44 protein-coding genes (2 of these 44 running past the window's edge) are annotated in these 57,671 nt (G+C 69.1%); 24 read left to right on the top strand and 20 right to left on the bottom strand.

Annotated elements, in window-relative coordinates; translation table 11 throughout:
• Both AC1DYP_RS00720 and AC1DYP_RS00715 read left to right on the top strand, forming a co-directional pair.
• Window positions 1-247, top strand: the 3' end of a protein-coding gene (locus AC1DYP_RS00720; RefSeq protein ID WP_477044691.1) for an alpha/beta hydrolase family protein. Its footprint begins 1,127 nt before the window's first position; the window shows 247 of its 1,374 coding nt (coding positions 1,128-1,374); its start codon lies off the left edge, out of view; its stop codon occupies window positions 245-247.
• A gap of 20 nt (window positions 248-267) precedes the next feature.
• The gene (locus AC1DYP_RS00715) at window positions 268-1,278 is read left to right on the top strand and encodes a cupin-like domain-containing protein (protein WP_477044690.1); all 1,011 of its coding nucleotides are present in this window, start codon (window positions 268-270) and stop codon (window positions 1,276-1,278) included.
• A gap of 9 nt (window positions 1,279-1,287) precedes the next feature.
• Here the strand turns inward: AC1DYP_RS00715 and tpiA are convergent, their stop codons facing one another.
• The 9 genes from tpiA to AC1DYP_RS00670 all read right to left on the bottom strand — a co-directional run bounded on the left by tpiA (window position 1,288) and on the right by AC1DYP_RS00670 (window position 10,514).
• Complete coding sequence (gene tpiA / locus AC1DYP_RS00710; protein ID WP_477044689.1) at window positions 1,288-2,043, bottom strand: triose-phosphate isomerase; 756 nt, start codon at window positions 2,041-2,043, stop codon at window positions 1,288-1,290.
• Window positions 2,044-2,109: 66 nt separating this feature from the next.
• Window positions 2,110-3,960, bottom strand: coding sequence for a phosphoenolpyruvate carboxykinase (GTP) (locus AC1DYP_RS00705; RefSeq protein ID WP_477044688.1), 1,851 nt, complete (start codon window positions 3,958-3,960; stop codon window positions 2,110-2,112).
• Between the two features lie 291 nt (window positions 3,961-4,251).
• Complete coding sequence (locus AC1DYP_RS00700) at window positions 4,252-4,851, bottom strand: flavin reductase family protein (RefSeq protein WP_477044687.1); 600 nt, start codon at window positions 4,849-4,851, stop codon at window positions 4,252-4,254.
• 3 nt (window positions 4,852-4,854) lie between these two features.
• A complete protein-coding gene (locus AC1DYP_RS00695; protein ID WP_477044686.1) occupies window positions 4,855-5,949 on the bottom strand; it encodes an LLM class flavin-dependent oxidoreductase in 1,095 nt (364 codons plus the stop codon).
• 92 nt (window positions 5,950-6,041) lie between these two features.
• Complete coding sequence (locus AC1DYP_RS00690) at window positions 6,042-6,683, bottom strand: glutathione S-transferase family protein (RefSeq protein WP_477044685.1); 642 nt, start codon at window positions 6,681-6,683, stop codon at window positions 6,042-6,044.
• Between the two features lie 7 nt (window positions 6,684-6,690).
• Window positions 6,691-8,268 carry a rhodanese-like domain-containing protein gene (locus AC1DYP_RS00685; protein ID WP_477044684.1) on the bottom strand — a complete coding sequence of 526 codons (1,578 nt, stop codon included), beginning with the start codon at window positions 8,266-8,268 and terminating at the stop codon, window positions 6,691-6,693.
• Complete coding sequence (locus AC1DYP_RS00680) at window positions 8,265-8,888, bottom strand: cysteine dioxygenase family protein (protein WP_477044683.1); 624 nt, start codon at window positions 8,886-8,888, stop codon at window positions 8,265-8,267. The genes AC1DYP_RS00685 and AC1DYP_RS00680 overlap by 4 nt, the downstream gene beginning before the upstream one ends.
• 16 nt (window positions 8,889-8,904) lie before the next feature.
• Window positions 8,905-9,708: an ABC transporter ATP-binding protein gene (locus AC1DYP_RS00675; protein ID WP_477044682.1), complete on the bottom strand. Its 804-nt coding sequence runs from the start codon at window positions 9,706-9,708 to the stop codon at window positions 8,905-8,907.
• The gene (locus AC1DYP_RS00670; RefSeq protein WP_477044681.1) at window positions 9,705-10,514 is read right to left on the bottom strand and encodes an ABC transporter permease; all 810 of its coding nucleotides are present in this window, start codon (window positions 10,512-10,514) and stop codon (window positions 9,705-9,707) included. Before AC1DYP_RS00670 ends, AC1DYP_RS00675 begins: the two co-directional genes overlap by 4 nt.
• A gap of 129 nt (window positions 10,515-10,643) precedes the next feature.
• Here AC1DYP_RS00670 and AC1DYP_RS00665 point away from each other — a divergent pair, with 129 nt between their 5' ends.
• Window positions 10,644-11,477 carry a LysR substrate-binding domain-containing protein gene (locus AC1DYP_RS00665; RefSeq protein ID WP_477044680.1) on the top strand — a complete coding sequence of 278 codons (834 nt, stop codon included), beginning with the start codon at window positions 10,644-10,646 and terminating at the stop codon, window positions 11,475-11,477.
• A gap of 44 nt (window positions 11,478-11,521) precedes the next feature.
• On the opposite strand, the gene AC1DYP_RS00660 is transcribed toward AC1DYP_RS00665, so the two are convergent.
• Window positions 11,522-12,859: an LLM class flavin-dependent oxidoreductase gene (locus tag AC1DYP_RS00660; RefSeq protein WP_477044679.1), complete on the bottom strand. Its 1,338-nt coding sequence runs from the start codon at window positions 12,857-12,859 to the stop codon at window positions 11,522-11,524.
• Between the two features lie 272 nt (window positions 12,860-13,131).
• On the opposite strand from AC1DYP_RS00660, the gene AC1DYP_RS00655 reads away from it, so the two are divergent.
• The 6 genes from AC1DYP_RS00655 (at window position 13,132) to AC1DYP_RS00630 (ending at window position 20,322) form a co-directional block, all read left to right on the top strand.
• The gene (locus tag AC1DYP_RS00655; RefSeq protein ID WP_477044678.1) at window positions 13,132-13,977 is read left to right on the top strand and encodes a TauD/TfdA dioxygenase family protein; all 846 of its coding nucleotides are present in this window, start codon (window positions 13,132-13,134) and stop codon (window positions 13,975-13,977) included.
• Between the two features lie 97 nt (window positions 13,978-14,074).
• Window positions 14,075-16,738, top strand: coding sequence for a TonB-dependent receptor plug domain-containing protein (locus tag AC1DYP_RS00650; RefSeq protein ID WP_477044677.1), 2,664 nt, complete (start codon window positions 14,075-14,077; stop codon window positions 16,736-16,738).
• Window positions 16,739-16,749: 11 nt separating this feature from the next.
• Window positions 16,750-17,697: an ABC transporter substrate-binding protein gene (locus AC1DYP_RS00645; protein ID WP_477044676.1), complete on the top strand. Its 948-nt coding sequence runs from the start codon at window positions 16,750-16,752 to the stop codon at window positions 17,695-17,697.
• The gene (locus AC1DYP_RS00640) at window positions 17,694-19,262 is read left to right on the top strand and encodes an FAD-dependent oxidoreductase (RefSeq protein ID WP_477044675.1); all 1,569 of its coding nucleotides are present in this window, start codon (window positions 17,694-17,696) and stop codon (window positions 19,260-19,262) included. The genes AC1DYP_RS00645 and AC1DYP_RS00640 overlap by 4 nt, the downstream gene beginning before the upstream one ends.
• Complete coding sequence (locus AC1DYP_RS00635) at window positions 19,262-19,651, top strand: 4Fe-4S dicluster domain-containing protein (RefSeq protein ID WP_477044674.1); 390 nt, start codon at window positions 19,262-19,264, stop codon at window positions 19,649-19,651. Before AC1DYP_RS00640 ends, AC1DYP_RS00635 begins: the two co-directional genes overlap by 1 nt.
• Entirely contained in the window at window positions 19,648-20,322 is a 675-nt protein-coding gene (locus AC1DYP_RS00630) for a peroxiredoxin-like family protein (protein WP_477044673.1), read from the top strand. Before AC1DYP_RS00635 ends, AC1DYP_RS00630 begins: the two co-directional genes overlap by 4 nt.
• Window positions 20,323-20,332: 10 nt before the next feature.
• On the opposite strand, the gene aceB is transcribed toward AC1DYP_RS00630, so the two are convergent.
• From aceB to AC1DYP_RS00615, 3 genes are all read right to left on the bottom strand, one after another.
• Complete coding sequence (gene aceB / locus AC1DYP_RS00625; RefSeq protein WP_477044672.1) at window positions 20,333-21,913, bottom strand: malate synthase A; 1,581 nt, start codon at window positions 21,911-21,913, stop codon at window positions 20,333-20,335.
• A gap of 49 nt (window positions 21,914-21,962) precedes the next feature.
• Window positions 21,963-22,196 (bottom strand): hypothetical protein, encoded by a 234-nt coding sequence (locus AC1DYP_RS00620; protein WP_477033386.1) that lies wholly within the window; start codon window positions 22,194-22,196, stop codon window positions 21,963-21,965.
• A gap of 77 nt (window positions 22,197-22,273) precedes the next feature.
• A complete protein-coding gene (locus AC1DYP_RS00615; RefSeq protein WP_477044671.1) occupies window positions 22,274-23,893 on the bottom strand; it encodes an isocitrate lyase in 1,620 nt (539 codons plus the stop codon).
• A 159-nt stretch (window positions 23,894-24,052) separates the two neighbouring features.
• Between AC1DYP_RS00615 and AC1DYP_RS00610 the strand changes: the two genes are divergently transcribed.
• Window positions 24,053-25,477, top strand: coding sequence for a helix-turn-helix domain-containing protein (locus AC1DYP_RS00610; RefSeq protein WP_477044670.1), 1,425 nt, complete (start codon window positions 24,053-24,055; stop codon window positions 25,475-25,477).
• A 148-nt stretch (window positions 25,478-25,625) separates the two neighbouring features.
• Window positions 25,626-27,104, top strand: a complete 1,479-nt coding sequence (locus AC1DYP_RS00605; protein WP_477044669.1) for an AMP-binding protein — start codon at window positions 25,626-25,628, stop codon at window positions 27,102-27,104.
• 22 nt (window positions 27,105-27,126) lie between these two features.
• Here AC1DYP_RS00605 and AC1DYP_RS00600 read toward each other — a convergent pair whose 3' ends face one another.
• Window positions 27,127-27,819: a TetR/AcrR family transcriptional regulator gene (locus AC1DYP_RS00600; RefSeq protein WP_477033382.1), complete on the bottom strand. Its 693-nt coding sequence runs from the start codon at window positions 27,817-27,819 to the stop codon at window positions 27,127-27,129.
• Between the two features lie 283 nt (window positions 27,820-28,102).
• Here AC1DYP_RS00600 and AC1DYP_RS00595 point away from each other — a divergent pair, with 283 nt between their 5' ends.
• From AC1DYP_RS00595 to AC1DYP_RS00565, 7 genes are all read left to right on the top strand, one after another.
• A complete protein-coding gene (locus AC1DYP_RS00595; protein ID WP_477044668.1) occupies window positions 28,103-30,646 on the top strand; it encodes a TonB-dependent receptor plug domain-containing protein in 2,544 nt (847 codons plus the stop codon).
• A 103-nt stretch (window positions 30,647-30,749) separates the two neighbouring features.
• Window positions 30,750-32,024, top strand: a complete 1,275-nt coding sequence (locus tag AC1DYP_RS00590; RefSeq protein WP_477044667.1) for a serine hydrolase domain-containing protein — start codon at window positions 30,750-30,752, stop codon at window positions 32,022-32,024.
• Entirely contained in the window at window positions 32,021-33,346 is a 1,326-nt protein-coding gene (locus AC1DYP_RS00585; RefSeq protein ID WP_477044666.1) for a spinster family MFS transporter, read from the top strand. Before AC1DYP_RS00590 ends, AC1DYP_RS00585 begins: the two co-directional genes overlap by 4 nt.
• Entirely contained in the window at window positions 33,343-35,004 is a 1,662-nt protein-coding gene (locus AC1DYP_RS00580) for a carboxylesterase/lipase family protein (RefSeq protein WP_477044665.1), read from the top strand. Before AC1DYP_RS00585 ends, AC1DYP_RS00580 begins: the two co-directional genes overlap by 4 nt.
• Window positions 35,005-35,143: 139 nt before the next feature.
• Window positions 35,144-37,402 (top strand): TonB-dependent receptor, encoded by a 2,259-nt coding sequence (locus AC1DYP_RS00575; RefSeq protein WP_477044664.1) that lies wholly within the window; start codon window positions 35,144-35,146, stop codon window positions 37,400-37,402.
• Window positions 37,403-37,508: 106 nt separating this feature from the next.
• The gene (locus AC1DYP_RS00570; protein ID WP_477044663.1) at window positions 37,509-38,225 is read left to right on the top strand and encodes a TetR/AcrR family transcriptional regulator; all 717 of its coding nucleotides are present in this window, start codon (window positions 37,509-37,511) and stop codon (window positions 38,223-38,225) included.
• A gap of 39 nt (window positions 38,226-38,264) precedes the next feature.
• On the top strand, window positions 38,265-39,065 hold the full coding sequence (locus tag AC1DYP_RS00565) for an SDR family oxidoreductase (RefSeq protein WP_477044662.1): 801 nt from the start codon (window positions 38,265-38,267) through the stop codon (window positions 39,063-39,065).
• Between the two features lie 6 nt (window positions 39,066-39,071).
• Here AC1DYP_RS00565 and AC1DYP_RS00560 read toward each other — a convergent pair whose 3' ends face one another.
• Window positions 39,072-40,406 (bottom strand): glycoside hydrolase family 1 protein, encoded by a 1,335-nt coding sequence (locus AC1DYP_RS00560; RefSeq protein WP_477044661.1) that lies wholly within the window; start codon window positions 40,404-40,406, stop codon window positions 39,072-39,074.
• Between the two features lie 76 nt (window positions 40,407-40,482).
• Window positions 40,483-43,530 carry a TonB-dependent receptor domain-containing protein gene (locus AC1DYP_RS00555; protein WP_477044660.1) on the bottom strand — a complete coding sequence of 1,016 codons (3,048 nt, stop codon included), beginning with the start codon at window positions 43,528-43,530 and terminating at the stop codon, window positions 40,483-40,485.
• A 218-nt stretch (window positions 43,531-43,748) separates the two neighbouring features.
• Between AC1DYP_RS00555 and AC1DYP_RS00550 the strand changes: the two genes are divergently transcribed.
• The gene (locus tag AC1DYP_RS00550) at window positions 43,749-44,426 is read left to right on the top strand and encodes a TetR/AcrR family transcriptional regulator (RefSeq protein WP_477033372.1); all 678 of its coding nucleotides are present in this window, start codon (window positions 43,749-43,751) and stop codon (window positions 44,424-44,426) included.
• A gap of 13 nt (window positions 44,427-44,439) precedes the next feature.
• Here AC1DYP_RS00550 and AC1DYP_RS00545 read toward each other — a convergent pair whose 3' ends face one another.
• Window positions 44,440-45,765: a spinster family MFS transporter gene (locus tag AC1DYP_RS00545; RefSeq protein WP_477044659.1), complete on the bottom strand. Its 1,326-nt coding sequence runs from the start codon at window positions 45,763-45,765 to the stop codon at window positions 44,440-44,442.
• A 257-nt stretch (window positions 45,766-46,022) separates the two neighbouring features.
• Here AC1DYP_RS00545 and AC1DYP_RS00540 point away from each other — a divergent pair, with 257 nt between their 5' ends.
• The 5 genes from AC1DYP_RS00540 to AC1DYP_RS00520 all read left to right on the top strand — a co-directional run bounded on the left by AC1DYP_RS00540 (window position 46,023) and on the right by AC1DYP_RS00520 (window position 52,764).
• A complete protein-coding gene (locus AC1DYP_RS00540; protein WP_477044658.1) occupies window positions 46,023-47,687 on the top strand; it encodes a carboxylesterase/lipase family protein in 1,665 nt (554 codons plus the stop codon).
• An 11-nt stretch (window positions 47,688-47,698) separates the two neighbouring features.
• On the top strand, window positions 47,699-49,297 hold the full coding sequence (locus tag AC1DYP_RS00535) for an AMP-binding protein (protein ID WP_477044657.1): 1,599 nt from the start codon (window positions 47,699-47,701) through the stop codon (window positions 49,295-49,297).
• Window positions 49,298-49,404: 107 nt separating this feature from the next.
• Window positions 49,405-50,298, top strand: coding sequence for an SDR family NAD(P)-dependent oxidoreductase (locus AC1DYP_RS00530; RefSeq protein WP_477044656.1), 894 nt, complete (start codon window positions 49,405-49,407; stop codon window positions 50,296-50,298).
• On the top strand, window positions 50,298-51,470 hold the full coding sequence (locus tag AC1DYP_RS00525; RefSeq protein WP_477044655.1) for an acetyl-CoA C-acyltransferase: 1,173 nt from the start codon (window positions 50,298-50,300) through the stop codon (window positions 51,468-51,470). The genes AC1DYP_RS00530 and AC1DYP_RS00525 overlap by 1 nt, the downstream gene beginning before the upstream one ends.
• Before the next feature lie 73 nt (window positions 51,471-51,543).
• Window positions 51,544-52,764, top strand: coding sequence for a DUF3089 domain-containing protein (locus tag AC1DYP_RS00520; RefSeq protein ID WP_477044654.1), 1,221 nt, complete (start codon window positions 51,544-51,546; stop codon window positions 52,762-52,764).
• Between the two features lie 87 nt (window positions 52,765-52,851).
• On the opposite strand, the gene AC1DYP_RS00515 is transcribed toward AC1DYP_RS00520, so the two are convergent.
• The 3 genes from AC1DYP_RS00515 to AC1DYP_RS00505 all read right to left on the bottom strand — a co-directional run.
• Window positions 52,852-53,403 carry a hypothetical protein gene (locus tag AC1DYP_RS00515; RefSeq protein WP_477044653.1) on the bottom strand — a complete coding sequence of 184 codons (552 nt, stop codon included), beginning with the start codon at window positions 53,401-53,403 and terminating at the stop codon, window positions 52,852-52,854.
• 99 nt (window positions 53,404-53,502) lie between these two features.
• A complete protein-coding gene (locus AC1DYP_RS00510) occupies window positions 53,503-54,912 on the bottom strand; it encodes a M48 family metalloprotease (protein WP_477044652.1) in 1,410 nt (469 codons plus the stop codon).
• 67 nt (window positions 54,913-54,979) lie between these two features.
• A protein-coding gene (locus AC1DYP_RS00505) for a LamG-like jellyroll fold domain-containing protein (RefSeq protein ID WP_477044651.1) crosses the window boundary here: on the bottom strand, window positions 54,980-57,671 show its 3' portion. The gene runs 3,392 nt beyond the window's last position; only the last 2,692 of its 6,084 coding nucleotides appear in the window; the start codon falls outside the window, past its right edge — the gene reads right to left on this strand; the stop codon is at window positions 54,980-54,982.

The following is a 57,671-nucleotide window of genomic DNA, read 5'->3' as shown; positions in this document are numbered from 1 at the left end:
CAGCGTCGGCAACGACCAGGCCGACGGCTGGGTGGACTCGCGCGGCATGTTCATGGCCGCCGTCGCCGCCGGTCCGGTCTATCGGCTGCTGGGCGCGCGCGACCTGGGCGTCACGGCCTTTCCGAAGCCGCTGACCCTGGTGGCCGACGGCGAGCTGGCGTTCCGGCAGCATGAGGGCGGCCACACGCCCGGCCCGAACTGGCCCTACTTCCTCGACTTCGCTTCGCGCTATCTTGAGCGTCCTTAGCAGTTCAGTCTGAGCGTCGCATGAGCCTGTCCTTTCCGCCCCTCGAAGAGCGTTCGAACGTCACGCGGGAAATCCTGCGGACCGAGATCGTCCCGGCCTACCGGCCCGTGGTGCTGCGCGGCTTCGCGGCGGACTGGCCGGCGGCCCGGGCCGGCCTTGAAGGGGCGGAGGCCGCCGCCGCCTACATCAAGGGCTTCGACAAGGGCGCGCCGGTCGAGGCCTTCGTCGGTCCGCCGGAAATCGGCGGCCGCTTCTTCTACAGCGACGCCGAGCGGGCGGTGAACTTCGAGCGGCGGCCGGGCGAGATCTCGGCCATCCTCGACGACATCCTGGCTCTGGGCGCCGAGGCCCGGCCGCCGTCGGTCTATGTCGGCTCGGCCCCGACCGCGCAGGTGCTGCCCGGCTTCGCCGAGGCCAACAGCCACGATCTGCTGGCCGTGCCGGTCGAGCCGCGCATCTGGTTCGGCAACGCGGTGCGGGTGCAGACCCACTACGACATGGCCGACAACATCGCCGTTGTCGTGGCAGGGCGCCGGCGCTTCACGCTGTTCCCGCCCGAGCAGACGGCCAACCTCTATGTCGGGCCGCTGGACTTCACCCTGGCCGGTCAGCCAATCAGCATGGTCCAGCTGGAGGCGCCCGACCTGGACCGCTATCCGCGCTTCGCCGAGGCGGCCAAACATGGTCTGACCGCCGAGCTCGGACCGGGCGACGCGATCTACATCCCGACCGCCTGGTGGCACCACGTCCAGTCGCTCGACAGCCTGAACGTGCTGGTGAACTACTGGTGGCGCGATCTGCCGCCCGAGGCCGGCTCGCCGTTCGAGGTGCTGATCCACGGCCTGCTGGCGGTGCGCCACCTGCCCAAGCCGCAGCGCGACGCCTGGCGGGCGATCTTCGACCACTACCTGTTCGAGGCGAACGGCGATCCCGCCGCTCACCTGCCGGAGGAGCGCAAAGGCGTGCTGGGGCCGCTGACGCCCCGCCTGGCGCAGAACATCCGCGGCTTCCTCAAGCGGACCTTCGGCTAGGACCCACGATCAGGCGTGGGCGATGATCGGCAGGAAGGTCTCGGCCGTCAGGCTGGCCCCGCCGACCAGCACCCCGTCGACGTTCGGCGTCGCCAGGATCTCGGCGGCGTTGGCCGGGGTGACCGAGCCGCCGTACAGCAGCCGCACGCGGTCGCCGGCCGGGCCCAGGACGGCGCGGCAGGTCTCTCGCAGCACCGCGTGCATGGCCGCGATGTCGTCGCCCGTAGCCGAGCGACCGGTGCCGATCGCCCAGATCGGCTCGTAGGCCACCGACAGCCACTCGCCGTCGGCGCCGGCCGGCAGGCAGTTCTCCAACTGGGCGCGAACCACCGTCTCGGCCTGGCCGGCTTCGCGGACGTCCAGCGCTTCGCCGACGCAGAGGATCACCGACAGGCCGTGCCGGCGCGCGGCCTCGACCTTGTCGCGCACCTCGGCGTCGCTCTCCTGGCGGCCCGCCCGGCACTCGCTGTGACCGACGATCGTGAAGGCCGCGCCGGCGTCCTTGACCATCGGCGCCGACAGGCAGCCGGTGTGCGCGCCCTTGTCGGCGGCGTGGATGTCCTGCGCGCCGACGCTCATGGCGCCGGCGGCCTGCCAGGCGGCGGTGATCAGGGTCGCGGGCACCGCCACCCCGACGTCGACGGCCGGCGTCTGGCGCGCCGCCGCGTCGATGGCGCCCAGGACGGGCAGGGCGGCCAGGTTGCCGTGCATCTTCCAGTTGCCGACCACGAACTTCCGGGCGGGCTTATCCATAGCGACGTGCATTCGGTCTCCATGCGCCGGTCCAGTCCGGCGCTTGCGTCATTGAAAGGGGGAGGGAGGGGCCGATGATCAGGCCTGCTCCAGCACCTTGGCGGGATGGTCGAGGCGAGCCAGTCGCGCGCCCAGGGCGGCCAGCTGTTCCCACAGGGCCGGCGGCAGACGCGCGCCGAACTTGTCGTAGGCCTCGGGGATCAGGGCCGCTTCGGCGCGCCAGATCTCCGGATCGACGGTCAGCAGCAGATCCAGCTGGGCGTCGGTCAGGTCCAGGCCCGTCAGGTCCAGGCCGTCGCGCGTGGGCAGGCGGCCGATCGGGCTGTCGACGGCTTCGGCCTCGCCCTCCAGGCGGTCGACGATCCACTTCAGCACGCGGCTGTTCTCGCCATAGCCCGGCCAGACGAACTTGCCGCGCTCGTCCTTGCGGAACCAGTTGACGAAATAGATGCGGGGCAGCTTGGCCGGATCGGCCGAGGCGCCGACCTTCAGCCAGTGATTGAAGTAGTCGCCCATGTTGTAGCCGCAGAACGGCAGCATGGCGAAGGGATCGCGGCGCAGCTCGCCGATGCTGTTCTCGGCCGCCGCCGTGCCTTCCGAGGCGACGTTGGAGGCCAGGAAGACCCCGTGCTCCCAGTCGAAGGCCTCGGTGACCAGCGGCACGGCCGAGGCGCGGCGGCCGCCGAACAGGATGGCCGAGATCGGCACGCCGGCCGGGTCTTCCCACTCGTCAGCGATGACGGGGCATTGGCCGGCCGGCACGGCGAAGCGGGCGTTGGGATGGGCGGCGGGCTCGCCGGACGCGGGCGACCAGGCGCGGCCCTTCCAGTCGGTCAAGCCCTCGGGCGGGGTGTCGGTCAGGCCTTCCCACCAGACGTCGCCGTCGGCGGTCAGGGCCACGTTGGTGTAGACGCAGTTGGAGTGCAGGGTGTCGACCGCGTTGCGGTTGGTCTTCACGCCCGTGCCCGGCGCCACGCCGAAGAAGCCGGCCTCCGGGTTGATCGCGTATAGCCGGCCGTCGGCGCCGAACCGCATCCAGCAGATGTCGTCGCCGATCGTCTCGGCCTTCCAGCCCGGCAGGGTGGGCTGCAGCATGGCCATGTTGGTCTTGCCGCAGGCGCTGGGGAAGGCGGCGGCCACGTAGCGCACCTTGCCGGCGGGCGAGGTCAGCTTGAGGATCAGCATGTGCTCGGCCAGCCAGCCCTCGTCGCGGGCCATCACCGAGGCGATGCGCAGAGCGTAGCACTTCTTGCCCAGCAGGGCGTTGCCGCCGTAGCCCGAGCCATAGGACCAGATCTCGCGGCTTTCGGGGAAGTGGACGATGTACTTGTCGTCGTTGCACGGCCAGGCGACGTCGGCCTGACCCTCGGCCAGCGGCGCGCCCAGGGTGTGCAGGGCCGGCACGAAGAAGCCGTCCTCGCCCAGGGCGTCCAGCGCCGCCTGCCCCATGCGGGTCATCACCCGCATCGAGACGGCGACATAGGCGCTGTCGGTGATCTCCACGCCCAGGGCGCTGATGGGCGAGCCCACTGGGCCCATCGAGAACGGCACGACATACATCGTCCGTCCCCGCATGCAGCCGTCGAACAGACCGTTCAGCAGGCCGCGCATCTCGTCCGGATCGCGCCAGTTGTTGGTCGGCCCGGCGTCGGCCTGGTCCATCGAGCAGATGAAGGTGCGGCTCTCGACCCGGGCGACGTCGCGCGGGTCCGAAGCGGCGTGGAACGAGTTGGGGCGGAGGTCGGGATTGAGGCGCTTCAGCGTGCCCAGGGCGACCAGTTCGTCGGTCAGGGCCGTCCATTCCGCGTCGGAGCCGTCGCACCAATGAATGGCCTTCGGCTTGGTCAGCGCGGCGACCTCGTCCACCCAGGCCAATAGACGCGCGTGTTTCGTCGGGGGCGCGTTGGCGCCCAGCCCTTGGTTCTGCATTTCACGTCCTGCTGCAAGTTGGCGAAACTATTGCTCGCCTTGGCGCGCACCATAACGCGACGAACCGGTGGGAAAAGGCCAATGTTTTCAATGACAACGTTGTCGTTGAAAATCGGGGCGCGAGTTGCTCCGCAAGCGGCATGTTTTCGCGCGCGGCGCCTGATTATGAGGAAGTCGATCCAGGCAAGGCGACGCTTCAAAGCCGCCAGATCGCCCGCCGCGCCGGGGCGGACACGAATCGACCGCACGGAGTGGGCTCCGCGCGGTCTCGGGTCGGTCGAGTTGGTGCGGCTAAGACGCCAGGCGCTGGAACGCCCTGGCGTAGGCGACCAGGGGTTGGCCCGGCGCGGTTCGCACGGCGTGGGCCGTGACGATGAACACCGTGTGGCTGCCGGCGTCGGTCGCCTGGTCAATCCGGCAGGTCGCGACCGAAAGTCCGGCCTGGTAGGTGGGCGGCGCATCGTCGGTCAGCCGCCAGGAGCTTGGATGAAACCGCTCGTGGCTCAGGCTTGAGGACGAGAAGCGCAGGGCCTCGGCTTCGCAGCCTTCCGCCAGCACCGCGACGCTGCAGTGGCCGGCCCGGACCAGGGCGTCATGACTGGAGGCTTCCTTGCGGACGCAGAACAGGAAGCGCGGCGGATCGACCGACAGGCCGGTGATCGAACTGACCAGCAGGCCGCGCGGCGCGCCTTCATCCCAGCACGAGATGATCGCCACGCCGCTGGCCAGCCGGGCCAGGGCGTCCTTGAACGCCTCCGGATCGATCGGCGGATCGACCCGGGGCGTGTGCACGGCGTAGGGCGGCTCGGCGCCGGAGGAGGCGTCCACCGGCCAGCCTTCGACTGGCCAGGCCGCATCGCCCAGCCAGCGCGGATCGGCGTCGAAGGCCATGCCCTAGCTCGCCGCGGCGGCCGGGTTGGCGTCGCGCTGGGCGACCAGCTCGCGGACCAGCGGGATCAGGTCGCGGCCGTAGGCGACGGCGTCGTCCAGCGGGACGAAGCCGCGGATCAGGAAGGTCGTGACGCCCAGGTCGTAATAGTCGAGCAGGGCCTCGGCCACTTGCTGGGGCGTGCCGACCAGGCCGGTGGAGTTGCCCGCCGCGCCGGTGACGGCGGCGACGCCGGTCCACAGGCGCTTGTCCAGGCGCGTACCCTGCTTGGCCGCGTCGAGCAGGCGCTGCGAGCCGGCGTTCGGAGGCGTGTGCCCCGAGGTCGGCAGGCCTGCCTTCTCGCGCAGGGCCTTGGCCTGGGCGACGATGTCGTCGGCCTTGGCCCACGCGGCCTCTTCGGTCTCGGCGATCACCGGTCGCAGCGACAGCGAGAACTTCACCTGGCGGCCGTGCTTGGCGGCGGCGTGGCGCACCCGGGCGATGGTCTCGGCGACCTGGGCCTGGGTCTCGCCCCACAGGGCGAAGATGTCGGCGTGCTTGCCGGCCACCGGGATGGCCGCGTCGGACGAGCCGCCGAAATAGACCGGGATCTGCGGCTTCTGATGGGGCTTCACCCCGCCGAACGCCTGGACGACGTTGTAGTAGTCGCCCTTGTAGTCGAACGGCTTTTCGCTGGTCCATTCCTGGCGGACGATGTCGAGATACTCGCTGGTGCGGGCGTAGCGTTCGTCCTTGGTCAGGTGGTCGCCGTCCTTGGCCAATTCGTCGTCCGAGCCGCCGGTGATGATGTGCACGGCCACCCGGCCGCCGGTGAACTGGTCCAGCGTCGCCAGCTGGCGCGCCGCGACGGTGGGGGCGGTGAAGCCGGGACGATGGGCGATCATGAAGCCCAGACGCTTGGTCACCGAGGCGGCGTGGGCCACGACCAGCTGGCTTTCCGGCGAGGTCGAGCCGAAGGCGACCAGGGCGCGGTCGAAGCCGCCTTCATCGTGAGCGGTGGCGATGGCCTCGACATAGTCGCGATCGATCACCGGACCTTGGGCGGGGTGGATCTCGGACTGATGCTGAGTGCCGATGATGCCGATGAATTCGACGGGCATGGGGAGGCTCCGATCTTGGGTTCGGGGAAATCTAGAGATGAGGGCGGGTTAGAAAAGCGAGGCTTTCTCAAGGGTTTGATCAGGCTGTCTCATCAGGCGGCGACCTTCGGGGCCGTCTCCTTGCGAAGGGCGCGGCGGACCGACGGACGGGCCAGGGCGCGGGCGGCCTTGGCGCTCCAGGCCGGATAGGCCGAGGTGTCGATCCGCCGTCGCTCGGCCCAGCGCCAGATCACCAGGGCGTAGGCGTCGACGGCGCTGAAATCCTCGCCCAGCAGCCAGGGGCCGGGTCCCTGGGCCAGACGCTCGATGTCGGTCAGGGTGCGGTGGAAGCGGGCCTCGCCGGGCGTGGCCAGGGCGGCCTTGATCCCGTCGTCGTCGGCGAAGCGCTCGGGCCGGGCGATCTGCGAGAAGGCCACGTGCACGGTGCTGGCGAACCAGCTCATCACCTCGTAGGCGTGGGCCAGCTTCAGCGGGTCGGCCAGGGGCAGCAGTCCGCCGTGCGGATAGGCGTGGGCCAGATAGGTCAGGATGGCCAGCACCTCGGTGACCGGCTCGCCGTCGACCGCCAGGGTCGGCACCCGGCCGCGCGGATTGACCCGCAGATAGGCCGGCTGGCGCTGCTCGCCGGCCGCCAGGTCGACGGGGTGGACGTCGTAGGCGACGCCCAGCTCCTCCAGCGCGATCAGTGGCGCGAAGGCCGAGGAGCCGGGGGCGAAGTAGAGTTTCAGCGACATGGCGGCCTCAGATCACGAAGAAGCCGTGCGAGCCGTCGCGGGCCAGCTGGTCGACCAGGCCGAACTCCCAGTCCAGATAGGCCTGCATGGCCTCGGCGGCGTTGTCGGTGCCCTCGTACGGGCGCTTGTAGACGTCCTCCGGATCGGAGGCGGCGCGCACCAGGCCGGCGTCCAGCCGGCGGCCGGTCTTGGCCCAGGCCTCGGTGCCGCCGTCGAGGACCCGCACCGGGTGGTCGGAGATCTCCTCGACCTCGGCCGCCGCCAGCCGCGCCAGGCGGCCGTCGGGCGAGGTCAGGACGATCGGCAGGCCCTCGGGGATGCGCTCGAACGCCTCGGCCAGGCGAGCGCGGATCGTGAACCAGGCGCCGGGCACGTGGCCCTTGCGATGGACGGGGCTGGGGGCGAGGTCCAGCACCACCACGGTGCCGTCGCCCAGCGCCACGGCCAGGTCCTCGGGGCTGATGGTCTCGACGGTGGGGATCGGCGGCAGGCTCGGCCGCCAGGCGCCGGTCTCCAGCTCGCCGTCGAAGCCGCCGTCCAGCACGTAGACGTCCCAGCCCAGCTGGGCCAGCCATGAGGCGCTCATGTCGGCGCGCGGACCCAGGTCGTCGGCCAGCACGATGCGGCCGCCGCGCACGGGCGCGAAGACGTCGGTCTCCTGCACCAGTTGCCCGCCGGGCGCCGAGCGGAAGCCGGGCAGGTGGCTGGCGGCGTATTCCTCGGGCGTGCGCACGTCGAAGCGGTAGAGGGTGCGCTTGCGGTCCTGGGCGAGGTCCGCCAGGCCCTCGGCGTCGATCCGCCGGACGCCGGCGCGGTAGGCCACGTCGCGGGCCTTGGCGCGGGCCTCGTCCAGGGTCTGGTCCGAGACGGCCGGGAAGCGGCGGCTCTGGCCGTGCTCCAACTGCTGCTGGGCCAGGGTCCAGCCGATGGTGCCGTTGCGCAGGGCGAAGACCGGATTGGGCACGCCGGCGTTCAGCAGCGACTGGGCGCCGATCAGGCTGCGGGTGCGGCCGGCGCAGTTGACGATGATGGTGGTCGCTGGATCGGGAGCCAGTTCGCGAGCCCGGAGCACCAACTCGGCGCCAGGGGTGCTGATCCCGCTAGGGATGCTCATCACCGCGTATTCCTCGAACCGGCGGGCGTCGAGGATCACCTGGTCGGCCTTGGCGTCGATCCGCGCCTGGACTTCCTGGGCGGGTAGGGAAGGCGTGTGCCGCCGCGCCTCGACCAGTTCGCCGAACGCCTTGCTGTAGGAATTGACGTCCTGGAACAGCTCGTAGCCGGCGTCCTTCCAGCCTTGGAGCCCACCAGCAAGCGCTCGAATTTGCGTGTAACCCAGGGCCGCCAAGCGTTTGCCGGCCGGCGAGACCAGGCCCTCGCCGTTGTCGTACAGCACGATCTTGGCGTCCTTGCGCGGGACCCGATCCAGGATTTCCAACTCCAGCCGGCTGAGCGGCAACTGCGAGGCGAACAGTGGGTGGGCGCGGGCGAAGGGGTCTTCCTCGCGCAGGTCCAGCAGGGCGATCTCGCGGCGGGCGATCCAGTCCTGGCGGACTTCGCGGGGCGTGACGGTGAGCAGGGTCATGCGGAAATCTCGGCCAGCACGGGTTTGGAGCGATCCCAAAGATTGGGCAGGGTGGTGTTGGCGTAGCCGGAGACGAACCGCTTGGGCCGGCCGGCGGCGTCGTAGGTCGAGCGTTCCACGGCGCCGATATTGGCCCCGTAGACATGGATGCTGATCGAGACGCGGTCGTCGAAGGCGTTGGTCACCTGGTGCACGTCGCCGACCGTGGGCGAGACCGCCTCGACCTCGCCGCGCGCCAGCCGGTGGACGGGACCTACGGCGCCGAAGGCCTCGCCGCGCCGGGCGAAGCGCTGCGACAGCTCGGCCCCGCGCAGCACGCCGACCAGGCCCCAGACAGTGTGGTCATGGACCGGCGTCGCCTGGCCCGGACCCCAGACGAAGCTGACGACGCTGAACCGCTCGCGGCTGTCGCAATGCAGCAGGTACTGCTGGTAGCGGGTCGGATCGGGTTGGGCGTAGGCGTCGGGCAGCCAGTCGTCGCGGGCGATCAGCCCGGCCAGCAGCCGCCCGCCCTCGGCGAGGATCAGGTCCTCGCCATCCGTCTGGTCGACCAGGTTCCCAAGCGCGCCGACGAAATCGGCCAGCTTGTGAAGCCTGGGGGTAGGGCGGTGGGCGCTCATCGGATCACCGCGCGGCTCACAGAACGACCTCGCCGTGCGGGAAGGCGACCAGGGCGGGGGCCGGCGTCGGCTGCGGGGCGGGGGCCTCGACGCCCAGGCGGGCCAGCAGCCGGCGGCGGACGGCGTGGAAGCGGGCGTCGGGCTGGCGGGGGCGCTCCAGGGCGATCCGCTCCTCGACGGCGATCTTGCCCTTGTCCAGCACCAGCACGCGGTCGGCCAGGGCGATGGCCTCGTCGACGTCGTGGGTGACCAGCAGCACCGAGGGCTTGTGCTCGCGCCACAGCGACAGCACCAGGTCGTGCATCTTCAGCCGGGTCAGGGCGTCCAGGGCGGCGAACGGTTCGTCCAGCAGCAGCAGGGCCGGCTCGCGGACCAGGGCGCGGGCCAGGGCGGTGCGCTGGGCCTCGCCGCCGGACAGGGTGGAGGGCCAGGCGTCAAGGCGATGGCCCAGGCCAACTTCCTTCAGGGCGGCCTCGGCGCGGCTCCGGACATCGCCGCCGGAGAGGCCCAGGGCGACGTTGCGCCAGACCTTCTTCCAGGGCAGCAGGCGGGCGTCCTGGAACACCACGGCGCGGGCGGCGGGCGTGGTCACGTCCTGGCCGCCGATCGGGTCCAGGCCCGCCAGGGTGCGCAGCAGGGTGGTCTTGCCCGAGCCGCTGGCTCCCAGCAGGGCGACGAACTCGCCGGGCGCGATGGTCAGGTCCAGGCCATCGATGACCACGTTGTCGCCGAACCGGCGGGTGAAGCCGCTCAGCCGTACGGTGGGGGTTTCCGGCGCGGTGTCCGGAACGGCGCGAATGCGGGGCTGGGCCATGATCATTGCTCCACGAGGCTGGGGCGCCACGCCAGCGCCTTGCGCTCCAGCGTGCGGACGAGGGCGTCGGCGGCGAGGCCGAGCAGGGCGTAGACGAGCAGGCAGACGACGATGATGTCGGTGCGCATGAAGTCGCGGGCGTTGTTGATCAGGTGACCCAGGCCGGCCTGGGCGTTGATCTGCTCTGCGACCACCAGGATCAGCAGGCTGATGCCCAGGGCGTAGCGCAGGCCGACGAAGAACGAGGGCAGGGCGCCGGGCAGGATCACCTCGCGCACCAGCGCCCAGCCGGAAAGGCCGAAGCTGCGCGCGGCCTCGACCAGGCGCACGTCTACGCCCCGGATGCCGGCGAACAGGTTCAGGTACAGCGGGAAGGTCGCCGCCACAGCGATCAGGGTGATCTTCGGCGTCTCGCCGATGCCGAACCAGACGATGAACAGCGGCGTGAGGGCCAGCGACGGGATCGTGCGCTTGATCTGCATCAGCGGGTCGACCAGCGTCTCGCCCCAGCGCGACAGGCCCGAGACCAGGCCCAGGGTCACGGCCACCGTCAGGGCGATCGCCAGGCCGGCGGCGGCGCGACCCAGCGACACCAGCAGGTTGGACGGCAGCTCTCCGGAGACGGTCAGCGCCCAGAAGGTCTCGGCCACGGCCGAAGGCGCGGCCAGCACCCTGTCGGGGATCAGGCCCGCCCGCGAGCCGGCTTCCCACAGCAGCAGCAGCGCCACGGGCGACAGCCAGCGGGCGTGCGACAGCCGCGGCCAGCGCCACGACTGGGCTTGAGAATTTCTAAGGGTGATCGCCAAAGACATGAGGGTGCGTCGTCCCGTGAACCGTTGCGGCGCGAACGCCAATGCTCCACAGAGAAAGGCGTTGAAACCCTACTGGATCAATAGACTTATCCTGAGGGGGCATATCAGACTTTCTTATGGACGTGCGCCATGGCCACCAATCTGCCGACCGAACTGCTGCGAAGCTTCGTGGCCATCGTCGACTCCGGATCGATGCTGAAGGCCACCGAGCGGGTGTTCGTCACCCAGTCGGCGCTCAGCCTGCAGATGAAGCGGCTGGAGGAGACCGTGCTGACGCCGGTGTTCCACCGCGACGGCCGTCGCCTGACCCTGACGCCGGCCGGTCGGACCCTGCTGGCCCTGGCGCGCGAGATCCTGGCGCTGAACGACCGGGCGGTGGTGGCCCTGACCGGCGACGCCCTGGTCGGGCCGGTGCGGGTGGGACTGGTCCAGGACTTCGCCGAGACCCTGCTGTCGGGCGTGCTGGCCCGGTTCAGCCAGCTCAATCCGGACGTCCAGCTGGAGGTGCGGGTGGCCGGCTCGCCGGAGCTGCTGGACCTGCTGGCCGGCGACCGGCTGGACGTGGTGCTGTGCATGGGCGCGGCCGACGATCCGCACGCGGCCCGGGTGGCGCCCATGGTCTGGCACGGCGATCCGGACCTGACGCGGGCGCCCGTCCTGCCGCTGGCCATCCTGGCCCCGCCCTGCCGGTTCCGGGACGCGGCCCTGGCGGCCCTGGAGCGCGAGGGGCGGCCGTACCGGGTCGCCCTCGAAACGCCCAGCCTCTCGGCCCTGCGGGCGGCGGTCGAGGCGGGGCTGGCGGTCACCTGCCGCACCGCGCTGTTCCGGCCCCAGGCCGCGCCGATCGAGACGGGCCTGCCGGCCATGCCCCAGGTCGCCTATGTCCGCCGCGTCGGCCCGTCGCCGCACCCGTCGATCGCCAAGCTGTCGGAGCTGATCCACCAGGCGGCGCTGGAGCTTTGAGCCTGGCGAGCCCATGGCGCGGATCTGGCCAGGCCCGCCTCGCATCACGCGACCGCGCGGCTGGTCTTCTGCTGGGTGAACCGGTTGACCGGAACCTCCAGCCCCAGGTTCTGGCGGAAGGTCGAGCCGTCGTAGTCCTCGCGGAAGATCCCGCGCTTCTGCAGCAACGGGACGACTTCCTCGACCAGCAGCTGGAACTGGCCGGGCAGGGACTCGCCGATCACGAAGCCGTCCGAGGCCCGGCTGTCCAGCCACAGTTGGAACTTGTCGGCGATCTGCTCGGGCGTGCCCACCAGGTCGCCGCGCGGGGTGGCGAAGCGCAGGGCCACCTGGCGCAGGGTCAGGTTCTCGCGCTCGACCGCCTGGGCGATCTTCAGGGTCGCCGACTGCGAGCTGTTGATCCCGCGGCTGAACACGTCGGGGAAGCGGGCGTCGAGGTCGTAGACGGTGAAGTCATGGTCGTTGAAGCCGCGTCCCAGCATGGCCAGGGCCGACTCGATCGACACCAGCTCGGCGCGCTCATGCCAGCGGGCCTCGGCCTCGGCCTCGGTCGAGCCGATGATCGGCGCGGCGGCCGGCAGGATGAACAGGTCGTCCGGATCGCGGCCGAAGCCGGCGGCGCGGGCCTTGACGTCGGCGTAGTAGGCGCGGGCGTCCTCGACGCCGCCGTGGCCGACGAAGATCGCGTCGGCGCGCTTGGCGGCCAGGTTGCGGCCGTCCTCCGACGCGCCGGCCTGGAAGATCACCGGCTGGCCCTGCGGCGAGCGGGCGATGTTCAGCGGCCCCTTCACCGACAGGAACTCGCCCTTGTGGCCCAGGGCGTTCAGCTTGTCGGGGTCGAAGAACACGCCGCTGGCCTTGTCGTGCACCAGGGCGTCGTCTTCCCAGCTGTCCCAGAGGCCCTGGACGACGTCGAGATATTCGGTCGCCAGACGGTAGCGGGTGTCGTGCGCCAGGTGCTCGGCCTTGCCGAAGTTCTCGGCCGAGCCCTCGAGCCACGAGGTGACCACGTTCCAGCCGGCGCGGCCGCCGCTGATGTGGTCCAGCGAGGCGAACTGGCGGGCCACGTTGAACGGTTCGGAATAGGTGACGCTGAGCGTGGCCACCAGGCCGATGTGTTCGGTCACCGCCGCCAGGGCCGACAGGATGGTGATCGGCTCGAAGCGGTTCAGGTAGTGCGGGCTGGACTTGGCGTTGATCGACAGGCTGTCGGCGATGAACAGGAAGTCGAACTTGCCCTGTTCGGCCAGCTTGGCGGCGCGGCTGTAGTACTTGAAGTTGGTGCTGGCGCCAGGCTGGGCGTCCGGATGGCGCCAGTCGGTCCAGGTCCGCCCCGCGCCTTCGATCATGTGGCCGAGCTTGAGTTGTCTGCGCGTCGCCATGACGGCCTCCGATGTAATGCTTCGGCGGCATGACTGTCATCGAGTATCGGCGTCGACAATGGAATTTGATAAATAGGCCTTATGAGTGTTCGTAAGGTCGAGTTGTCATTTGGCGATTACGCGACTTGAATGCACATATTAGCGCCAGAGATATACAAATCTCTATGAAGGTTTGGAGGAATACTGCCTCGCATGACTTCTTTGGGTTGCTCATGGTGCCGATGGTCGCGGCGTCGAACGCCGTGTCGAACCCATCAGGCGAGGAGAGGCCCATGAGCGCCACCATCACCGGCATTCGCGAAAAGGCGGGACTGAGCACGGTCCATCTGAACCCGACCATCGGCTCGGAAGTCAGCGGCGTCGATCTGCGCCAGCCGCTCGACCGGTCCCAGCGCGACGCGCTCAAGGCCCTGCTGCTGGAGCGCAAGGTGCTGTTCTTCCGCGACCAGGACATCACGCGCGACCAGCAATTGGCCTTCGCGGCCAACTTCGGCGAGGTCTACGCCCATCCGGTCGGCGGGGTGGAGACCCACCGCGCGGTCCAGCCGATCTCGGCCGAGGCGTTCAAGGAATACGACATCCGCGAGAACCACTGGCACACCGACACCAGCTGGCGGATCAACCCCTCTTTCGGCGCGGTGCTGAAGGCCGTGCACATTCCCGAGGTGGGCGGCGACACGATCTGGGCCGACGGCGGCGCGATCTATCGCGGCCTGGCCGACGACCTGAAGGCGGCGGTCGACGACCTCTACGTGATCCACGACTACCAGTCGGCCCTGAACCGGTCCGGCGAGCGCTATCCGCTGGTGGCCCATCCCGCCATCCGCACCCACCCGGAGACCGGCGAGGACATCTTCTGGATCAATTTCAGCCTCAAGCCCCGGTTCGTCGACCTGGCGCCGGAGGAGAGTAGGGTGCTGCTGGCCCGGCTCTATGACGAGGTGAAGAAGCCGGAGCATCACGCCCGCTTCCGCTGGCGGCCCAACTCGGTGGCCCTGTGGGACAACCGCGCGGGCCTGCACTACGCTGTCCGTGACTACGGCGACTTCCCGCGCGTGATGGAGCGCGTGCTGATCGGCTCGGACGACATTCCGTATCGCGAGCGCCGCTCCACCTGACAATCCGGCGCGCCGCGGGGCCGGCGGCGCGCCGCTTCCACCTTCGAGACCAACAACACGACGCGGCGGCCATGGGCCCCGCGCGGGGGATAGACTCTTGCCTTACTCGACCCGGGCGCTGGCCCGACCTTCGCTTGAAACGACCTTCCGGACCGGCCTGCTGGCCTGCGCCTCGATCCTGACCGTCGCGGTCCTGGCCGCCCCGGCCCGAGCGGCTGACACGCTTGGCGACGTGCCGCTCGTCGACGCCGCGCCCGCCGACGTCGAGGGCGCCACCGCGCTGGACGGCGTGATCGTCACCGGCGTTCGAGGCGTGCGCCGCACCGTGGCCGACAGCCCGGCCCCGGTCGACGTGATCTCCAGCGAGCAGTTGACGGCCACCGGCAAGGTGGGCCTGAAGGAGGTGCTCAACACCCTGATCCCGTCGTTCAACCTGCCAGGCATCAACGGCGGCGGCACCTCGTGGACGGTGCGGGCCATCACCATGCGCGGCCTGAACGGCGACCAGGCCCTGTTCCTGGTCAACGGCAAGCGGCGGCACGGCACGGCGCTGATCAACAACCTGGCCCGGGTGGGACGCGGCGGCGCGCCGGTCGACCTGGACCTGATCCCGGCCTCGGCCATCGAGCGCATCGAGGTGCTGCGCGACGGCGCCTCGGCCCAGTACGGCTCGGACGCCATCGCCGGCGTGGTCAACATCATCCTCAAGCAGGACGCCGAAGGCGGCTCGTTCAGCTACACCGGCGGCCAGAACTATCTGGGCGACGGCGACACCCGCAGCGCCACGCTGAACTACGGCCTGCCCCTGGGCGACAAGGGCGGCTTCGTCCAGCTGGCCCTGAACTGGAAGAACAACGAGGCCGCCTCGCGCGCGGTCCCGTCTCGCGCCCAGTACATCTACCAGCCGACGGTCAGCACGGTGGGCGGCGTCACGACCGTGACCCCCGACCCGCGCGACGCCACCGCCGACCGCTACTTCTGGGGCCAGAGCTACGGGCCGGGCGAGGAGGACATCCTGTCCTCGTCTTACAACGCCGAGCTGCCTTGGCGCGACCTGACGCTATATTCGACCGGCACGCTGAGCCATCGCTCGGCCAAGAAGAACACCGGCAGCTTCCTGCCCAACCTGGCTCCGGTGGCGGGCGTGACCGCAGGCCGCCCCCAGAACCGCAACTCGCTGCCGGAGGTCTATCCCGACGGCTTCAACGCCCTGCGGCGGATCTTCGAGCTCGACTTCCAGACCACGGTCGGCGCGCGCGGCGTGGCCAAGGGCTGGGACTGGGACCTGTCGACCACCTTCGCCCAGGATCACGCCCAGCTGGACGGCCAGAACACCATCAACGCCACCCTGGGTCCCGACAGCCCGACCTACTTCCACCTGTCGACCCACCAGTTCCAGCAGTGGACCACGAACCTCGACTTCACCCGTGAGTTCGAGGGCGTGCTGCCCCGGCCGGTCCAGGTGTCGTGGGGGCTGGAGCAGCGCTACGAGCACTTCCTGATCGAACCGGGCGACGAGGCCTCGTACATCGTCGGCGACTACGTGATCCCGGCCGGCCAGCCATTCGCTGGGCTGCGACCCAATCCGGGCCTGGCCTCCTACGCCGGCACCGCGCCCGAGGACGCCGGCTCGGTCAGCCGCAACGTCTATGCGGCCTATGTCGAGGTCGGAACCAACCTGACGGAAAACTGGTATGTCGGCGTGGCCGGGCGCCACGAGCGCTACACGGGCGACGTCGGCGACACCACCAGCGGCAAGCTGACCACCCGTTGGGAGTTCCTGCCGGGCTACGCCGTACGCGGCACGCTCAGCAACGGCTTCCGTGCGCCGTCCCTGGGCCAGCAGGTGTTCGCCAGCTCGACCATCAACGGCAGCCTCTGCGCCGCCGCGCCCAACAATGTCTTCCGGGGACTGCCTTGCGTCCCCGGCGAGTACCTGACCTTCCCGACCAAGGTGCTGCGGGCCGACTCCACCGAAGCCCAGGCCCTGGGCGCGACGCCGCTGAAGCCCGAGACCTCGACCAACTACAGCGTCGGGATCACCGCCGAACCCACCAGCCGCCTGCGGATCACGCTGGACGCCTACCAGATCGACATCGACGACCGCATCGTCGACACCAGCAACCTGGATCTCAGCGCCGCTCAACTGGCCTCGCAGCCCGCGCTGGCGCCGTTGCTGGCCCGCTTCCCGGCGGGCCTGGCGGCGACCTACTACACCAACGCCGTCTCGACCCGGACGACGGGCGTGGATCTGGTCGCCGAATACGCCTTCGATCTGGGCGACGCCGGCCGCCTCAACCTCAACGCCGCTTACGCCTTCAACAAGACCAAGATCACCAAGCAGATCGACACGCCCGCGGTGCTGAAGGCGGTCAATCCGAACCTGGTGCTGTTCGACCGCCAGAAGATCGCCGACCTGACCGTGGGCACGCCGCGCAAGAAGCTGATCCTCGGCGCGCTATGGAACCGCGACACCGTCACGGCCAGCCTGCGGACCACGCGGTACGGCGAGTACACCGAGGCCGGGACGTCGGCCAATCTGGACCGGACCTACAGCGCCAAGTGGGTGACCGATCTCGACATCGCCTGGGACGTCCGGCCGACGACCAACGTGGCGATCGGGGCCAACAACCTGTTCGACGAGCACCCAGACAAGATCGGGATCGTCAACGCCGACACGGGCCTGAACCAGTTCGGCATGTTCTCGCCCTTCGGCATCACCGGCGGCTACTATTACGCCCGCCTGACCCAACGCTTCTGAGGGAGGGCGCCATGCAACGACGCAGCCTCATCGCCGTCCTGACCGCCGCCGTCCTGTTGGCCGGATGCGGGGCCAAGGGAGGGGACGGTCAGACCGTCCTCAAGGTCGGCAGCCAGAAGGGCGGCACCAAGGCGGTGCTGATCGCCTCGGGCGCCCTGGAAGGGGTTCCCTACAAGATCGAGTGGAGCGAGTTCGCCGCCGCCCAGCCGCTGCTCGAGGCGGTGGGGGCGGGGGCGGTCGACCTGGGCGAGGCGGGCGACGCTCCGTTCCTGTTCGCCTACGCCAGCGGGTCCAGGATCAAGGCCGTGCAGGCGGGCAAGAGCGGCGGGTCCTCGACGGCCCTGCTGGTGCGCAAGGGCTCGCCGATCCACGGCTTGGCCGACCTGCGCGGCAAGAAGATCGCCACCGGACGCGGCTCGATCGGCCACTACCTGCTCCTGCGGCTGCTGGAGGACGCGGGCCTGAAGCCGACCGACGTCCAGGTCGTGTTCCTCAATCCCGGCGACGCCAAGGCCGCCTTCACCAGCGGCGCGATCGACGGCTGGGTGACCTGGGGCTCGTATGTCGCCCTGGCCAAGCTGTACGACGACGCCACGGTCCTGGCCGACGGCGCGGGGCGGCTCAGCGGCTACGGCTTCGAGGCGGCCAGCGAGGCGGCGATCGCCGGCAAGCGGCCTCAGGTCGAGGACTTCCTGCGCCGCCTGGCCAAGGCCCGGCGCTGGGCGGGCGAGCATCCCAAGGAATTCGCGGCGGCGCTGTCGAGGGAGACGGGCCTGCAGCCGGACGTGGCGCTCTACACCGTCCAGCAGTACCGCATCGCTCCGAGCGCCATCGACGACAAGGCCGTGGCCGAGGCGACGGCCGTGCTCGACCGCTTCCGAGCGGCCGGGGCGGTGTCCTCGACCCGCGACCCGGCCGGCGCCTTCGACCGCTCGTTCAACGCCACGGTCGCGCCGTGACCCTGACCTTGTCCACCGACGTGCTGGTGATCGGCGGAGGGCTGGCCGGGACCTGGGCCGCCATCGCCGCCGCCCGTGAAGGCGCGGACGTGGTTCTGGCCGACAAGGGCCATTGCGGGACCAGCGGCGTGACCGCCACGGCGGGGCCGGGTCACTGGTGGGTTCCGCCGGAAAGTCGCGAGGGGGCGGTGGCCGATCGGCTGAAGCGATCCCTGGGCCTGGGCGACCCGGACTGGATGCGGCGCATCCTCGATCTGACCTGGACCAGCCTGCCGACCCTGCGCGGCTATTACGACTTCTCGACCGACGACCAGGGGCGGCCCTTCTATCGCGGCCTGCGCGGACCGGAATACATGCGGGCGATGCGGAACCTGACGCTGGACCAGGGCGTGCGCATTCTCGATCACCATCCGTCCCTGGAACTGCTGCGCCATGGCGACGGATCGATCGCCGGGGCGGCGGGCCTGGCCCTGCGCGGCGAACAACCTTGGACGATCCGGGCTGGGGCCGTGGTGCTCGCCACCGGCGGCTGCGCCTTCGCCTCGCGGCTGCTGGGCTCGGCCACCAACACCGGCGACGGCCTGCTGATGGGCGTCGAGGCCGGGGCGGACCTGTCGGGCATGGAGTTCACCAACTACTACACCGCCGCCATGGCCGGCACGAACATGGCCCGCTCGATGGCCTACAGCTTCGCCCGCTGGTTCGACGCCGACGACCGCGAGCTGGACATCCCCAACGGGCCGGATGTCACCCCGCATCTGGCGCGGGCCCTGATGGTCGGGCCGCTGTTCTGCCGTCTGGATCGCGTGCCCGAAGACATCCAACGGGTCATGCCGCAGGTGCAGCCCAACTTCGTCCTGCCGTTCGACCGCAAAGGGATCGATCCTTATCGCGATCGCTTCGAGGTGACGCTGCACGCCGAAGGCACGGTGCGCGGGATCGGCGGCCTGCGGGTGGTCGACGAGGCCTGCCAGACCCAGGTCCCCGGCCTGTTCGCGGCCGGCGACGCGGCCAGCCGGGAGCTGGTCACCGGCGCGATCTCGGGCGGCGGGGCGGTCAACTCATCCTGGGCGCTGTCGTCAGGCCAGTGGGCCGGCGCCGGCGCCGCGCGGCTTGCGCTCAGGCAGGGCGCCAGGGCGGACGCCCTGGTCGTGGCCACGGGCCGCGCCGGTCTGCGGCCAAGCCGCGCCGAGCGTCCCGTCGACCTGCGCGCCGCGGTCCAGGCCGTGCGCGACGAACTCAACGACTACGAACGCAACATCTTCCGGCGCGGTCCCGCCCTGGCCGCTTCGATCGAGCGGCTGGACGACGCCTGGGCTGAGCTCGCCGCCCATGCGCGAGGCGAGGGCAGGGCGGCCCTGCGAACGCGGGAGGCCGCCGCCCTGGTCGCCGCCGGCCGCTGGAGCAAGGCCTCGGCCCTGGCCCGGCGCGAGAGCCGGGGCATGCACCGGCGCGAGGATGCGACCAGCCCGGAACCCCGCTTCGCCGCGCGTCAGCGCGCCGGCGGCCTGGACCGCGTCTGGACCGCGTTCGAGGCGACGCCCGCCCAGGCGGAGGTGGCCTGATGATCGAGGTCGTCATCGACGAGCGCTGCAGCGGCTGCGGGACCTGCGTCGACGCCTGTCCCAGCGACGTGCTGGAGGTCGGCCCCGCCGGCAAGGCGGTGATCGCCCGCCAGGCCGACTGCCAGACCTGCCTGCTATGCGAACTGCATTGCGCAGCCGACGCCCTGTTCGTCTGGCCCGACTGCGAGGCGCCGGTCGGGATCACCGCCGAACAGGCCCTGGCCTCGGGCCAACTGGGCGCCTTCCGCCGGGACTCTGGCTGGGGTGAGCACGCGGCGACCCACACCAACCAGCACTGGCGCATGGGCTCGATCTTCGAGCGCGCCCGCCTGCAGGCGATGCAGATCGCCGCCCACAAGACCCTTCAAGCCGAGGAGACTGCCCGATGAGCCAAGAAAGCCTGGCCAAGCTGCTGGCCGACCTGCACGCCGAGCGCGTTCGGAGCTGGGATCCCGCCGCGCTGAAGATCAATGTCGACCAGCGCGCGACCTTGGTCGAGACCGCCGATCCGGCCGGCTGGATCAAGGTCGGCGACGTCGTCGAGCCCTTCGTCCTGAAGGACGTCGAGGGTGGCGAGCTGACCCTGAAGGGCCTGACCGCCAAGGGGCCCGTCGTGCTGGTGTTCTTCCGCTTCGCCGGCTGCCCGGCCTGCAACATCGCTCTGCCCTACTACGAGCGCGCGCTGCAGCCGACCTTGAAGGCCCTGGGCGTGCCGCTGGTCGCCGTCAGTCCGCAGATTCCCGAACGGCTGGGCGAGATCCGCACGCGCCACGACCTGTCGTTCAAGGTGGCCTCGGACACCGACAACGCGCTCGGCCGCCGGTTCGGGATCCTCTACACCGCCGACGAGGCCAGCCAGGCCGCGCAGCGGGCGCGGGGCGGCTCGATCGGCGACACCACGGGGACCGGGACCTGGGAGCTTCCCCAGCCCACCGTGGTGGTGATCGGCCGCGATCAGCGCGTGAAGTTCGCCGACATCAGGCCCGACTGGCTGGTCCGGACCGAGGCCGAGCCGGTCATCGCCGCGGTGCGGGCGCTGGCCGCCGTTCCCGCGCAATGACGCCGCGCGGCTAGGCGATCAGCTCGTACGCCGGCAGGGTCAGGAACTCTTCCAGCGTGTCGGACAGGATCATCCGCGAGAACAGCAGGGCGGCGTCCTCCAGGCGAGGCGAGGGGAAGTCGCGGCGCAGGTCGCCCATCTCCTCGGTCAGCAGGCTGACGAACAGCTGCGACGTCATCTGACGACCGTCGACCAGGTCGGCGCCCAGGCGGATCCACTGCCACAGCTGGGTGCGGCAGATCTCGGCCGTCGCCGCGTCTTCCATCAGGTTGTAGAGCGGCACCGCGCCCCGGCCCTCGATCCAGGCCTGGGTGTAGCGCACGCCCACCCGGATGTTCTCGCGCACGCCGGCTTCGGTGCGGCCGCCGTCGTGCAGCTCCAGCATCTGCGGCTGGGTGATGACCAGGTCGGCCAGGCGCTTGTCCAGCTGGTTGGGCGTCGGCATCAGGCGGTCGAAAACCTCCATGGCGACGGGCACCAGGTCGGGGTGGGCGACCCAGGTGCCGTCGTGGCCGGCCCCGGCCTCGCGCTCCTTGTCGGCCCGCACCTTGGCGAAGGCGGCCTGGTTGGCGGCCTCGTCGCCCTTGATCGGGATCTGGGCGGCCATGCCGCCCATGGCGAAGGCCCCGCGCCGGTGGCAGGTCTGGATCAGCTTCAGCGAATAGGCGCCCAGGAAGGCCTTGCCCATCACCATGGCCGAGCGGTCCGGGGTGAGGAATTCGGCTCGACGGCCCAGGCGCTTGATGAACGAGAAGATGTAGTCCCAGCGGCCGCAGTTCAGGCCCGCCATGTGGTCGCGCAGCTCGAAGATGATCTCGTCCATCTCGAAGGCGGCCGGGATGGTCTCGATCAGCACCGTGGCCTTGATCGTGCCGTTCGGGATGCCGAGCGCGGCCTGGGCGTGGACGAAGACCTCGTTCCAGAGGCGCGCCTCCAGGTGGCTCTCCAGCTTGGGCAGGTAGAAGTAGGGACCCGAGCCTTGCTCCAGCGTGGCCTTGGCGTTGTGGAAGAAGTACAGGCCGAAGTCGAACAAGGCCCCGCTGACGGGCAGGCCATCCACTTCCATGTGCTGTTCAGGCAGATGCCAGCCACGGGGGCGGATTTTCAGGACGGCCGGGTTGGCTCCCAGCGCGTAGCTCTTGCCGGACTTTGGGTCCGCATGGGTCAGGTCGCTGGCCCAGCGGTCCTTCAGATTGATCTGGCCCTCGATCACGTTGGACCAGGTGGGGGAAGTGGCGTCCTCGAAGTCGGCCATGAACACCTTGGCCCCGCAGTTGAGGGCGTTGATGATCATCTTGCGGTCGACCGGACCGGTGATCTCGACCCGGCGGTCCCGCAGGTCGGCCGGGATCGGCGCGACCGTCCAGTCGTTCTCGCGGATGTCGGCGGTGTCGGGCAGGAAGTCGGGCAGTTCGCCGGCGTCGAAGCGGGCCTGGCGGGCGACCCGCGCCGCCAGCAGCTCGCGCCGACGGGCGTCGAACCGGCGGTGAAGGTCGGCCACGAAGGCCAGGGCCTCGGGCGTCAGCACCTCTACGGCGCGGCCTTCGATCGGACCGGTGACCTGGATGTTGGCGGCGACGTCGAGGGGCATGGCGGATCCTGGGGTTCTGTAACGGCGTGTCGACTTAGGGGGTTCTAGCTCAGGCGCTCTTGGCGGCGCCATTGGGACGAACGGTCGGGACGATCTGGTCGCCCCAGTTGCCCGCGCCGTCGTGGTGGCGCGAGGTGCGCACCAGTTCGACCGAATAGCCGGCCGCGATGGCCCGTTGCACGGCTTCGTTCAGGCGGTGGGCGGCCTCGGCCACCCGATCGACCGCCCGTTGCTGGTCGGTGGAGTTCGGCATGGCGGCGGGAGCGAATTGCGTGGCGGACATGGTCTGAATCCTCGATCGGTTGGCGGGGTGCGCCCCCCTCCACGGGGGTGAGAGGAGGGCGCGGGGGATCGCCGGCTCTATTCGGCGGCGAACTGGTTCATGGTGTTGGCGTGGCCGCCGGCCTTCAGGGCGCGCTCGCCGGCGACCATCTCCTTGAAGGTGTCGCCCAGGTCCGAGCCGACCTCGTGCTGGTGCTTCACCGCCGAGACGCCGCGGCGGATCTCCTCGCGCTGCACCGAATTGACATAGGCCTTCATCCGGTCGTCGCCGAAATAGCCGCGCGACAGCTCGTCCATGCTCTTGGCCGTCAGGTGGAAGGTCGGCAGGGTGATCAGGTTGTGGAACACCCCGGCCCGGGCCGAGATGTCGACCTGGAAGCGGGCCAGGCGCTCGTCGGTCTCGCGGCCCAGGTCGCTGGCGTCGAACTCGGCCGACATCAGGGCCGCGCCTTCGGGATAGCTGTCCTTGTGGATCTTGCCCTCGGCGATCCACTGGTCGCGGACCTGGCGGCGCAGGTTCAGGGTCCAGTTGAACGACGGCGAGTTGTTGTAGGTCAGCTTGGCGTTCGGAACGACCTCGCGGATTTCGGAGACCATCGAGGCGATCTCGTCGACGTTCGGGGTGTCGGTCTCGATCCACAGCAAGTCGGCGCCGCCCTGGGTCAGCGAGGCGATGCAGTCCTCGATGACGCGGGCCCGGCCGGTGCCGTCTTGGAAGGCGAACAGGCCGTTGGGCATGCGCACCGGCTTCTCGAACTGGCCGTCGCGGTACAACGCCAACTCGCCCGGCAGGATCGGGTTGTCGGGCGTGATGGCCTCGGTCTTCAGCCACTTGATGTAGTCGCTGGCCAGGTCGCCCGGCTCCTGGCTGACGGGGACCTTCTGGGTCAGGCCCGCGCCCAGGCTGTCGGTGCGGGCGACGATCACGCCCTCGTCGACGCCCAGTTCCTCGAAGGCCAGGCGGCAGGCGCGCAGCTTCTCGATGAAGTCCTCGCGCGGCACGGTGACCTTGCCGTCCTGGTGGCCGCACTGCTTGGCGTCCGAGACCTGGTTCTCGATCTGCAGGCAGCAGGCGCCGGCCTTGATCATCTCCTTGGCCAGGATGTACGTGGCGTTCTCGTTGCCGAAGCCGGCGTCGATGTCGGCGATGATCGGCACGACGTGGGTCTCGAAGCCGTCGATGGCCGCGATCGCCGCCTTTTCAGCCGCCTTGTCGCCGGCGTCGCGGGCGGTCTTCAGCACCTTGAACAGGTCGTTGATCGCCACCTCGTCGGCTTGGCGCAGCGAGACGTAGATCTCCTCGATCAGGTCGACGACCGAGGTCTTCTCGTGCATCGACTGGTCGGGCAGGTGGCCGAAGCGGTTGCGCAGGCCCGCCACCATCCAGCCGGACAGGTAGACATAGGCGCCCTTGGTCGTGCCGCGCAGGCGCTTGACCGACTTGATCATCTGCTGGGCGTGGAAGCCCGACCAGCAGCCCAGCGACTGGGTGAACTTGCCGCTGTCGGCGTCGTAGGCGGCCATGTCGGCGCGCATGACGCCGGCCATCTCGCGGGCGATGTCCAGGTGGGTCGAGAAGGTGTTCTGCAGCTTCAGCTGGATGATGTCGTCCACCGCGACGCCGCCCGGCGTCACGCCGTCGGGATAGCGAGCCAGCAGGATCTGGCGGTGTTCGGCGTAGGTCTTGCGCAGCGTCATGGCTCTTCGGGTCCCATCGTCGGTCCGGCCATCGGTTGGCCGGGCGGAAAAGTTCGTGAGGGGAGCTAGCGTCGGGGCGGTCGGCGCGTCGAACCTATTGAAGGCAATTTGTCACAAATCGACTTTGTATTTTCTGTAAAGTTATGACAACGTGACCGAATGGCGACCCATGACAAGAAGCTGTTTCTCGGCGGCCGGCTCAAGCGGCTGCGGCGCGACCTGGGCGTCACCCAGAGCCGCATGGCCGAGAACCTGGGCGTCTCGGCCAGCTATCTGAACCTGCTGGAGCGCAATCAGCGGCCGGTCACCGCCCAGATCCTGCTGCGCCTGGCCGACGCCTACGACCTGGACCTGCGCAGCCTGTCGGCCGACGATCCGGGCGGCGGCGCGGGGCTGGACGAGGTGCTGGCCGACAAGATGTTCGCCGACCTGGGCGTCAGCCGGCACGAGGCCGCCGAGGTCGCCGAGCTGTCACCGGGCATGGCCGAGGCCATGGCGCGGCTCTATCGCGCCTATCTGGATCGCGGCCGCCTGATCGACCTGGGCGCCTTCGAACGGCCGGACGGCGCCGCGCCGGTCTCGTCCAGTTCGCCGACCGATTGGGTGCGCGACCTCGTCGGCTCGCAGCGCAACCACTTCGCGGAACTGGAGGCGGCCGCCGAGGCGATCGTCGCGGCGATGAAGGCCGATCCCCAGGACCTGGGTCCGGCCGTCCGGGCGCGGCTGCTCGAGCGTTTCGGGATCCAGACCCGGGTCATGCCGGTCGAGGTGATGGCCGACTCGCTGCGGCGCTACGACCATCACCGCAAGCGGCTGATGCTGTCCGAGACCCTGGCCCCGGCCAGCCGCATCTTCGCCATGTGCTACCAGCTGGGCCTGATGGAGACGGGCGAGACGCTGTCGGCCCTGACCGACCGCTTCCAGGCCCCCGACCGCGCCACGCGCCAGTTGCTCAAGGTCTTCCTCGACAACTACCTGGCCGCGGCGATCATGACGCCCTACGAGCCCTTCCTGGCGGCCATGGAGGCCAGCGGCTACGACATCGAGCGGGTGCGTTCGCGGTTCGGGATCAGCTACGAGCAGGCCGCCCAGCGCCTGACCACGCTCAGCCGGCCCGGGTCGCGCGGCGTTCCGTTCTTCATGATGCGGCTGGACGCGGCGGGGAACATCTCCAAGCGCTTCGCGGCCGGGCCGTTCCCGTTCTCGCGCTTCGGCGGCGCCTGTCCGCGCTGGAACGTCCACGACAGCTTCAAGACCCCCGGCCGGATCATCACCCAGGTGATCGAGACGCCCGATCGCGAGCGCTACTTCACCCTGTCGCGCACCGTGCGGCGGGTGTCGGGACTGCAGGCGGGGCTGGAGGACGAACTGGTGATCGGGCTGGGCTGCGAACTCAAGCACGCCGGCAAGCTGGTCTACGCCCGGGGCCTGGACATCGCCGCGCCCGTGGCGGTCGAGATCGGGCCGTCGTGCCGGATCTGCGAGCGGCCGGCCTGTCCGCAACGGGCCGCCGCGCCGATCAACCGGACCTTGCTGGTTGAGGAGAACAGCAAGGCCCTGTCGCCGTTCCCGTTCGTGGCCTGAGGCGGCCGGCCTGGCCGGCGTTCTCGAACGAATCCTCTTTTCATTCATTCACTGCTAAATTAATGAGAGGCGGTTCTACGATCACCGCCCAGCTCGGACGCGCCACAGAAGACGTCGAGGGGAGGGCCGCCAGGGAGGCGTTACCGCCATGTCGAACGATGGTGTCGCACTAAGCTCCATTCTCACCCACCATGCGCGTCGATCGCCCGGCCGGACGGCGTTGATCGCGGACGATGTCCGCGTCGGCTATGACGAGCTGGACGCGCGCGCGAACCGGCGGGCCCGGATGATGGCGGCGCATGGCGTGGGCCAGGGCGACTTCGTCACGGTCGCGCTGCCCAACGGCCTGGAATTCTACGAGACCACCTTCGCGCTCTGGAAGCTGGGCGCGATCCCGAACATCGTCGCCGCCAAACTCCCGCGCCCCGAGATGGAGGCGATCCTCGACATCGTTCGCCCCAAGCTGTTCGTCGGCGTCCCGCCCGGGCCCGGCGCGCCCGTCGTCGCCGGCGACCGGAGCGCGCTCGACGGATACTCGGCCGATGCGCTGCCGGAAGCCGTCTCGCCGCATTGGAAGGCGATGACCAGCGGCGGCTCCACCGGGCGGCCGAAGGTGATCGTCGACGCCATGCCGGCGCGGTGGAGCCCGCAGGAGGGCTTTCTGGGCCAGCAGCCCGGCGACGTGATCCTCAACCCCGGGCCGCTCTATCACAACGCCCCGTTCCACTGCATCCACATGGGCCTGTTCGTCGGCGCCACGATCGTCGAGATGGGCAAGTTCGATGCGCTCCGCGCGCTCGAACTGATCGAGGCCCACGACGTGAACTGGGTGACCATGGTGCCCACGATGATGCACCGCATCTGGCGCCTGGAGCCCGACACGCTCGCGCGCTTCACCCTGCCCAGCCTGCGCATGATGCTGCACATGGCGGCTCCTTGCCCCGCCTGGCTCAAGGTGGCGTGGATCGGCTGGTTGGGGAGCGAGCGGGTCTGGGAATACTACGGCACGACCGAGGCGACCGGATCGACGATGATCTCGGGCGCGGACTGGCTGGCCCATCGCGGTTCGGTGGGGCGCGTCCGCGTGGGTTATGAGCTGAAGATCCTCGACGAGGCGGGGCAGGAGCGCCCGGTCGGCGAGGTCGGCGAGGTCTATTTCCGTCCGCGGGGCGGCGCGGGATCGACCTACCACTATCTGGGCAGCACGCCGCGACGCGTCGGCGAATGGGAGTCGCCGGGCGACCTGGGGCGGGTGGACGAGGAGGGCTATCTCTATCTTTCCGACCGCCGCAACGACCTGATCATCTCGGGCGGCGCGAACATCTATCCGGCCGAGGTCGAGGCGGCGATCGACGCCCATCCGGCCGTCCGGACCAGCGCGGTGATCGGGCTGCCGGACGAGGAGTGGGGCGCGCGCGTCCACGCGATCGTCCAGCCGGTCGAGGGGAAGGGACTGGAAGAGGCCGAGCTTCTCGAGTTCGTCGCCGATCGCCTGGCTCGGTTCAAGCTGCCCAAGAGCGTCGAGTTCACCAGCGAGCCGTTGCGGGACGAGGCCGGCAAGGTGCGCCGGGCCGCGCTTCGCGACGCGCGGCTGGTCGTCGTGACGGGAGGCCTTGTTCCGTCGTGACCCGGCGTCGAGGCGGGCTGGCTCAGTCCGCCTTCGACTTCCTGTGCCTGTAGAGGGCGTCGAACCCGCCGGCCATGAAGGTCACGAACCGCTCGCGGACCGCCTCGAAGTCGTCGGACGCGCACAGGCCGCCCGACAGGCGGTCGATGCGGCCGGTCCGTGACAGGATCAGCGAATAGGCGCCCGAGGTGAACTGGAAGCTCCAGAAGAGATCCTCGGCCTGCGCGTCGGGCAAGGCCTGCTGCAGAAGGTCGATCAACCGCAGCACCAGTGGATCGAAATAGGTGTCCATCTTCTCCGCGCCGTAGCCGGGCGCGTTGTTCACCTGCGAGAAGATCCGGCCGAAGTTGCGCCAGCCCTCGTCGCCGTTGATGTAGACGTCGAACGCCTGGTCGTAATAGCAGCGCAGCGCGCCCTCAACGGTGGGGTGGCCCCCGGCCTCGGCTGCGTACGCGTCCAGGCCGGCCGTCCGCGTGGTGACCGCGTACTCCACCCGGCGTTCGAAGACGGCGTCGAACAGCGCCTTCTTGCCGTCGAAGTAGTAGTGGATCAGCGCCGGATGGATGCCCATCCGGTCGGCGACGTCCTTGATGGTGACCCCGAAATAGCCGAGCTGGGCGAAGAGATCCTCGCTGGTGTCGAGGATCGTCTTGACGGTCGTAGCCCGCTGTTCGGCGCGCGTGCGGCGCCCCTCGGGTTTCGACGCTGCTGCCATAACCTGCGGCCTTCCAAATCGTACGCGTCCGGAGAAGACGCCATCCACTCAATCGTCGGGGGACGATGGGGCGGCGGACTCATCCGGTCAAGCGACCGCGTGCAGATATTTCATTTAGTGCTAAATGAATGAACTTGACGAACCGCCCCTCCCTGGGTACCGATTTGGACAAGCAAAAAACAAATGGGGAGGGTTCGAAATGGCTAAAGCCTGGAAAACTGCGCGGCAGGTCGCACTGTCCGGTACGTCGCTCGTCGCTATGCTTTTCGTGGCCGGACACGGCGTGGCCCAGACGGCGAACCCGCCGGCCGGGTCGGCGAGCGAGGCCTCGGACAACGTGCTCGAAGAGCTGGTCGTCACGGGATCGAGCATCCGAGGGGTTCCCCCGATCGGCTCGAACCTGATCAGCGTCTCGCGCGAGGAGATCAACGCCATCGGCGCGGCCACGACGCCCGATCTGCTGGCCACCGTGCCGCAACTGAACAGCTTCAACACCGCGCCGCGCGCCGCCAACGGCGGAGCCGGGGCGTTCGCGCCCGGACTGCGCAGCCTGCCGGCCGCCGCGACCCTGCCCCTTCTGAACGGCCACCGGGTCGTCGCCGGGGGCGCCAACGAGACGAACCCCGACTTCCCGTTCGTTCCGGACCTGGCGATCGAACGCGTCGAGATCGTCGCGGACGGCGCCTCGGCGATCTACGGCTCGGACGCCATCGCCGGCGTCGTGAACTTCATCACCCGGAAGCGCTATTCCGGCCTCGAGATGGCCGCGCGCTACGGCGTGGCCGACGACTATCACACGTTCAGCGCCAGCGCCCTGGCCGGCCGCGAGTGGACCGGCGGATCGATCCTGGCCGCCTACCAGTACTCGGAAAACGGTAATGTCACGGGCGGCGACCGCGACTATCGCACCGTGGACTTCCGGCCGTACGGCGGGGTCGACACCCGGGGAACCAGTTGCGCCTCGCCCAACGTGGTCGTCGGCGCCACGGTCTATGCGGCGCCCGCCCTGGCGCCGAACACGACCAACTATTGCGACCTCGGAGCCCCAGTCGATCTCGTCCCGGCCTCGAGCCTGCACAGCGGCTTCCTGAGCGCCCGGCAGGAGGTCGGCGATCGCGTGACGCTCTGGGGTGACGTGCTCTACTCGGACCGCAAGGACACGGTCCAGGCGGCGATCCCCGCCCAGGCGGTGCTGCTCACCGCCTTCAATCCGTTCTTCAAGGCGCCGCCAGGCAGCGGCGCGACGTTCGAGACCGTCTTCTTCCGTCCCGACAATCTGGTCGGCGCGGACCATTTCGAACAGACCTACCACGTCAAGGCCGCCAACTCGTCCGCCGGCGCCGATGTGCGGCTGCCGCGCGATTTCAGCCTGAGCGTCTACGGCACCTATGACGCGGCCGAGCATGTCGCCTTCCAGCCCATGATCAATCCCGTGGCGCTGGCGGCGGCGGCGGCCGGGACCACCCCCGCCACGGCTCTGGATCCGTTCGGCCAGGGCACGTCGCCTTCGGTCGTCGCGGGCATCACCGACTACGCGACCAGCGTCACCATCCAGCAGCGCACCAAGCTCGCCGCGGTCAAGATCGACGGGCCGCTGCTGACCCTTCCGGGCGGGGACCTGAAGATCGCGGCCGGCGCCGAATATCGACGCGAGACGTTCGCCCAGCGCGGCGTCGTCGGCACGACTCCCGTTCCCGAAAACCTGGGGCGCAACATCAAGTCCGTCTACGGCGAACTGTTCGTGCCGATCTTCGGCGCCGGCAACGAGGCGCGCTTCATGCACCGCCTGTCGCTGTCGCTGTCGGCTCGCCACGACGACTACAGCGACTTCGGAACGACGACCAATCCCAAGATCGGGCTCAACTGGGATCCGGTGGAGGGCGTCACCCTTCGCGGAACCTACGGCCAGTCGTTCAGGGCGCCCGGCCTGCGCGACGTGGGCGCGACCGTCGGTTCGTACTACCTCGACGCCGCGACCGCGGCCGTGGCCGCTCGCGACCCGACGCGCGGCGCCGCGCAGGTCAACACGGTCTACCTGCTCGGGGGCAATCGCGACCTCCAGCCGGAACAGGCCAGGACCTACTCGTTCGGCGTCGACCTCACGCCGCGTTTCCTGCCGGGCTTCCGGGCCAGCGCGACCTTCTACGACATCAACTTCACCGACGTGATCGGCACGCCGCCGACGAGCCTGGTGTTCACGGACCCGACCTTCGCGTCGGTCGTCTATCGCAATCCTTCCGCGACCCAGCTGGCCAGCCTGCTGTCGATCGCGGTGCCGGTCACCTTGCCGACGCCCTTGCCCGTGATCGGCAACGTGCTGGACCTGCGCCGCGGCAATTTCGGCGTCCGCAAGACCAACGGCCTGGACTTCGACATCAGCTACCGGCGCTCGACCAGCTTCGGCGTCGTGTACGGCGGCCTGGCGGGCAACTACATCTTCAAGTTCGACACCCAGCTTTCGCCCACGGCGCCCGTGTCGGACGCCCTGAAGCTGGGCGTCCCTCAAATGACGCTTCGGGCGACGGGGGGTCTTACGGCCGGCCCGGTCAGCTTCGTGGGCTTCGTCAACTACCGGGGCGGAGTCACGAACGCCTTCGCCACCCCGACGGGGACGAGCACGTACGAGGCCGATCCGTACACGACGGTCGATCTTCGTCTTGCCTGGACCCTGCCGAACGCCGGCCTGACGGAAGGCACGGAGCTGGCCTTGCAGGTCAACGACCTGTTCGACAAGACCCCGCCGTTCTTTCCGGCCACCGACGGCATCGGCGGCAACTACAACCCGATCGGGCGCTATGTGGCGCTCGGTCTGCGGAAGACCTTCTGATCAGGCCGCGGCGCCGGCGGCCGCGGGGGCAATCCCCCGCGGTGCTGCCGGCGCGTCTTGAACACCCGACACTGACCTGTGCCCGGCCGGAGCGCCCCGTTTTATGACCCGCAATGCCGTCCGCCGCGCCCAGGGGCTCGACCCCGACAAGCTTGCCGCGATCGGACCAGCGCTCCAGGCGTTCGTAGATCGTGGCGAGCTGGCGGGCGTCGTGACCCTCACGTCGCGAAGCGGCGAGATCGTCCAGTCCGAGGCGATCGGCTGGAGCGACATCGAAACCAGGACCCCGATGCGGTCCGACACCCTGTTCCGCATCGCCTCCATGACCAAGCCGATCACCTCGGTGGCGGCCTTGATGCTGGTGGAGGAGGGCAGGATCGCGCTGACGGAGCCGATCTCGCGCTGGGTTCCGGAGCTGACCGATCCGCGCGTGCTGCGCGACGCAGCGGGGCCGCTCGACGACACGGTGGCGGCGGAGCGCGCGATCACCATCGAGGACCTGCTCACCCATCGCTCGGGCGTCGCCTACGGCTTTTCCTCGGAAGGGCCACTGCAGCCGGCCTACGAGCGCGCGCTCGGCGATCCGGCGATGAACCGCCTGACCCCCGACGAATGGCTGGCCGCGCTCGGTGGTCTGCCATTGGCCCATCAGCCCGGCGAGCGGTTCCACTACGGCCATTCGACCGACGTGCTGGGCTTCCTGATTGGCCGGGTCGAGGACAAGCCGCTGCGCCGGGTTCTGCAAGAACGTATCTTCGCGCCGCTCGGCATGGTGGACACCGACTTCTGGCTTCCGCTCGAGAAGCGAAGCCGCCTTGCCAGCCTGTACGGATACGACGAGGCGGCGGGCGGGCTCGCGAAGGTCGAACCGGAAATGTACGACGAGCCGCCGGCCTACACGCCCGGCGGCGGCGGCCTGATCTCGTCGGCGGCGGATTACCATCGGTTCGCGCGCATGCTGCTGGGGGAGGGGGCCCTGGACGGGGTCCGCCTGTTGCGGCCCGAGACGGTCCGGCTGATGCGGACCAACCGGTTGACCGACGCGCAACGCCAGATTCCATTCGCCGGCATGCCCCTCTGGCGGAAGTCCGGCTTCGGGCTGGGGCTCTCGATCGCCGAGGATCCGGTCGACAATCCCTATGCCTGCGGCGCTCCGGGCTCCATGACCTGGCCGGGAATATTCGGCACCTGGTGGCAGGTCGATCCCGTCCATGACCTGATCATGATCTACCTGATCCAGCACCAGGTGCCGGTGACCGCGCACTCCGGGGCGACGATCGCCACGGGTCGAGGCGCGGCCGGTCGCCGCGCCCTGCCTGAGTACCAGCGTGGCGTCTACGCCGCGTTGCAGCCCCAGCAATCCGAGGGACGACGATGAGCAATGCCGATGAAGCCTTGGCGCCGGCGTCGCCATCGACCCTGGCCGAGACGCGCTCGCCCGACCGGCGGGCCTGGGTCGCCCTGGCGTGCCTCTGGTTCATCTACGTGCTGAACTTCCTGGATCGGCAGTTGCTGTCGATCCTGGCCAAGCCGATCCAGGACACGCTGCACATCACCGACAGCCAGCTCGGGCTGCTGGGCGGCCTCTATTTCGCGGCGTTCTACTGCTTCATCGCCATTCCCGTGGGGTGGCTCGCCGATCGGACCAACCGCGTGGCCGTGCTGGCCATCGCCTGCGGCGTCTGGAGCGTGGCGACCATGGCCTGCGGCGTGGCCAAGTCCTACGGCTCGTTCGCCGTGGCGCGGATGACGGTCGGCTTCGGAGAGGCCGGCGGCGTCCCGCCCTCCTATGCGATCATCAGCGACTATTTTCCGCCCGGACGCCGGGGCACGGCGCTGGGCCTCTACAACCTTGGCCCCCCGGTCGGCGCGGCCTTGGGCATCGCGTTCGGAGCTTCCGTGGCGGCGGCCTTCAGCTGGCGCGACGCCTTCCTGGTCACCGGCGCCGTCGGCGTGGTCGCGGCCCTGGCCCTGACGTTCATCGTGCGCGAGCCCAAGCGCGGCGGGCTTGATCGGGCGGTGGGCGAAGCGGCGCCGCCCCGGGCGGGGTTCGGCGAAACCCTGCGCATGTTCTTCACCCACCCTTCGCTGCTGCTGGTCTCCCTGGGCAGCGGCTCGACCCAGTTCGTCACCTACGGCCTGGGCAATTTCGCCACCCTGTTCCTGATGCGCGAGAAGGGCATGACCCTTCACGAGGTCGCCCTCTGGTACGCCGTGGTCGTCGGCGTGGGCATGAGCGTGGGCATCTTCGGGTCGGGCTGGCTGATCGATCGCTTCACCCGCTTGTCGAAGCGCGCCTTCGCCCTGGCGCCCGCCATCGCCCTGGTCGCCGCAGTGCCCTTCTACATTGGCTTCGTCTGGGCCCCGACCTGGCCGCTGGCGCTGACTTTCCTGCTTCCGGCGATGTGCTTGAACCACGTCTATCTGTCGTCGGCCGTGACCCTGGTCCAGACCGAGGTCAGGCCCAATCAGCGGGTGATGTCGGGCGCCTTGCTGCTGCTGGTGATGAACTTCATCGGCCTGGGTCTGGGGCCCACCTATGTCGGCGCCGCGAGCGATTTCTTCCGGGGGGCGTATCCCGGCAACTCGCTGCAGATGGCGCTCTACACCCTGATCCCGTTCTACGGCCTGGCCATCGGGCTGTTCCTGTTGCTGGCGAGAGTGCTCGGCAAGTCCCCCAAGACCGGAGCTGTCCAATGATCAACCTCTCCAAGGCCTTGCGCGGCGCGGTGAGCGCGGCGGCCGTGCTGACCGCGACGCTCGGCTTCGCCCCGGCGTTCGCCGACGACGCGCGACCCGTGGTCGCCGCGCCTGCGGGTACGGTTGAAGGGGTTGCCGACGCCGGGACCTCGGCCTTCAAGGGCATCCCTTACGCCGCGCCGCCCGTCGGGGCCGGACGCTGGCGGCCGCCCGCGCCGGCCGCGTCCTGGACCGGGGTTCGTGACGCCGGCCGATCCGGCGCCGCGTGCATCCAGCCCACGCCGGGCCCGCCCTCGATCTATTCAGCCGACATGGGCGTCACCAGCGAAGACTGTCTCACCCTGAACATCTGGACACCGTCGACCAAGGGGAAGGCCCCGGTGATCGTCTGGATCCACGGCGGCTCGCTGGTGTCGGGGAGAGGCGGCTCCGCCGTCTACAACGGCGCCAAGCTCGCGGCCGAGGGGACGGTCGTGGTGTCGATCAACTACCGGCTGGGCGCGCTGGGCTATCTGTCCCATCCCGAGCTCAGCAAGGAGTCGCCGGCCGGCGTTTCCGGAAACTACGGGCTGCTCGACCAGATCGCGGCCCTGACCTGGGTCCAGCGCAACATCGCCGCGTTCGGCGGCGATCCCGGCAACGTCACCATCGCCGGCGAGTCCGCCGGCGCGCTCAGCGTGATGTACCTGATGGCCTCGCCGCCAGCGCGCGGTCTGTTCCACAAGGCGATCGCCCAGAGCGCCTACATGATCTCCTCGCCCGAGCTGAAGACCGCGCGTTATGGCTCGCCCTCGGGCGAGGGGGCCGGCGTCTATGTGGCGGGCGCCCTGAAGGCCCCGAACCTGGCGGCGTTACGGGCGATGGACCCGCAGGTCGTGACGGACGGCGCGGCGAAAGCCGGCTTCCTCCCCTTCGGCGTCGTCGACGGCGTCGTTCTTCCCGGGCAGCTGGTCGACGTCTTCGATCGCGGCGAGCAGGCAAGCGTGCCGATCCTGGCCGGCTTCAACAGCGGAGAGATCCGCTCCTTGCGGTTCCTCGCGCCGCCGGCCCCGAAGACCGCCGCCGAATACGAGCGGGTGATCCGCGAGCGCTATGGCGACCTCGCCGACGATTTCCTGGCGCTCTATCCCGCGTCGGACCTGGAAGAGAGCGTCCTGGCCACCACCCGCGACGCCCTCTACGGCTGGACGTCCGAACGCCTGGTGCGGTCGCAAGCGAAGGCCGGCCACCCCTCGTTCCTCTATCTGTTCGATCACGGCTATCCCAGCGCGGACCAGGCGGGACTGCACGCCTTCCACGCCAGCGACGTGCCCTACATGTTCGGAACCATGGACCGGACCTCGCCGCGCTGGCCCAAGGCGCCGGCCACGACGGAGGAGGCGGCGCTGTCCGACGCCATGATCGGCTATTGGACCAGTTTCGCCAGAACGGGGCGGCCCCAGGCCAAGGGAGCGGCGGCCTGGCCGGCCTATGCGCCGCAAGGGCCCTACATGGCCTTCCGCGAACAGCCGACGCCCGCCTCGAACCTCATGCCGGGCATGTTCGCGCTCAATGAACGCGTCATGTGCCGACGTCGGGCGAGCGGCGACCAAGCCTGGAACTGGAACGTGGGCCTTGTCTCCCCGGTCATGCCGGGCCCGACGCCGGCCTGCCCCTGACCTCCGGAGGGGCCGGCCAGTTCATAGAATACTGACTTACTCGTTAGTCAGTATTGACTCTTCCGGAAGGGCGGTGCGATGGTTCCGTCGTTCGTCGAACAGCGTCACCAAGGGCGCGGCGGCGACAGGGGAGGGAACCATGAGCCGTCTTGCCTATACGGTGTCGCTGCTCGCCTTGATGGCGGCCGCTACGCCGGTCGTCGCGCAAACCAGCGCCGCGCCGCGTGAAACCACCGCCGTCACCAACGTCGAGGAAGTCGTCGTCACCGCGACCCGGCGGAGCGAACGCCTCCAGGACGTGCCGCTCAGCATCACCGCCTTCTCGCAGGCCGAACTGACCCAGAAGGGCGTGGTCGGCTTCGAGGGGATCGCGCGGGAGACGCCCGGCGTCGTGCTGAACAGGGCCAGCGACAACAACGCCCGCTTCACCGTCCGGGGCATCTCGACCAACGGCTGGGGCGCCGGCCTGCAGACGACCACCACCATCTATATGGACGAGCTGCCGCTCAGCACGATCGGCAACACCGTGACGCTCGACCCCGCCCTGTACGACGTCGAACGCGTCGAGTTCCTGCGCGGTCCGCAGGGCACGTTGTTCGGCTCGGGTTCGCTGTCGGGCGCGCTGCGCGTCCTGACTAAGAGCCCCGACCTGACGGGCTATGACGCCTCCGCCCTGGCCGACATCGGCTACACGCCGGACGGCGACGGCGTCCGCCAGCGCTACAACGGCATGGTCAACATCCCGCTGGTCGAGCACACCCTGGGCCTGCGCGTGGTCGGCTTCTATCGAAACGAGGACGGCTTCGTCGACAACGTCGGCACCGGGGTCAAGAACGCCAACGCCCTGACCGACTGGGGCGGCCGCGCGATCATGCTGTGGAAGCCGAACGACCGGCTCAGCGTCAGGCTGCTGGCCTCCTACGAGGACAGCGATCCCAAGGACGCCTCGCTGACGACGCCGTCGCTGGGCGACCGCAAGCGCTACAGCACCATTCCGGACCAGTACACGTCCAAGACCCAGATCTATAACGGCACTCTGGAGTACCAGTTCGACGGCGCGCGCCTGACCAGTTCGTCGACCTATTCGATCGCCGACAGCCTGTTCAACGTCGACCTGGGCGGCACCTTCAATCTGACCGTGCCGTTCTATCTGTACGACAGCTTCAAATCGAAGACCTTCGTCCAGGAGACGCGGCTGGCGTCCGACGCGGGCGGCCGGTTCGACTGGGTGGCGGGCGGCTTCTACCTGCACCGCGACACCGACCTGAACGGCGAGGACCGATCGAGCCAGGCCTTCCTCACCGCCCGCGGCATCACCGGACTGCCGGGGACGACCTTCGCCAGGTTCGGCGCCGATACGAAGACCTACGAGCTGGCCGCCTTCGGCGAGCTGACCTACCACCTGACCGACAAGCTCTCGGCCACCGGCGGCCTCCGCTACGGCAAGTACGGCGGCGAGGTGGACACCTATCCGGGCTTCAACACGGCCTACTTCACCTACGCGCTGTTCGGCCTTTCAGGGCCGCTGGCGATCGTGCCCACCCCGGCGGCGACCACCAAGTACCCCTCGGCCGAGAAGGCGTCCTGGAAGGCCAGCCTGACCTACAAGCCGTCGCGCGACCTGACGACCTATGTCACCGCGTCCACGGGCTATCGGACTCCCGTCTACAACGCCCGCGCCGGCAGCGTCAGCACCGTGGATCCGACCGACCTGGTCATTCCCGCCGGGGCCGGTTCGGACAACCTGATCAACTACGAGGTCGGCCTGAAGGGGCGCTGGCTGGACGGCAAGCTGACCGCCAACCTGGCCGCCTACTACATCGACTGGAAGAACATCCAGGTTCAGGCCAACCGCCAGTCGGACTCGGTCCAGTTCGCGACCAATGTCGGCCGCGCCGCCAGCAAGGGGCTGGAGGCGGAGGTCACCTTCGCGCCGGCTACGGGCTGGGTGCTGGGCGTCAACGGCTCGCTGAACAAGGCCAACGTCACAGAACTCACCACCCAGGAGGCGACGATCTCCGGGGCCGTGGACGGGGCGCGCCTGGCCTCGCCGCATGTGCAGGGGTCGGTGTTCGGAACTTATAGCTACGCCCTGGGCGGCCAGGCCACGGGCTTCACCAGCATCCAGGTCCAGCACGTCGGCTCCTTCCCGAACGGCTTCCCCAACACGCCGGGCAAGGCCGGTGTCGTCAGCCCGCTGTACGACAGCACCGACAGCTACACCTACGTCAACCTCCAGACCGGCGCGCGGTTCGGCAAGTGGAACGCCATGCTCTACGGCGAGAACCTCGGCAACAGCCGCGCGACGACCTACATCCATCCGGAGGCCTTCGTTTACAGCCGCTACGCGATCCTCCGTCCACGTACGTTCGGCCTGCGGCTCGGCTACGAGTTCTGAGCGGGATCGTGATCCCACGGGCGGCTCCTGGCGGGTCGCCCGTTCCCAGGCCCGGACTTCTGGGCCACGTTGACGCGTCCGTCGCAAAGCCGATACCCGAAGACCGATGAGCACCACCGATCAAGCCAAGCCGAAGACCGGGCCGAAGCCGCCTCGCCCCGGAAAGCACAAGGCGCGTGTCCGCGAGGAGTCGATCGAGCGCATCCTCGACGCCGCCGAGCAGCTGTTCGCCGAGTTCGGCTATCACGGCGTCACCCTGAAGGACGTGGCCGCGCGGGTCGGGGTCAGCTCGACGCTGATCCACTACCACTTCAACGGCAAGGAGAGCCTCTACGAGGCGGTCTGGGCCCGGCGGGCGCCCATTTCGGCGCGCAACCGCCTCGAGGCGATGCGGCGCTACGCCCAGGAGGTGGGCGACAAGGTCACGGTGGAGGGCGCGTTGCACGCCTGGATCGACACCGACCTCAACGTCCAGATCCACGACACTGAGCAGTGGATCGCGTTCGGCAAGATCAGCGCCCAGGCCAACAGCGCGGCCGGTTGGGGCGCCGAGAAGATGACCAAGTACTTCAACCCGGTGGTCCTGGCCCTGATCGACCTGCTCAAGAAGGCGATGCCCGACTGCGACGAGGCGACGATCTTCTGGGGCTATCACTTCGTGTCCGGCGCGATGACCCACAACATGGCCCGCACCGGCCGCCTGGACGAGCTGTCGCACGGGCTGTGCTTGTCCGACGACTTCATCTCGATCCGGCGGCACATGGCCAGGTTCATGGCCGCGGGCTTCGAGGCGATCTGCCGGAGCGGGACCGCCGACGCGTAGCAAACGCCGCACGTCTTTGAAACAGCGAAAGAGCAAGTGATGAGCGCAGCTGTGCGGAGCTCCGGCGTGCTGGCCGGCCTGTTCGACCTCGCGGGCAGGGTGGCGATCGTCACCGGCGGATCGCGCGGGTTGGGCCTGCAGATCGCCGGCGCCTTGGGCGAGTTCGGCGCCGCCGTCGTGCTGGTCGCCCGCAAGCAGGCCGAGCTCGAGGCCGCCGTCGCTGAACTGCGCGGCCAGGGTGTCTCGGCGTTCGGCTTCGCCGCCGACCTGGGCGCGCCGGACGGGGCTTCCGCCTTGACCGATTGGGTCCTCCAGCATTTCGGCCGGATCGACATCCTGGTGAACAACGCCGGCACGGTCTGGGGCGCTCCGGCCGAGGACTATCCGCTGGAGGGCTGGACCAAGGTCATCGACCTGAACGTGACCGGCCTCTTCCTGCTGACCCAGGCGGTGGCCAAGGCCGCCTTCCTCAAGCAGGGCAAGGGCGCGGTGGTCAATGTCGCCTCGATCGAGGGACTTCAGGGCCACCATCCCGACCGGCCGGGCACGATCGCCTACAACACCGCCAAGGGCGCCGTCATCAACATGACCCGGGCGCTGGCGGCCGAGTGGGGCCCGTGCAACATCCGCGTCAACGCCCTGGCGCCGGGCTACTTCCCCTCGAAGATGACCCTGGCCACCGTCGAGGCGCACGGCGACGAGATGCTGCACTGGACGCCGCTGGGCAAGCTGGGCGGCCCGACCGACCTGATGGGCGCGGCGCTGCTGCTGGCCTCCGACGCCGGCGGCCACATCACCGGCCAGACCCTAGTGGTCGACGGCGGCGCGACCATCATCTGAAGGCCTTCAGATCAGGTTTGCGCGGGCGATCCGGCCCAGGTGCACGGCGCTGGGCCGCGGCGTGCGCTTGAACGTCTGGCGATCCACTGCGACCAGGCCGAAGGGCACGCCGTAGCCGGACGTCCATTCGAAATTGTCCAGCAGCGACCAGTAGAGATAGCTGTGGACCGGGATGCCCTCGTCCAGGCATTGCCGCACGCCGTCCAGCGCCTGGTCGATGAAGGCGATCCGGCGGGCGTCGTCGTTCGTGGCGATGCCGCTTTCGGTGACGTAGATCGGCTTGCCGATCGCCTTGTGCGCCCAGCGGATCGTGTTGGCCAAGGCCTGCGGATAAAACTCGTATCCTGAGAGGGTGAGTTCGGCCCCTTTCGGCGGGGCCTTCACGCCGTTCTCGTCGACGATGAACCGGGTGTAGGTCTGGACGCCGAAGAAGTCGGCATGGGTCCGCGCCACCTCGACCCAGTCGCCATAGAGCCGACGCTGATAGACCTCGACCAGGCTAGGATCGCCGGCCGACTGGATGTCCTGGGTGGTCAGGGTCACGCCGACGGGCAGGTTCGGGCGGACCGCCTTGATCGCGTCGTAGGCGCGGCGGTGCGCCTCCTGCATGATCGGCGAGACGACCTGCGGATCGGCATAGGCCAGGCGCGAGAAGCGCGGGGAGTCCGTCGCCTTGGCCGCCGCCGCGATGGCCGCCTTCACGGCTGGGATCGCGGCCTGGATGCCGGGCATCATGTCGACCAGCAGCCGGATGTTGGCCTCGTTGAAGGTGGTGACCCTGTCCATCAGGCCGCCCAAGCGCTCGACCACCTTGGCGCAGTAGCGGGCGAACAGGGCCGGCGCGTCGGGGACCTCGAAGCCGCCGCGCTTGGCGAACCACAGCGGCGTCGTGAAATGGTTCAGCGTCACCATCGGCTTGAGGCCGCGCGCGCGGCACGCCTCCAGCATGCGGGCGTAGTGGTCGAGTTCGGCCTCGGAGAAATGGCCTTCGCTGGGCTCGATCCGCGCCCACTCCACGCCCATGCGGTAGCAGTTGAGGCCCAGGCCGCCGGCGATCGCGAAGTCCTCGGCGTAGCGATGATAGCTGTCGCAGGCGTCGCCCGAGCGGTCCTTGAACATGCTGGGCTTGATGTTCTCCATCAGCCAGGCGTCGCTGTTGGTGTTGCCGCCCTCGCTTTGGTAGGCCGAGATCGCCGTCCCCCACAGGAAGCCGGGCGGGGCGGCGCGCTTGGGTTTGGCCTTGTCCGCCGGGTGGGCGAGGCCGGGCGAAAGGGCCAGCGCCGCGCCCGCGCCGGCAAGGATGTCGCGACGCCCGACGGCCGACGGTTTCCGCGTGCTCATGGTGTTCTTCCTCTAGGCAGAGGTCGCAAAAAGAAGGGCGGACGACCAAGGCCGTCCGCCCGAGGCAGGAAGGAACCTAGAACGTCTTCTTGAGGCCGAACTCGATCGTCCGGCCGATCGGGTTGCCGGTCCAAGGGTCGTAGCCGAACTCCTCCTGGGCGGGCGGCGGGTCGCGGTCGAACATGTTGGCCACCGTCGCCGTCAGGGCCAGGTCGCCGTCCAGTTCCAGGCGATAGGTGAAGTCGGTGGTGATCCAGTTCTCGCCGTCCTCGCCGTACTGCACGCCGGCCCGCTCGTCCTTGACGGCCGAGACGAAGTTGACGCCCAGGCGGAAGTTCTGCCGGCCCAGGCCGTAGTTGACGCCCAGGTTAGCGCGCCACTTGGGAGCCGCCTGCGCGAAGGTGGCGAAGTTCAGCGTGCCCAGGCGGTCGTCGCCGGTCGAGATTGTCACGCCGTCCAGGGTGGTCGGGCCGGTCTTCAACTCGGTCACCCGGGTGGCGGTCAGGCTGACGTCCAGATTGCCCGGGCCCAGCGGCAGGCCGTAGTTGGACTGGATGTCGAAGCCGTTGGTGGTCTGGCCGGGGCCGTTGCCGTAGCGGGTCGACACCGCCGAGAAGGTGCCGACGCCGTTCATGCCGACGGCGCAGGCGGCGTTGAAGGTGATGCGGCGCAGCAGCGGCTGGACGGCGGGGTCGCAGGTGGTGATCGTGCCGCCGGCCCCGTTGAACACCAGGCTGGCGATCTGGTTGGGATCGGCGACCTGGCCGATCTGGTCCTTCGTCCGGATGTCGAAATAGTCGACGATCAGGCGGAAGTTATGATCGTCGGCGAAGCCGCGGCTTTGCCAGATCGCGCCGAAGTTCGCGGTCTTGGCGGTTTCCGGCTTGAGGTCGGCGTCGGTGACGAACTGGGCGGCCAGCCAGTTGTTGGCCGCCACCGTATAGGTGCGCGCGGCCACGGTGATCGCGCCCGGCGTCACGCCCAGGGGCGGGGTCTGGTAGTTGGTGCCGTACGAACCGCGGAGGGTCAGCGGCCCCCAGACGTTCCACTTGCCCGACACCTTGTAGACGGTCGCGCCGAGGTCGTTGGAGAACCGCTCGCGACGGGCGGCCAGCTGGAAGTTCAGGTTCGACAGCACCGGCACCTGCAGCTCGCCGAACAGCGAGTACTGGCTCTGATCGGCCTGGGCCGGGATGGTCGGGGCGAACAGGACGAACGGACCTGGCGCGTCGGGCGTGCAGCCGCGGAAGTTCGGATTGTTGGTCGCCGTCGGGTTGGCTTCCAGGTTCGGCGAGCCCGGGCCGTTGGCGCTGGTGGTGCCGTGCGGCCATTCGCACTGGACCGTTCCGTTGTTGAACGGGCTGACGACGATCTGCCGGCTCTCGAACGTGCGATACTGCGCGCCCAGGGCCCAGCCGATCTCGCCGCCGGGCAGCTTCAGGCCCGACTGGCCGTTGAACACCAGGTCGGCGGTGAAGTTGTTGCTTTTGTTCTCGACGGCGCGCGGGTCGAACATCCAGAGGCTCAGGTCCTCGGGGTTCTCGTGGCCGGCGACGTAGTTGGGGTTGGCCAGGCCCCGGACCGGCTGGCCCTTGAACGAGCTGGAGAAGGGGTTCCACCACATGCAGCCGTTCTTGCCGGCCGCGCCCGGATTCTGGGTGCCGAAGCGGGTCGGGTCCAGGTCGACGGCCTGGCAGCCGGCGCCGCCGAAGCCGTTCAGGGCCTCTTCCAGGCGGTAGCCGATGGTGTCGGCGTGGGTGTTGTAGTTGTAGGCGTCGTTATAGGTCAGGGCGAAGTCGTAGCCGACGGCCTTGGCGAAGGGGGCGATGTCGCCCAGCTCGCCGGTGATCCCGCCCGACACGCGCCAGACCTTGTTGTCGATCTTGTCGGCCACGCCAAAGCCGTCGCCGCCCGAGTAGTACGGATTGCCGCCGTGGCCGAACAGCCGGTAGGTGGTCGGGGTGAAGCCCTGGGCGCCGACGATGCCGTGCGCGGCGGCGAACTCGGCCGCGAACGGGTTGGCGATCGGCACGTAGAACTGGTTGACGGCCCCGGTCGTCAGCGCCGGCCCGCGCGACACCGGCTGGGCCGGCGAGCCCATCACCTGCGGCAGGGTCACGCGCCCATAGGACGCGTCGGCGTGGAACTTCATGTTGTCGGTGATGTCCGCCTTCAGCTGGGCATAGAGGCGATAGGTGTCCTGCTTCTCCACCAGCCGGTAGTACGAGATGTAGTTGTAGGCGCAGGTGAAGGCGTTGTCGTAGCGGCCGCCGACCGCGGCGCAGCTGGCGGGGGTGAAGTCCGAGACCAGGCCGCCGAGGGGCGCGCCCCATTCGCCGACGTCCGTCGCCGTGGGGACGGCGGGCAGGGCGCCGCGCGGCTGCCAGCCGGTCAGGTTGGTCAGGGTGGACCACGGCGCGGGATTGTAGCCGGCGCCCGGCGTCAGCGAGGCCTTGGTGAAGTCGCGCTCCATGGTGTTCAGGCGCGAGCGGTGCTCGTACTCGGCCGAGACCAGCAGGTTGACCCGGTCCTCGCCGATCCCGCCCATCACGCCGACCGAATAGTCGCCCTTGGAGCCGTCGATGTACTTGTACTGCGCCTGGGTCTGCAGGCCGACGAAGTGGTCCAGGGTGATGAAGTTGACGACGCCGCCGGTGGCGTCGGCGCCGTAGATCACGGCCGCGCCGTCCTTGAGGATCTCGGTGCGGGCCAGGGCGATCGAGGGCACGTTGGCGGTGTTCTGGTTCATCCGCCGGCCGTTCAGCAGGACCAGGGTCTTGTCCGCTCCGAGGCCGCGCAGATTGTAGTTCACCGAGCCGACCAGGGTCGGGCCGCCGAAATAGTAGGACTCGCCCGTGGTCGGGCCCGAGATGGTCAGGCTCTTGGCGAATTCCAGGGCGGTCGGCGAGCCCTGCTTCTCCAGCGCCTGCTGCGAATAGACCTCGACGGGGAGGGCGGCGTCGAGCGCCGAACCCCGGATGTTGGAGCCGGTGACGACGATCTCTTCGACCTGCGTGGCCTGGTCCGAAGATTTCTGCGTGGTCTGCGACCATGCCGGCGATGCGAGGCCGGCGACCCCGATCAAGAGCGCGACGCCCGATACGCTCGTAAGCCCGATTTTCATGTGGCGACCTCCCCGTCGAAATGAGTCTCTAAACGCTCATTCTCACAAGAGTGAATGTTGCCTACTCGTCGCGGCAGCGTCAATCGATCATTGTTCCGCGATCGCGGTTTGAGGCGCCGACGAAGCGATTGCCGTTATGGGAACGATTGACAGGAGCGCGTCGCGCCCCGACTACGCGCAGACCCGACTAAGCGCAGGGTTGGGACCAGGAGGACGGGTTGGCGGGAGCGACGGCTGAGGACATCAAGGCGGGGCGGCGCACCAAGGCCGAACAGCGCGCCCACAGCCTCGAGCAGATTCTGGACGCGGCCGAATACCTGTTCTCGCAGAATGGCCTCTACGGGGTGACCCTGCGCGACGTGGCCGAGCGGGTGGGCATCCACACGACGCTGCTGAACTACTACTTCAAGGACAAGGTGAACCTGTTCGAGGCCGTGTTCGCGCGGCGGGCCGGGGTGACGGCCGGGCGGCGGATGGTGGCCCTGGAGCAGTACGAGCGGGCGGCGGGCGACGAGCCTACCGTCGAGGGCGCGCTGCACGCCTTCCTCGATACCGACCTCGACCTCTATTACGAAGGCGGCGAGCACTGGATGAACTACGCCGCCTTCTGCGCGCGCGTCAGCAACACGCCCGAGGGCGCCGCGCTGATGGACGAGCACTTCGACCCCGTCGTGCTGAAGCTGGTCGGCATCCTGAGAAGGGCCCTGCCGAACTACGCCGACGAGGAGATCTTCTGGGGCTATCACTTCGTCAGCGGCGCGCTGATGAACACCCTGGCGCGAACGGGCCGGATCGATCGGCTGTCGAGCGGGATCTGCCACTCCGACGACTTCCCGGCCGTCAAGAAGCGGATCGCCCGGTTCATGGCCGCGGGCTTCATCGCGTTGAAGGCGTGAAGCCCGCGAACCGTCAGGCCGCGCGTTCGGCTCTTTCCTTGCGTTCAGCTCGGGCGAAGGTCCGGGCCAGCCACAGGAACAGCCCCACCGCCAGCACGTAGAACGGCACCAGCGTATAGAGCGCCATCTGCAGGGAGTTGTGCGGATGGCTGGCGCGGAAGAAGTCGCTGGCCATGCCGACATAGGTCGGGCCCAGGCCAAGGCCGATGAAGTTCATGACCAGCAGCAGCAGCGCGCCGGACATGACCCGCTGCTCGGGCCGAACCTCCTGCTGCACCAGCGTCACCGCCGACGACAGATAGAAGTAGTTCAGGAACGTCGGGCCGATCAGGAAGGTCAGGGCCAGCGGCCAGGTCGGGGCCCAGACGAAGCCGATATAGAACGGGATGGCCAGGGTCAGCGAGATGACGGGGGCCATGGCGTAGGCCATCTTGGACTTGCCGGTGAAGCGATCGATCACCCGGCCGGAGACGAAGATCCCGGCGCTCATGCCGATCCCCACCACCAGCGCGTACCACAGCGCGACGTCGCCCAGGGCCATGCCCTTCTCGCGCATCAGGAACAGGGTGGTGAAGTTGCCCAGGCCGTAGGTGACGAACTGGGTCGCCCCGCTGCCCAGGGCCGCCAGCACCAGGGTTGGGCGCGAGAAGAACATCGTCAGCGTCGACCAGAAGCCGGCCTTGATGGGCGCGGCGCCGGCCAGGCCATCCAGGCCGCCGCGCGGCGGTTCCTTGACGATGAACGGCAGGATGCCCGCCGTCACGACCCCGATCACGCCCAGCACGACAAAGGCGTGGCGCCAGTCGAAGGCCGCCGCGATCGCGGCGCCGAAGGCGATCCCCAGCGCCGCCCCGACCGGCGGGCCGAGGTTGTAGATTCCCAGCGCCGTGCCGCGCTTACCCGGCGGGAAGTAGTCGGAGATGATGGCGTAGGAGGGCGGCACGCCGCCGGCCTCGCCGAAGCCGACCGTCATCCGCGACACGGCGAACTGGGCGTAGTTGGCGGAAAACCCGCAGGCCGCCGTCGCCGCGCTCCAGATCCCGCAGGCCAGGGACAGCACCGCGACGCGGTTGGTGCGGTCGGCCAGCCAGCCGACCGGAATGGCGATGAAGCAGTAGAACATCGCGAAATAGAGGCCGCCGATCAGGCCCAACTGGCCGTCGGTGACGTGCAGGCTGTCCTGGATCGGCTTGGCCAGGATCGACATCAGCTGCCGGTCCAGGAAGTTCAGGACATAGACGAACCACAGCGTGGCCAGGACGATCCAGGCGCGGCCGCTCACGGCGGTCTGGCGCGACGCCTGATCGGCCTGGGCGAGGGGGGAGGGGGAAGCGGTCATCGGCGAGCCACCAGGGCGCCGCCGGGGTTCTTCTGGCCGCGCGAACGGGTTCGCGGCGCTTTCGCACACATGGTCTTCAAGGGTTTTCCTCCCAGCCGCCGTTTTCGAGCTTGGCTTTCCCCGAGCATGCGCTCAAACACGATCAAAGATCAAGTTCACGCGCACGAGAGTGAATGTTGACAGGCGCCGGCATCGTCGGCACGCTGTCTGTGCAACGTCGGCGCCCACGATCGACGCGGAGACGGGGAGGAAACATCATGAAGACTCGGACAGGTTCCTTGAGTTCGCTGACGTCCCGAGCCTTGGCCCTGGGGCTTTCGGTCCTGGCGTTCGCGCCTGCCGCGGCTTGGGCCGACCAGGCCGTCGTCAAGGCGCCGGCCGGCGCGCTTCGCGGCGTCGATCAGGACGGCCTGAAGGTCTTCAAGGGCGTGCCCTACGCCGCCGCCCCCGTGGGCGCGCAACGCTGGAAGCCGCCCGTCGCCGCGCCGGTCTGGAGCGGGGTGCGCGACGCGCTCGACTTCGGTCCGGCCTGCTATCAACCCAAGCCCCGTCCGGGCGGCATCTACAGCTCCACGCTGAAATCGATGAGCGAGGACTGCCTGTCGCTGAACATCTGGGCGCCCGACAAGATCAAGAAGGCCCCGGTGCTGGTCTGGATCCACGGCGGCTCGCTGATCGGCGGCGCCAGCAGCGAGGGGATGTACGACGGGACCGCCCTGGCCAAGCAGGGACTGGTCGTCGTCTCGATCAACTATCGCCTGGGCGTCCTGGGCTACATGGCCCATCCGGAGCTCAGCGCCGAGTCGCCCGATCACGTCTCGGGCAACTACGGCCTGCTCGACCAGATCGCCGCCCTGCGCTGGGTCCAGAACAACATCGCCGCCTTCGGGGGCGATCCGAAGAACGTCACCATCGCCGGGGAGTCGGCCGGCGGGCTCAGCGTCATGTACCTGATGGCCTCGCCGCCGGCCCGCGGGCTGTTCCACAAGGTGATCGCCCAGAGCGCCTACATGGTCTCGACGCCCAGCCTGAGCGAGCCGAAGTTCGGTCACGTGCCGGCCGAGGCCATGGGCGCGGCGACGGCCGCCAAGCTGGGGGCAAAGAGCCTGGCCGAGCTGCGGGCCATGGATGCCGAAACGCTGACGACCTCGGCCCTGACGGCGGGCTTCCAGACCTTCGGGGCGATCGACGGCAAGGTGCTGCCAGCCCAGCTGGTCGATGCGTTCGATCGCGGCGAGCAGGCCCGCGTGCCGATCCTGGCCGGCTTCAACAGCGGCGAGATCCGCTCGCTGCGGTTCCTGGCCCCGCCGCCGCCCGCCGACGCGGCCGCCTACGAGGCCGAGATCCGCAAGCGCTACGGCGACCTGGCCGACGACTTCCTGAAACTCTATCCGTCCAGCGACGTGCCCGAGAGCGCGCAGTTGGCGCCGCGCGACGCGCTCTACGGTTGGACCGCCGAACGGCTGGTCGCCAAGCAGACCGCCGCCGGCGCGCCGGGCTATCTCTACCTGTTCGACCACGGCTATCCGGCGGCGGACGCGGCGGGCCTGCACGCCTTCCACGCCAGCGAGATCCCGTACGTCTTCGGCACGGCCAAGACGACCCCGCCGGCCTGGCCGAAGAACCCGGACACGCCCGCCGAGGCCAAGTTGTCGGCGGCCATGATCGGCTACTGGGCCTCGTTCGCCCGCGACGGCGTCCCCAAGGCGGCCGGCGAGCCCGCCTGGAAGCCCTACGCGAGCGACCGCGCCTACATGCTCTTCGGCGAGGGGCCGCAGCCGGCCGCGCACGTGCGGCCCGGCATGTACGACCTGAACGAAACCGTCATGTGCCGCCGCCGGGCGCAGGGCGACACCCCGTGGAACTGGAACGTCGGCGTCATCGCGCCGCCGCTTCCGGCCGCGGTTCCCCAATGCCGGTGAGCAGAGCGCCGATGAGTAGAGTGCCGATGATCGACGGTGAGATGCAGACATTCGCGTTGACGCTCGACAAGTTCCTGGAGCACGCGGCCAAATGGCGTCCCGACGCCCAGGTCGTGACCGCGCGCGAGGGCGGCCAGATCGATCGGATCAGCTATGCGGACCTGATGGTCCGCAGCCGGCGGGCGTCGGCGGCCCTGATCGACCTGGGCGTCGGCGTCGGCGACCACGTGGCGACCCTGGCCTGGAACAGCCAGGCCCATGTCGAGGTCTGGTACGGGATCATGGGCATGGGCGCGGTCTGCCACACGCTCAATCCACGCCTGACCGCCGACCATCTGGCGGCGATGATCGTCCAGTCGCGGGCCCGCATCCTGATCGCCTCAGCCGATCTCGCGCTGCTGGCCGGCCAGATCCTGGAGCGCGTTCCCGGGGTCCAGCACCTGCTGATCATCGACGCCGTGGGCGAGGCGGTTCCGCAGGGCCCCGGCGGGCGCTCGGCCGTCCTGCTGGAAACGCTGCTGGCCCAGGCGACCGGCGAGGTGGTCTGGGGCGCGTTCGACGAGACCGCGCCTTGCGGCCTGTGCTTCACCTCCGGCACCACCGGCGCGCCCAAGGGGGTGACCTACACCCACCGCTCCAGCTTCCTGCACACCCTGCGGGCGCTGCAGGCCGACGTGATGGCGATCTCCGGCGCGGACAGCGTCCTGGCGGTGGTGCCGATGTTCCACGCCAACGCCTGGGGCCTGCCGTTCGCCGCCCCGGCTGTCGGCGCGAAGCTGGTCTTGCCAGGGCGCCTGGCCGACGGCGCCAGCTTGGCCCGCCTGATCGCCGCCGAGGACGTCACCATCGGCGTCGGCGTGCCGACCGTCTGGCTGGGCCTGGTCGAGCACCTGGAGGCGACCGGCGGCGAGCTGCCGTCGCTCAAGCGCATCATCGTCGGCGGCGCGCCGATGCCGCCGGCCCTGATGGAGCGCATCGAGCAGCGCCTGGGCGTGCGGGTGCAGACCAGCTGGGGCATGACCGAGCTGTCGCCGTCCGGAACGGTGGCGCCGCTCAGCGCGCCGTCCCAGGCGGCGCTCTCGGGCCGTCCGGCCATCGGCGTGGACCTTCTGCTGACCGACGCTGACGGCACGCCCCTGCCGCAGCAGCGCGACGTCGAGGGCCATCTGCGGGTGCGCGGAGCGGCTGTGGTCGAGCGCTATTTCGGCCACGACGCGTCGGCGACCGACGCCGACGGCTGGTTCCCGACCGGCGACCTGGCGCGCATCGACGCCGAGGGCAACCTGATGATCACCGGCCGGGCCAAGGACCTGATCAAGTCCGGCGGCGAATGGATCAATCCCGCCGAGATCGAAGCGGTGGTCGGGGCGCTGCCCGAGGTCTCCCTCGCCGCCGTCATCGGCCGGTCCGATCCCAAATGGGGCGAGCGGCCGATCCTGCTGGTCGAGATGCAAGCCGAGGTCAGCGACGAGATCCTGCTGGCCTGCCTGCGCGGCCGCGTGGCCCCGTGGTGGATTCCGGACGCCGTCTATCGCCTGCCGCGCATGCCTTTGGCGGCCACCGGCAAGATCGACAAGATTCGGCTGCGCTCGGAGTACGGCGGCGGGTGACGACACGGCCTTCGCACTTGCGAAGGCGTCTCGCCAAGGATATTCACTAACGTTAGAATAAATGAATGCGAACGCGAGTTCGCCAAGTCGGGGTCAGGAGAAATTCGATGTTGCTGCAAGGACGCGTCGCGATCGTCACCGGGGCTGGCGGGGGGCTGGGCCGCGCCCATGCGCTGTACCTGGCCGGCCAGGGCGCCAAGGTGGTGGTCAACGACCTGACCCAGGAAGCCGCCGATCGCGTGGCCGCCGAGATCGTCGCCGCCGGGGGCGAGGCGATCGCCGCCGCCGCCTCGGTGACCGACGAGGCCGCGGTCGGCGCGATGGTCGCGCGGGCCAAGGATCACTGGGGTCGGATCGACATCCTGATCAGCAACGCCGGCATCCTGCGCGACAAGAGCTTCGCCAAGATGAGCCTCGACGACTTCCGCCTGGTGGTCGACGTCCATCTGATGGGCGCGGCGGTCTGCGCCAAGGCCGTCTGGGAGACGATGCGCGAGCAGGGCTACGGCCGCATCGTGATGACGACCTCGTCCTCGGGCCTCTACGGCAATTTTGGCCAGGCCAACTACGGCGCGGCCAAGATGGCCCTGGTCGGTCTGATGCAGACCCTGGCCATCGAGGGCGAGAAGTACAACGTGCGGGTCAACTGCCTGGCCCCGACGGCGGCGACCGGCATGACCGAGGGCGTGCTGTCCGAGGAGAGCCTGCAACGCCTGAACCCGGCCTTCGTCAGTCCCGGCCTGCTGGCCCTGGTCCATGACGACGCCCCGACCCGCGCCATCCTGTGCGCCGGGGCCGGCCACTTCGCGACGGCCAACGTCACCCTGACCGACGGCCGCTACATCGGCGCCGCCGACGACGCCGGCGAGCAGGTGATCCGCCAGTGGGACGCGCTCTCCGACCGCGCCGGCGAGATCGTCCCGGCCTACGGCTTCACCCAGGCCGAACGCGAAGTCGCCAGCGCCGGGCTGATGGTCAAGGCGGTGGGGGCGCGCTCGTGATGCGCGACGCCGTCATCGTCTCCACGGCGCGCACCCCGATCGGCCGCGCCTATCGCGGGGCCTTCAACGACACCCCGTCGCCGACCCTGGCGGCCCACGCCCTGACCGCCGCCGTCGAGCGGGCCGGCGTGGCGCCCGACGAGATCGAGGACTGCATCCTGGGCTGTTCGCTGCCCCAGGGCGTGCAGCACACCATCGGCCGCATGGCGGCCCTGCGCGCGGGCTTTCCGGTCACCGTGCCGGGCATGACCATGGACCGCCAGTGCTCTTCGGGCCTGATGACCATCGCCACGGCCGCCAAGCAGGTGATCGTCGACCGGATGGACGTCATCGTGGCCGGCGGCGTCGAGTCGATCTCGATGGTCCAGACGCCGCAGATGCGCGTCGATCCGGACCCGGGCCTCGTGGCCCTGCAGCCCGACGCCTACATGCCGATGCTGGACACCGCCGAGGTGGTCGCCGCCCGCTACGGGATCTCCCGGGAGGCCTGCGATCTCTACGCCCTGGCCTCGCAGTATCGCGCCGCCGCCGCCCAGGCCACGGGCCGACTCGACGCCGAGATCATCCCGGTGACGGCGACCATGAAGGTCGTCGACAAGGCGACCCAGGCCGTCTCGTTCCGCGAGGTGACCCTGGATCGCGACGAAGGCGTGCGGCCGGAGACCACCCTGGAGGGCCTTGCCGCCCTGAAGGTCGTGCGGGCGGACGGCGTGGTCACGGCCGGCAACGCCAGCCAGCTTTCCGACGGCGCCTCGGCCTGCGTGGTGATGGAGGCGGGCCTCGCCGCCAGGCGCGGCCTGGAGCCGCTGGGCCGCTATGTCGGCATGTCGGTCGCCGGCACCAGGCCCGACGAGATGGGCATCGGCCCGGTCTTCGCCATCCCGCGCCTGCTGGAGCGCTTCGACCTGTCGATCGACGACATCGGGCTGTGGGAGCTGAACGAGGCCTTCGCCTGCCAGGTGCTCTATTGCCGCGACCGCCTGGGCATCCCGGACGAGCGGCTGAACGTCAACGGCGGCGCCATCGCCATGGGCCATCCCTACGGCATGTCGGGCGCCCGCATGGTCGGTCACGCCCTGCTGGAAGGCAAGCGTCGCGGCGCGCGGCACGTGGTCGTCACCATGTGCGTCGGCGGCGGCATGGGCGCGGCGGGACTGTTCGAAGTGCTGTGATCAAAGGGGCGCTTCGGCGCCCCTTCCTTTTTCAAGAGCGCGACACGACGCTCGTTCGGGGGAGACGTTACCGATGAAGGCTCCGTCCAATGTGATCCGGGGGCTGTTGGGTCTGGCGGCGCTGGTCGCCGCCCACGGCGTCGCGCTGGCCCAGGCGCCGGACCCGACCGTCCAGCATCCCGACTACGCCGACCCGGCGCTGTGGCTGTGCCGGCCCGATCTCCAGGACAACCGCTGCAAGGTCGATCTCGACGCCACGGTGATCGCGCCCAGCGGCAGGATGACGCTCGAGCGCTACGTCGCGGCCAAGGACCCGAAGATCGACTGCTTCTTCGTCTATCCCACCGTCTCCAACGACGCCGGCTGGATCTCGGACTTCTCGCCCGACGCGGCCGAGTGGGACGACGTAAAGGTGCAGTTCGCCCGGTTCGGTTCGGTCTGCCGCCAGTTCGCGCCGATGTACCGCCAAGGCACGCTTCGCCGCCTGCGCTATCCCGGCGGCGGGCCAAAGCCGGTGGGCGATCAGCCGCCTCCCGGCTTCGGCGGCTATTCGGACGTGGTCGACGCCTGGAACTGGTACCTGGCCCACGAGAACAAGGGCGCCGATAACAAGAGGAGGGGCGTCGTCCTGATCGGCCACAGCCAGGGCACGGTCATGCTGACCAAGCTGATCGCCGAGGAAATCGACGGAAAGCCGATCCAGCAGAAGTTGGTCTCGGCCTTGCTGCTGGGCGGACTGGTCATGGTCCCGCCGGGCAAGGACGTCGGCGGCACGTTCAAGTCGGTCCCGCTGTGCCGCGCCGCGGCCCAGGTCGGCTGCGTGATCAGCTACGTCACGTTCCGAGATCGCGTGCCGCCGCCGGCGACGTCGCGCTTCGGCAAGGCCCGCGACGGCCTGCGCGCCGCCTGCGTCAACCCGGCCAGCCTGTCCGGCGGCAAGGGCGAGCCGGAGTCCTACTTCATCACCAAGGGCTTCCTGAACGGCTCGGGCGGCGACATCCCGCCGGAGTGGGTGCGGCCCATGCGTCCGATCGGGACCTTCTTCGTCAAGACGCCCGGCCTGATCTCCACCAAATGCGTCGAGAACGGCGACTTCGACTACCTGGCCCTGCACGTGAACGCGGACCCGAGCGATCCGCGCACCGACGAACTGGGCGGCCAGATCATCCGCCGCACGGGCGTGGACACCTCCTGGGGCCTGCACCTGCTGGACGTCGACCACTCGATCGGCACGCTGATCCGCGTCGTCCGCAAACAGGGCGAGGCCTATCTGACCCACCCGGCCAAGGACTGATCCCATGCGACGACCAGCGACCGGCCAGTCGATCATCAAGATCGCCGTGACGGCCTCGGCCGGCGATCGACCTGAGCGTGACCGGGCCTAGGCGAGCGCCGCGGCGGACAGGGGCTGACCCCAGCGATTGACCGAAGCGTCGTCAGGCGCCGCGCCGGGGCAGCGCTCGGTGCTCATCCGCGCCTTGCGCGCGACGTTGCAGCCGCACAGGCCACAGACCCGGCCGTCCGCCGCGGCCAGGCCGGCCAACTTCTGCAGCATCGAGCGGGGCGCCGAGAGATTGGGGCAGGCCAGGCAGGCGTCCAGGCGCCGCTCGATCTCGTCCTCGGCGAGAACGGAGAAACCGGCTCCAGCCCAGCGGGCCAGGGCGGTGGAGGCCGTGGCGATCAGCTCCGCCGCGGACTGAACGCGGGCCGGGGCCGGCGGGTTCTGCAGCATCAGGGTCATCATCTGCGGCGCCGAACGGCAGGCGAACAGGCGGCGCGCATAGCTGGGATCCTCGGCGATGGCCCACAGGGCGGCCTCGGAGATGGGCTCCTCGACGCCCAGCAGTTGGGCGTAGTCGCGGCGCAGGGTTTCGGGATCGGCCTCGCCGCGGGATTCGAACGGCGCTTCCAGAGTCATTTCGGCGGTCGTCATGACGGCGATCCTCGGGTGTGGCGGCCGTGCGGCCGGGGTTGCGTCACGCGTCGGGCGCCCCGGGGGAAGTCCCCCGGGACGCCTTTCGGCCAGGACGGTCTAGGCCTTGACGATCTCGCAGTCGGCGCAAGCCGGCTTGGGATCCAGCGCCAGGGCGGCCTTGTAGGTGTCGAGCCGGCACGAGATCGACGGGTAGGCGTTGCCGCGCCGGTCGTTTTCCGTGGTCGGCGGGCGATCGGCCGCCTTGCCGAACAGCAGGTAGCCGAACAGGGTCTTGATCTGCTCGATCGCCTTGGTGGTGTTGTCGAGGTAGTACTCGCCGAACCACACCTTGCGCAGCACGATCTTGGCGCCCCAGTAGTCGGCTTCGCCCTCGCAGGTGACGCCGTGATTGGAGCCGTCCGGCTCGCCGTAGAGGTGACCCAGCTCGTGGGCGATGGCCAGGGCCACGCCCTCGAAGTCGAAGCCGACGATCCGCAGCAGGCCGCCGACCAGCAGCACGTTCTTGGCGCCGTCGGTCGCCACCCACGAGTGAGCATTGACCTCGTCGCTGTACCAGTCGAACTGGTAGTTTACGTCCGGATACCAGGCCGAGAAGAACGTCTCCAGGTATTGGCCCATCTGCTCGTAATAGGGGTCGTTGTAGTCACGCTTGGGCGCGAACAGCTCCAGGAACGCGGCCTGCAGCGGCGGCAGGAACGAGCTGGCGTGGGCCGGAACCTCGATCTTCTTGGCCGGCGCGTGGATGAACTCGCCCGAATTGACCTGCTTGGGTTCGGCCGGAGTCGTCGCCGGGGCGTGCAGCACGCGCCATTCGGCGGAGCCGACGACCGGACGCGGCGGGGCCACGTTCAGGGCGGTGGTTCGCGCGGCGGAAGGCGAGTGGGCCGGAACCGTCATGTTGACGAAGGCCTGGACGGCGAAGTCGCCGGAGACCACGCCGTTGGTCAGCACCAGGTGGCCGGTCAGGTTGGCGTCCGGCGGCTCCATCTTGGTGGCGAATTCGTAGAAGATGCCGTCATAGCTTCCCCACAGAATCTCCAGCAGCTGTACGGGATTGGCTTGCGCGTCGACCAACTGGTCGGTGAGCTGCAGCATGTCGGCCCGTATCAGTTCGCCCGTGCTCAGGATGAACACGTGGTCGCGGCTGACCACCAGCTCCTGCTCGGTTTTGTCGCTCAGGGCGTAGTGCAGGTAGATGGTGTGCTCCGTCACCCCCGGCGCCGATTTCGAGGCCTGGGTGACGAGGTACTCGGTGAATTTCATATCCCGACCGGCCGCGTAGATCTTGGTCTGGTCGGCGACGATGTCCTGCACCTTGATCGGCCCGCCGGGCGCGCCGATCGGCGTGTCCACCGCCAGGCACGAACAGACGCAGTAGCAGCGCGGCATGCCGTCCTTCTGGATGACGATCTTATTGCCGGCCTGGTAGTCCAGGTCATGGCAATCGCCATCGATTAGGTTCTTGTTGTTGCCGCAGTAGTTGTTTGGACAAAGTTCCAAGGTCATTTGACCACCCTTTTCTAAAGCGGCCGCGGCGGGATGTCGGGGCCGATATCCATGCGGGCGACAGTATTCATCGCGGAACTTGGTAGACGCCGCGCATGTATTCCATGATGTCCGAGGCGACCGTGACTTGCTGAGCGGTCAGCAGGCTTCCCCAGAGCGGATTGGCTTCCAGGCCGGTCAGGAAGGGCTGCAGTTCCTGGTAGATCGTCCCCAGGGGCGTCGGGTCCTCGACGGGCACGGGCAGGCTGTCGATCAGCCAGATGTTCTGGCTGATGCTCTGGTCGTCGGGACGCCGCACGTTCGGCGGCAGGGTCTCGGCGTCGCCCGACAGGCCGGGCACCCGGTTGACGTAGGTGACGCGGTGCAGCACCCGCCAGACGGCGTTGGGATTGGCCTTGGCCTGGCGCAGGGCGAAGGCGTCCGGATCGTCGGTGCCGACATAGGCGCCCTGGCGGTTCAGCCAGTTGGGATCGACCACCTTGCTCCAGAAGGTCTCGAAGTTCGACTTCTTGGGCGCCAGGTAGAAGGTCATGAAGCGATACTGGTTGACCTTGCCGGGGCAGGAGGCGTCCGCGTAGGTCACCGGATATTCGCCGGGGGCCATGGCGACCTGGGGCGCGCGCTTGTTGAGGAAGCCTTCGCCCGGCATGGTCACCGACAGGCCGAAGGACTGGCCCTCGGTCTTCTGCTTCATCGCCTTGGTGCGGACGATCGAGCCGCTCAGCGCGTCCAGGCTGACCTGGGGACCCGTGCTCACATTGACCTCGGCGTAGCCGCCCAGCAGGCTGGTCATCTGGTACGAACCGCCCAGACTCTCTTCATGCACGGCCGAGAACTGTTCTTCCTCGCTATAAAGGCCGCCGTCCGAGTTCCAGACATAGGTGTTGACCATGTCTCGGCGGGCCAGGCGCTCCTTCCAGGCGTTGGAGTCGGTCGGCGCGCCCTTCTTCACCTGCAGCAAGGCCGCGGTCAGGTCGGTGGACGAGTCGCCGATGTCATACCCGCCCGAGGGAATGGGCGAGGAGAAGTTGAGCAGATGTTCCTGGAAGCGTCGGCCCAGGCTCGTGGCGTCGAACTGGTCGTAGGCGGCCAGGGCCTGGTGCTGCGCGCGCTCGATCTGCTGCTTGAGAGCGTAGGCCTCGATAGGCTTAAAATAGCTGCCCCGCTCGCCGCCGGTCAGGAACGAGTAGTCCTTGTCCGTCTGGAAACCGACATAGCCGTCCAGGGTCCCGTTCTTCACATAGAGCGGGTTGATCTTGAACATGATGATGTTGGTGTCTTCCGGGATGTCCGGATTGGGCCGCAGCGAGTAGTTGACCACCGCGCCGGTGGTTTTCAGTCGCAGGGCGTAGTTGTCGGCCGTCCCCGACTTGACCAGGGCGTAGCCCATGTTGTTGGGGATGTAGATGCGGGTGACCAGCGTGTCGAAGTTGTAGGTGTTGGTTTGCCAGGCGCCGAACACCTCGATGGTCTTGGCCATCACCGTGTTGGTCGAGGTCGAGAGGTTGGCCTGGGTCAGGGTCGACAGCGCCTTGTCATCGGTGCCGTGGACACCGGCCTTGACCGCGCCGCGGACGAGCAGCGACTGGACGAGGACGCCGGCGCGGAAGTCCCACTCGATCCCCAGCCCCGCCTTGAAGTCCATGACGAAGTTCTGGCCAAGGTCGCGCTCGGCTGAGTACGACACGGTGGTGTTGTCGGACTCGGTCAGGGTGATCGTGCTGGCCGCCAGGTACTTGTAGGGCGAGATCGGGCTGTCGACCGTCAGGTTCTCGCTGGGCAGCGGCGGCGCGCCTTCGATGTAGCCGATCAGGGTGGGCTTGGTCTGAACCTGGCCCACGTACTGCATCACGAGGTCGCCGACCTTGTAGCCGGTCACGGCATTGACCGTCCCGCCGGAGACCCAGGCGTAGGCGCGCTTCATCACCGCAACATCGACGCCTTCCGCGTCGAGCTCGACGTCCGAATAATCGGCGGCGGCCGGGGTGTAGTCCGTGGTCGCCTGGTAGGCGGTCCGCGACACGCCGCCGGGGATGCTGAGCACCTGGGGCGCCTCGATGCCGATCGGGGCGGTGGAGTTGATCCACACCGCGTCGTCCAGGCCCAGCCAGAGCCCGTCGCCGCCGCCGCCCGTGCGGTCGGCGATCACCTGGCCCGAGCCGTCGTTCATCGGCCAATAGCCGGTGAGTCGATCCTCGGAGCCGGTCAGAGGCTCATACATCGTGTCGCGGATCTGCTCGGCGGTCCGCGCCTGGCTCCACAGGCGCGCCTCGGCGATCGAGCCGGTGTAGAAGGCCCCGACCCCGACATTGATCTGGGTCGCGCCGATCTGGCATTGGCCGGCGACGAACGGGACGGGCGGAGCGAACGCCTGGCTGGCGGTCTCCTGGCCGTTGATGAACAGCCGCCAGCCGGCTCGGAAGGTGGTGGGGGTCCACAGCAGGTCGGCGACCGCGTCGGTCATCTTGCTGCGGGCGTCGAGGAAGATGGCGTTGTTGTCGCTCTTGGAGTCGAAGCCGACCCGGCCCGAGCCGGTCGAAAACTCCCATTCGCTGATCAGCCCCTCGGAATCGCGCGGTACGGGCAGCTGGCGATACTCGTCGATCTGCCAGTCCAGCCGGCCCACCTTCCACAGGCGCACATCGTCGATCGTGGCCTGCAGGAAGTCGGCCTTGTTGTTGGCCCCCAGGCTGAGCGGGGTCTCCGCGAGGGCCGGGGCGGCGGTGACCTGGGCGTACGCGACCTCGACCCCATCGACG

It is taken from the genome of Caulobacter sp. P1_D6 (assembly GCF_056406095.1).
Note: the sequence above shows the minus strand (reverse complement) of the source record. Positions and strands in the feature narration are given on the sequence as shown.

What these genes read in the sequence shown, in the direction of transcription:
- AC1DYP_RS00635 (WP_477044674.1), top strand. Translation starts at nt 19,262, where the DNA reads ATGATCGAGGTCGTCATCGACGAGCGCTGCAGCGGCTGCGGGACCTGC.
- AC1DYP_RS00590 (WP_477044667.1), top strand. Translation starts at nt 30,750, where the DNA reads ATGACCCGCAATGCCGTCCGCCGCGCCCAGGGGCTCGACCCCGACAAG.
- AC1DYP_RS00680 (WP_477044683.1), bottom strand. Translation starts at nt 8,888, where the DNA reads ATGAGCGCCCACCGCCCTACCCCCAGGCTTCACAAGCTGGCCGATTTC.
- AC1DYP_RS00525 (WP_477044655.1), top strand. Translation starts at nt 50,298, where the DNA reads ATGCGCGACGCCGTCATCGTCTCCACGGCGCGCACCCCGATCGGCCGC.
- tpiA (WP_477044689.1), bottom strand. Translation starts at nt 2,043, where the DNA reads ATGCACGTCGCTATGGATAAGCCCGCCCGGAAGTTCGTGGTCGGCAAC.
- AC1DYP_RS00655 (WP_477044678.1), top strand. Translation starts at nt 13,132, where the DNA reads ATGAGCGCCACCATCACCGGCATTCGCGAAAAGGCGGGACTGAGCACG.
- AC1DYP_RS00600 (WP_477033382.1), bottom strand. Translation starts at nt 27,819, where the DNA reads ATGGCAGCAGCGTCGAAACCCGAGGGGCGCCGCACGCGCGCCGAACAG.
- AC1DYP_RS00510 (WP_477044652.1), bottom strand. Translation starts at nt 54,912, where the DNA reads ATGACCTTGGAACTTTGTCCAAACAACTACTGCGGCAACAACAAGAAC.
- AC1DYP_RS00570 (WP_477044663.1), top strand. Translation starts at nt 37,509, where the DNA reads ATGAGCACCACCGATCAAGCCAAGCCGAAGACCGGGCCGAAGCCGCCT.
- aceB (WP_477044672.1), bottom strand. Translation starts at nt 21,913, where the DNA reads ATGCCCCTCGACGTCGCCGCCAACATCCAGGTCACCGGTCCGATCGAA.
- AC1DYP_RS00520 (WP_477044654.1), top strand. Translation starts at nt 51,544, where the DNA reads ATGAAGGCTCCGTCCAATGTGATCCGGGGGCTGTTGGGTCTGGCGGCG.
- AC1DYP_RS00615 (WP_477044671.1), bottom strand. Translation starts at nt 23,893, where the DNA reads ATGACGCTGCGCAAGACCTACGCCGAACACCGCCAGATCCTGCTGGCT.
- AC1DYP_RS00675 (WP_477044682.1), bottom strand. Translation starts at nt 9,708, where the DNA reads ATGATCATGGCCCAGCCCCGCATTCGCGCCGTTCCGGACACCGCGCCG.
- AC1DYP_RS00665 (WP_477044680.1), top strand. Translation starts at nt 10,644, where the DNA reads ATGGCCACCAATCTGCCGACCGAACTGCTGCGAAGCTTCGTGGCCATC.
- AC1DYP_RS00585 (WP_477044666.1), top strand. Translation starts at nt 32,021, where the DNA reads ATGAGCAATGCCGATGAAGCCTTGGCGCCGGCGTCGCCATCGACCCTG.
- AC1DYP_RS00535 (WP_477044657.1), top strand. Translation starts at nt 47,699, where the DNA reads ATGAGTAGAGTGCCGATGATCGACGGTGAGATGCAGACATTCGCGTTG.
- AC1DYP_RS00660 (WP_477044679.1), bottom strand. Translation starts at nt 12,859, where the DNA reads ATGGCGACGCGCAGACAACTCAAGCTCGGCCACATGATCGAAGGCGCG.
- AC1DYP_RS00610 (WP_477044670.1), top strand. Translation starts at nt 24,053, where the DNA reads ATGGCGACCCATGACAAGAAGCTGTTTCTCGGCGGCCGGCTCAAGCGG.
- AC1DYP_RS00685 (WP_477044684.1), bottom strand. Translation starts at nt 8,268, where the DNA reads ATGACCCTGCTCACCGTCACGCCCCGCGAAGTCCGCCAGGACTGGATC.
- AC1DYP_RS00515 (WP_477044653.1), bottom strand. Translation starts at nt 53,403, where the DNA reads ATGACGACCGCCGAAATGACTCTGGAAGCGCCGTTCGAATCCCGCGGC.
- AC1DYP_RS00530 (WP_477044656.1), top strand. Translation starts at nt 49,405, where the DNA reads ATGTTGCTGCAAGGACGCGTCGCGATCGTCACCGGGGCTGGCGGGGGG.
- AC1DYP_RS00690 (WP_477044685.1), bottom strand. Translation starts at nt 6,683, where the DNA reads ATGTCGCTGAAACTCTACTTCGCCCCCGGCTCCTCGGCCTTCGCGCCA.
- AC1DYP_RS00715 (WP_477044690.1), top strand. Translation starts at nt 268, where the DNA reads ATGAGCCTGTCCTTTCCGCCCCTCGAAGAGCGTTCGAACGTCACGCGG.
- AC1DYP_RS00580 (WP_477044665.1), top strand. Translation starts at nt 33,343, where the DNA reads ATGATCAACCTCTCCAAGGCCTTGCGCGGCGCGGTGAGCGCGGCGGCC.
- AC1DYP_RS00555 (WP_477044660.1), bottom strand. Translation starts at nt 43,530, where the DNA reads ATGAAAATCGGGCTTACGAGCGTATCGGGCGTCGCGCTCTTGATCGGG.
- AC1DYP_RS00560 (WP_477044661.1), bottom strand. Translation starts at nt 40,406, where the DNA reads ATGAGCACGCGGAAACCGTCGGCCGTCGGGCGTCGCGACATCCTTGCC.
- AC1DYP_RS00575 (WP_477044664.1), top strand. Translation starts at nt 35,144, where the DNA reads ATGAGCCGTCTTGCCTATACGGTGTCGCTGCTCGCCTTGATGGCGGCC.
- AC1DYP_RS00565 (WP_477044662.1), top strand. Translation starts at nt 38,265, where the DNA reads ATGAGCGCAGCTGTGCGGAGCTCCGGCGTGCTGGCCGGCCTGTTCGAC.
- AC1DYP_RS00545 (WP_477044659.1), bottom strand. Translation starts at nt 45,765, where the DNA reads ATGACCGCTTCCCCCTCCCCCCTCGCCCAGGCCGATCAGGCGTCGCGC.
- AC1DYP_RS00630 (WP_477044673.1), top strand. Translation starts at nt 19,648, where the DNA reads ATGAGCCAAGAAAGCCTGGCCAAGCTGCTGGCCGACCTGCACGCCGAG.
- AC1DYP_RS00645 (WP_477044676.1), top strand. Translation starts at nt 16,750, where the DNA reads ATGCAACGACGCAGCCTCATCGCCGTCCTGACCGCCGCCGTCCTGTTG.
- AC1DYP_RS00670 (WP_477044681.1), bottom strand. Translation starts at nt 10,514, where the DNA reads ATGTCTTTGGCGATCACCCTTAGAAATTCTCAAGCCCAGTCGTGGCGC.
- AC1DYP_RS00620 (WP_477033386.1), bottom strand. Translation starts at nt 22,196, where the DNA reads ATGTCCGCCACGCAATTCGCTCCCGCCGCCATGCCGAACTCCACCGAC.
- AC1DYP_RS00700 (WP_477044687.1), bottom strand. Translation starts at nt 4,851, where the DNA reads ATGGCCTTCGACGCCGATCCGCGCTGGCTGGGCGATGCGGCCTGGCCA.
- AC1DYP_RS00605 (WP_477044669.1), top strand. Translation starts at nt 25,626, where the DNA reads ATGTCGAACGATGGTGTCGCACTAAGCTCCATTCTCACCCACCATGCG.
- AC1DYP_RS00540 (WP_477044658.1), top strand. Translation starts at nt 46,023, where the DNA reads ATGAAGACTCGGACAGGTTCCTTGAGTTCGCTGACGTCCCGAGCCTTG.
- AC1DYP_RS00695 (WP_477044686.1), bottom strand. Translation starts at nt 5,949, where the DNA reads ATGCCCGTCGAATTCATCGGCATCATCGGCACTCAGCATCAGTCCGAG.
- AC1DYP_RS00705 (WP_477044688.1), bottom strand. Translation starts at nt 3,960, where the DNA reads ATGCAGAACCAAGGGCTGGGCGCCAACGCGCCCCCGACGAAACACGCG.